The following is a 57,671-nucleotide window of genomic DNA, read 5'->3' as shown; positions in this document are numbered from 1 at the left end:
GAGCGCGATCGCACCAGCGACATCTATATCCTGCGTAAAGGAATGATGATGAGCTCGGTGCTGCTCGACGATGGCAGCCGGCAGATCCTGCGCTTCCACTTCCCCGGCGACATGCTGGCCGCAGCGAGCATGATCTATCGCGAGGCGCCCGAAACGATCACTGCAGTGTCCGATTGCGTCGTCGCGCCGTTCGAGCGTTCGACCTTTGCCGCGCTGTTTACCGAGCAGCCGAGGCTGACCGCGTTGATCATGGTCTATAACCAGATCGAACGCGCTGGGCTCACCGACCGACTCGCGGCGCTCGGCCGCACCTCGGCCAAGGCGCGCGTCGCGGCGATCCTGATCGAGATGCGCAACCGGATGCGCAGCGACGTCGATGGCGCGGCGAGCTTCGTGCTCGGGCTGACGCAGGAAGAAATCGGCGATGCGACCGGGCTGACCGCGGTCCATGTCAACCGCATGCTGCGCCAGCTCGAGGAAGAGGCGCTGATCGCGCGCGAGAGCGGACGGATCACGTTTCTCGACGAGCGTGCGATGCTGCGCACCGCCAATTATGTCGATCGCTACGCCAAGCTCAATCTCGACTGGTTGCCGCCGGCGAGCTGACCGCCGGCTCGACCGATGTCAGGCGCGCGCGTTTACGCCTTTTCGAGCGTGCATTGCAGCGGGTGCTGGTTCTGCCGGGCGAAATCCATCACCTGCGTGACCTTGGTCTCGGCCACTTCGTAGCTGAAGGTGCCGCACACCCCGACGCCCTTTTGATGGACGTGGAGCATCACGCGCGTCGCGGCTTCCATGTCCATGCGGAAATAGCGCTGGAGCACCAGCACGACGAATTCCATCGGCGTATAATCGTCGTTGAGCAGCAGCACGCGATACGGCGTAGGCTCCTTGGTCTTCGACCGGGTGCGCGTCGCGACACCCGCGCCGGTACCATCCCCGTCATCGGTGCCATCGTCACGGCGTTCCGCCATCGAGATTCGGGTGCTGTCGATCATGTGTCGCCAAAATATGGCATTGCCGGGGGGAAGGGCAAGAGGCGCGGATACGAAAAGGGCGGCCCGTCGCCGGACCGCCCCCGCTCGTCGAAGGATCGCAGCGTTTATGCGGCGACCTTGATCTTCTCGGCGGCAACCGCGACGCGGTTCGAGATCGGCTGGGTGATCTCACCGGCGAGCTTGAGCATCGATTCGGTGTTCTTCGAGGTCTCGGCGACCATCGCATCGAACGCGCTGCGCATGTAATCGCTGTGGAGCTTGAGGAAGTCGGTCGGCGACTTGACGCTCGACAGCGTCTTCAAAGCGGCCGTCGCGCTCTCGAGCTGCTTGCGGCCATATTCGGCGGCTTCCTGGCCCATCGTCTCGATGCCCTTGGCGGCGATCTTCGACGATTCGACGAGCGCTTCGATGTTGCCCTTCGAGAATTCGTTCATCTCTTCGATCATCTTCGAACCCTTTTCCATCGCGGTCTTGGTGCGATCGTTGACGTCGGCGAACATCGCCTGCGCGCGGGCCTGGGTGGTTTCTGCGGCGGACTGGACGGTTTCCATGATCTTGGCTTCCTTTTGAGCGATGGACGCCGCGGCTGCGACGACGGGTTGGGGTTGGGACGGGGTAAGGACACTGGCGGGCGCCGGGGCGACGGGCTCAGGCGCGATCGCGATTGGCGCAGGTTCTGCGACGACTGGCGCTGGCGCCGCCGGCTCGGGAACCACTGGCTTGGGAGCGGCGGCCGGCGGCGCTGCGGCAACGACGGCGGGCGCCGGCTTGGCCGTCACGGGTGCCGCGGCGACCGGAACCGGCTTTGCCGCGACCGCAGTCCGCTTCTTGGCAGAAACGGGCTTGGTAGCGACGGGATCAGGGGTGGCAGCAAGTGCGGCAGGGACCGAGTCGGATGGCGCAGCGGCCGCGGCAGCAATCGATTTGATCGACGGCTGGGTCGCGGGGGACTTGGTATCTTTGATCGCCATGACGGGATTGCTCCTGCTCTATTGCTGCACCGCAATATACACAGAAGCCAGCATGCCGGCAAGATAAATGTTGCACTGCAACATAAACTAACGATTTGGCATAACACGCCCTTCCGGCGCGATCAGCGCGCCCGCACGTAGCGTCCCGGCGCGTCGTCGAGCACGGGCAAGCTGCCCTCGCCAGGTTGCCGCGGGCCCGTTGCGGCGACGGTCTCGGCACCATGATCGCGCAGCCACGCGATCCAGTCGGGCCACCAGCTTCCCTTGGTTTCGACCGCGCCTGCGATGAACTCCGCCAGCGACGATACCGAATCGGCATTGCGCCAATATTGGTATTTCCCCGCACTCGGCGGATTGACCACGCCGGCGATATGGCCAGATCCCGCGAGGACGAACCGGGTCTCGCCTTTGAAATGCCGCGTCATCACCCAGACGCTTTCGGGCGGCGCGATATGGTCCTCGCGCCCCGCCTGGATATAGGCGGGCGTCTCGACCCGCCCGAGATCGATCGGCACGCCGAGCGCGCTCAACGCGCCGGGCTCGACGAGCAGATTGTCGCGGTACAGATCGAGCAGGTAGCGCAAATGCCACGTCGCCGGCAGGTTGGTCGTGTCGCCGTTCCAGTGGAGCAGGTCGAACGGCGCATAGTCCTTGCCGAGCAGATAATTGTTGGTGACGTAGTTCCAGATCAGGTCGCGCCCGCGCAGCTGGTTGAACACCGAGGCCATGTAGCGCCCGTCGAGAAAGCCGTCGGTGGTCAGCGTCTTGAGCAGCGCGAGCTGATCGTCGGCGACGAAATGCAGCAGCTCGCCGGCATTCTTGAAATCGACCTGCGCGGTGAAGAAAGTCGCGCTCTTGACCGTGTCGGCCTCGCCGCGCGCCGCCAGGATCGCGAGCGTCGCGGCCAGCGTCGTCCCCGCGACGCAATAGCCGATCGTGTGGACCGCCGGCACGTCGAGCCCGGCGCGGATCAGCTCGATCGCCTCGATCTGCGCGGCGATGTAATCGTCCCACACCACGTCCTTCATGCTCGCATCGGCCGAGCGCCACGAGACGAGGAACACGGTAATGCCCTGCTCGACCGCCCAGCGGATGAAGCTCTTCTCGGGCGTCAGGTCGAGAATGTAGAAACGGTTGATCCATGGCGGGAAGATCACCAGCGGTGTGGCGAGGACGTTCTCGGTCGCCGGCGCATATTGGATCAGCTCGTAGAGATCGGTGCGGTGGACGACCTTGCCCGGCGTCATCGCGAGATTGCGACCGACCTCGAACGCGGTCGAATCAGTATGCGTCAATTGCCCCTTGGCGAGATCGGCGAGCATGTTCTGCAGGCCCTTGAGCAGATTCTGTCCGCCGGTCTCGAGCGTCTTCTCGAGCACTTCGGGATTCGTCGCCGGGAAGTTGGACGGGCTCACCGCATCAAGGAAGCCGCGCGCGGCAAAGCGCATCTGCTCGCGCTGCTTGTCGTCGACGCCCTGCACCGCCTCGACCTGTGCGAGCATCTGGTCCGAAAACAGAAAATAGCTCTGGCGGATCCAGTCGAACAGCGGGTTCTCGCGCCAGCGCGGATCCTTGAAGCGCTTGTCGCGCGCCTGCGCCGGAGTTTCGACAACCGGCTCGGCCTGGGGAATCAGCAGGCGCTGCCACAGCGTCAGGCTGTCGGTCCAGAAATCGCGCGTGCGCGCCAGCGTCTCGGGATCGGTCAGGCCCGGGATCGCGGGGAGCACGGGATCGCGCGCGCGCATCGCGTCGAAGCCCTGCTCGATCATCATCTGCTGCGCACGGCCCAGGAGCCAGGTCCAATGCTGCAGATCGGCCAGGGTCGGCATGGCGGGGGGTGGGGTATCGGCCATTGCATCCTCAACGCTTTACGCGGCCAACCTTAGCCCGATCCGCCCTGCCAGCAACCCCGCTAACACCCTTGGGCGCAAAGCCGGGGTGACGAAGCGCCGCCGAACCCGTAAGGTGGCCACGTAAGGAAATGTCTCCTCGAACCGGAATTCCGCAATGTCCGACGATTTCTATCGCATCAAGCGCCTGCCCCCGTACATCATCGCCGAAGTCAACGCGATGCGAGCGGAAGCACGTGCGACCGGCGAAGACATCATCGATCTCGGGATGGGCAATCCCGATCTGCCGCCGCCGCCGCACGTCATCGAGAAGCTGATCGAAGTCGCGCGCAAACCCGACGCGCACGGCTATTCGCAGTCGAAGGGCATCCCCGGCCTGCGCAAGGCGCAAGCCAATTATTACGGTCGCCGCTTCGGCGTCGAGATCGACCCCGAGACCGAAGTCGTCGTGACGATGGGCTCGAAGGAAGGCCTCGCCAGCCTTGCGACCGCAATCACCGCGCCGGGCGACGTCGTGCTCGCGCCCAACCCGTCCTACCCGATCCACACCTTCGGCTTCATCATTGCAGGCGCGACGATCCGCGCGGTGCCGACCACGCCCGACGACGCCTATTTCGAATCGCTCGAGCGCGCGATGGCGTTCACCGTGCCGCGCCCGTCGATCCTCGTCGTCAATTACCCGTCGAACCCGACCGCCGAGGCGGTCGATCTCGCTTTCTACGAGCGGCTCGTCGCCTGGGCGAAGGAGAACAAGGTCTGGATCATCTCCGACCTCGCCTATTCCGAGCTCTATTACGACGGCAATCCGACGCCCTCGATCCTGCAGGTGCCCGGGGCCAAGGACATCGCGATCGAATTCACCTCGCTCAGCAAGACCTATTCGATGGCGGGCTGGCGGATCGGCTTCGCGGTCGGCAACAAGACGCTGATCGCGGCAATGAGCCGCGTGAAATCATATCTGGATTACGGCGCCTTCACGCCGATCCAGGCTGCGGCGTGCGCCGCGCTCAACGGCCCGCAGGACATCGTCGCGAAGAATCGCGAGCTCTATCACAAGCGCCGCGACGTGCTGGTCGACAGCTTCGGCCGCGCCGGGTGGGACATTCCCTCGCCGCGCGCATCGATGTTCGCCTGGGCGCCGCTGCCGCCTGCGCTCGCGCACTTAGGCAGCCTTGAGTTCTCCAAACAATTGCTGACTCACGCGCGCGTCGCGGTTGCCCCAGGAGTGGGCTATGGCGAAAACGGAGAAGGCTTTGTGCGCATCGCGATGGTCGAGAACGAGCAGCGACTGCGCCAGGCCGCGCGCAACGTGAAGAAATACCTGCTGTCGATGGGCGTCAATACGCCAGCGAAAACGGGCTGACCGACGCGCCGATGCATATCAATCTGCTGTATTCGGTGGCCGGCGTGCTCGTCGGCCTGCTCGTCGGGCTGACCGGCGTCGGCGGCGGTTCGCTGATGACGCCGCTGCTGGTGATCGCGTTCGGTTTCCACCCGGCGACCGCGGTCGGCACCGATCTGCTCTATGCCTCGGCGACCAAGACCGTCGGCACGACGGTGCACGGCTGGCGCGGGACGGTCGACTGGACCGTAGTGCGCCGACTCGCCACCGGCAGCGTCCCCGCCGCGCTGCTGACGCTCGTCATCCTGCATTATGCCGGCGAGCAATCGGCCAAGACCGGGCATGTCATCTCGGTCGCACTCGGCATCACGCTGCTCGTGTCGGGGATCGCGACGATCTTCCGTGGGCGAATTGTCGCCGCCCTCAGCCAGCAGCTCGGCGCGGTGCGGCCAGCGCGGCTCGCGCGGCTGACGGTTGTACTCGGCGCGGTGCTCGGCGTGCTGGTCTCGCTGACGTCAGTCGGCGCGGGCGCGCTCGGGATGACCGCGCTGTTGATTCTCTACCCGCTGATGCCAGTCAACCGGCTGGTCGGATCGGACATCGCGCACGCGGTGCCGTTGACGCTGCTCGGCGGGATCGGGCATTGGATCCTCGGCTCGGTCGATGGCGCGCTGCTCGTCTCGCTGCTGATCGGCTCGGTCCCCGGGATCATCGTCGGCAGCCTGGTGGCGAGCCGGGTGTCGGATCGCTTCCTCACCCCCATCCTCGCCGCGGTGCTCGCCGCGGTCGGCCTGAAGTTGCTATTCTGATGACCCGTCCCGACTTTGCCTTCTCGACCCGCTTCAAGGTCCGCTATGCCGAGATCGACGGCCAGAAGGTCGTCTTCAACTCGCGCTATCTCGAATATGCCGATGTTGCGGCGACCGATTTCTGGGACTGGTCCGGGATCGGCGCAGCGCTTGGCGAGGCGTGGACGCACACCGAATTCCACGTCCGCCACACCGCGGTCGACTATCTGAAACCCTTCGTCTGGGGCGACACTATCGAAGCGTTCGTGCGGATCACGCGGATCGGATCGTCGAGCCTGACGCAGCGCTTCGAGCTCTGCCATGCCGAGACCGGCGCGCTGCACACCACGATCGACATGACGATCGTCAACGTCGACCTGCCGACCGGCAAGCCGCGCGCGATTGCCGACGATGTGCGCGCCTATCTCGAGGCGTTGCCCGCTACTTCTTGAACCCGGAGATCAGGTCGAAGCGGATCCGCACCCAGGCGCCGATGACCGGCTTGCCGTTGACGCGCGGCGGCCGCACGCGGAACTGCCACGCGGCCAGCCGCAGCGCGCGCGACAGGCCGCCGCCGGGCGGCGATTCGTCGAGCGAGCGGCAATTCTCGACATGATAATCGGGCGCGGTCTTGCACGCGATCATCGCCCAGCCGCCGTCGCCTTTCATATATTCCTGCATGTACGGCTTGAGCTCGGCATCGCTCGGCTCGCGATACCATTCGGCATTGTAGAGCGAGCCGCCGCCAGGGCCCTCGCCCGGGCCATACGCCGCGACGCTGTCCTTGCCCGTGCCCTCGCCGCTGCCCTCGCCCTTGGCCGACGGAATCTTGCCGATGTCCGACGCGGCGAAATCCTGCGGGCTCAGCTGGATCAGCTTCGACGGGAGCGGCGCCTTGGGCATCGGCGGCACGGTCGGCGGCGGCGGCGCGGCCGAGGCGGTCGTCACGACCTTCTTCTGCTGCTGCTTGACCTTGGTCTTCGACGCGGTCTTGGCGAGCGGCGGGCCGATCGGCCGAACGTCGAAGGTGGTGAGCTTGGGCTGTTTCTCGACCTTGGTGAAAACACCCGTGCCAAGCTGGAGCAGCAGCAATCCGACCAGCGCCTCGACGACGAGCGCAAGCACGATCCCGCGAACGCGGCGGCGATCCGACGTGGACTGATAGGAGGCGGATGCCATCAAGCGCCCCTAGGCTGCGCCGTGCCGCACTGCAACAGGTTGCGCGCGATCTGAACGCTTTGTCATACGGCGTCGGCCGCCGCGGTCGTCCAGCCCAGCGCAGGAATCGTCAGCGAGCGTTTTCCCGACAGATCGACGCGCGTCACCAACAGGTTACGCCCCTCGATATAGCCGATCACGCGCCGCGCGCGGCCGAGCGAGCTCGTGCCATAGGTATGCGCGATCTCCTCGTCGGTCGGCGCGGGCAGCCCCTCGCGTGCTGCCCGTGCGATCAGCAGGAAACAGCCGAGCATTTCGTCGGGCAGATCGTGCGCGATCGCGATCGCCTCGGCCCAGTCACCGTCGAGCCCGTCGAAGATCCCCGCACGCGCCGCTGCGAGTCGCCGCGAAAAGCCCGAGGAGGACAGCGGTGCTGGATGCACGCCGACCATGCGGCAGCGCACCTGGAAATCCTGGTAGAGCACCGCCGCCGGCCGCGTGCTCGAATCGCGATCCTCGACGATCGCGCGCAGCACGTCGGTGACGACGCGCGCGAGTTCCTCGGGGTCGCGCTTGGGAACATCGCGCGCAGGCTCGGACGTGGGCACGGTCTCGATCTGGTCGAGCACATATTCGGCTGGAGCGGCGCGCGGCGGCGGGGGCGGCGGGCGGACCGGCTCCTCCATCTCGGCGAAGAGGAATTGCCGCATGTCGCTCGCCTGCGGCTGCGGCAGCGGAGTCAGCACCGGGCCGCCGCCGCGTGAACCGGTCTCGACCGAACCGACCTTGATCGCGATCGGGCGACGACACACTGCTGGCCCGAGCGCGAGGAAGGTGCCGCGCGGCAGATCGCGGATCTGCTCGGCCTGGCGCCGCTCCATCCCGAGCAGATCGGCCGCGCGCGCCATGTCGATGTCGAGAAAGGTGCGGCCCATCAGGAAGTTCGACGCTTCCGCAGCAACGTTCTTCGCGAGCTTGGCGAGGCGCTGCGTCGCGATGATGCCGGCCAAGCCGCGCTTGCGCCCGCGGCACATCAGGTTGGTCATCGCGCCGAGCGACGCGCGGCGGACCTCTTCGGTCACTTCGGCGCCCATCGACGGCGCGAACACCTGCGCCTCGTCGACCACGACCAGCGCTGGATACCAATGCTCGCGCGGCGCATCGAACAGCGCGCCGAGAAACGCCGCGGCACAGCGCATCTGGCCTTCCATCTCGAGCCCCTCGAGATCGAGCACGACCGAGGTCCGATGTTCGCGGATGCGCTGGCCGAAGCGCGCGACCTCGGCGACCGAGTAATCCGCCGCGGCGATCGCGATATGGCCGTATTTTTCGCCGAGCGTGACGAAGTCGCCTTCGGGGTCGATGATGATCTGCTGCACCTGCCCCGCGCTGCGTTCGAGCAGCCGGCGCAGCAGATGCGACTTTCCCGAGCCAGAATTGCCCTGCACGAGCAACCGCGTCGCCAGCAATTCTTCGAGATCGATCGGAACGGAAGCGCCGCCCGCGTCGAGGCCCATATCGACCTGAAACGTCATCGGGAGCGCATGCCCGATTGCACGGGGGTGGGGCAAGCGCGATCGACATCGCTGTCCCGCTTTGCACCGCGCCCGACACGTGCAGCCTTGCCGCGCGCCACCGCTCCGCCATAGGGTCGTCGCCGAAAGGACCCGAATGAAGGAACCCCGCAGCTCGCGTCGCCAGCACAATGTCCCCACCGTCAGCGACGTCGCGGCGCGCGCCGGCGTCTCACCGATGACGGTCTCTCGCGTGATCAACGACAAAGGCAGCGTCCGCGCGGCCACGCGCGAGCGCGTCGAGGAAGCGATCGCCGCGCTCAATTACGCGCCGAACACCGCCGCACGGATGCTGGCGGGGGGCGAGGACATGCGGATCGGCGTGCTCCACACCAATCCGAGCTTCTTCTATTTCAGCGAGTTCCTCGTCGGCTGCCTCGACCAGGCGAGCCGCCAGACCGTCCAGATCGTGATCGAAAAATGCGAGACCGGCACCGAGATCGCCGCGATCGAGCATCTCACGCGTGGGCGGATCGACGGCATCATCCTGCCGCCGCCCTTGTGCGATTCGGCGCTGGTGCTCGAGGCGCTGCACGAACGCGGCATCCCGGTGGTGGCGATCTCGACCGGGCGTGCGCCGGGCTGGGCGCTGTCGGTCAGCATCGACGATCGCCAGGCCGCCTATGACATGACGCGGCATCTCGGCGACCTCGGGCATCGCCGGATCGGCTTCATCACCGGCGCGCCCGACCAGACGGCCAGTGCCGAGCGGCTCGAAGGCTATCGGACGGCGCTGGTCGATCTGGACCTGCCCGCGACCGACGCGCTCGTCGCCGACGGGCTGTTCACCTATCGCTCGGGGCTCGACGCGACTGAGCGACTGCTCGACCTGCCCGAGCCGCCGAGCGCGATCTTCGCGGCGAACGACGACATGGCGGCAGCGGCGATCGCCGTCGCGCATCGCCGCGGGCTCGACGTGCCGCGCGATCTGGCGGTGGTCGGCTTCGACGATTCGGCGCTCGCGACGACGATCTGGCCCGAGCTCACCACGATCCGCCAGCCCGTCACCGACATGGCGCGGATGGCGGTCGAGCTGCTCGTCGAGGCGCTCCGCCTCGACAAGAGTGCCGCCCCTGGCGAGGTTGCCGAGCCGCACGTCCAGATCGGCTATGCGCTGATCCGCCGCCAATCCGACGCGCCACCGCGCGCCGGCTGAGGCGTGCTTACGGCCGGCACGCCAGCACGTCGTCGGCGACCATGCCGAGCGACACCCGCGCGAGGCTGAGCTCGAGCGGCTGGCTGGTGCTGAGCACGAACGGTGCGTCGATCGCCTTTACGTCGGCGCCCTTATCACCGCTGGCAGCAGCGAAGCATTTCAGCGGAATGCCGACGATGCGCCATTCCCCGACCGGCAATGCGCCCGTGGGAAGCGGACGCGACGCGCTGCAGCCCGTCCCGCACGTCACCCCCAGCGTCAGATCGCTGCCCTGCGGCGCATCGAGCCGCAGGGTCGCGAGCAGCATCACGTCGCCATTGCTCTCGCGCGACAGATCGACCGGCTCGGACGTCCGCAACGCGATCACCTGCGGACCGCCACCTGCGAGCGAGAAGTGCCGCGCGCCTTCCTGCACACCGTAATCGATCGCGGTCACCTTGATCCGCCCGGCCAGCGCCTGCGCCGGGACCGATGTGACGGTCGTCGCAGCGCTCGCATCGCCGACCTGCAGCGACCAGCCCGGCGTCGCCACCCCGGCCTTAAGGAACACGCCGTCGGTGCCGGCATCGACCACGCCCGGTTTCTCGGACAGCGGCTTCCAGGCGCCACGTGGCTCGCGCCCGCTCAGGCCATAGCCGAAGCGGTAGAGCGTCGGGCCGCCCGGCTTGGCGGTCAGCGGCCAATCGGCAGGCAGCTTGCCGGTGAAAGGCGCAGCCATGGCCGGCGCCGCGAACAGCCGGTCGGCGACCCCTGCCCCTTCGCTCCCCGGCAGCCACGCGACGACGAAGCCGTCGGCGGCGTTGAGCATCGGATTGACGAACAGCGGCCGCCCGGTGAGCATCACCGCGACGACCGGAATGCCCGCCGCCTTGAGCCGCTGCATCGTCGCCAGCGGCGCGCGCAGTTCGGGGCGCAGCTGGAGCGACTTTATGTCGCCCTGGAATTCGGCATAGGCCGTCTCGCCGAACACGACAATCGCCGCATCGGGCTTGCGCGTATAGTGACCGTCGGGGGCGAGCTCGGCTTGTCCGCCACCCGCCTTCACCGCGGCGGCGATGCCACCCCACAGCGTGGTCGCGCCAGGGAAATTGGCGTTGGTGAGGCCGGTCCCCTGCCAGCTGAGCGTCCAGCCGCCCGATTGCCGCGCGACATCGTCGGCGCCGTCACCCGCGACCAGAATGTTCGCCGAGGGCTTGAGCGGCAGCACGCCTTGATTCTTGAGCAGGACGAGCGACTTGGCGACCGCTTCGCGCGCGACTGCACGGTGCGCGGGCGCGCCGAGCTGGCTCCAATCGCCGGCGAGCGGCCGCGACGAGGGCTTGCCCGCCTCGAACAGCCCGAGCCGCAGCTTTACCCGCAGGATCCGCGCGACGGCATCGTTCAGTCGCGCCATCGGCACCGTACCGTCCTTCACCTGCGCGAGCAGCGAGGTGTAGAGCCCACGCCAGCTGTCGGGCGCCATGTACATGTCGACCCCGGCGTTGATCGCCTGCGGGCAATTGTCGAGGCTGCAGCCCGCGATCTGCGCGTGCGCGTTCCAGTCGGTGACGACGAAGCCGCCGAAGTTCATCCGGCCCTTGAGCACGTCGGTGACCAGCCCCTTGCTGCCGCCGATCTTCTGCCCCTGCCAGCTCGAAAAGCTCGTCATCACGGTGCCGACCCCGGCCTCGAGCGCGGGGACATAGGGCTTGCCGTGGACATCGCGCAGCTCGGTCTCGCTGATCCGCGCGTCGCCCTGGTCATGGCCTTCGAAGGTCCCGCCATCGGCGATGAAATGCTTGGTGCTCGCCAGCACGTGCGGCCCGGCGAGGATCCGGCTGCCGTCGGGCTCGCCCTGCAGCCCGACGATCATACGACCGGCATAGCTGGCGACGAGATCGGGGTTCGACGAATAGCCTTCATAGGCGCGGCCCCAGCGATAGTCCTGCGGCACCGTGATCGTCGGCGCGAAGGTCCATTCCTGCCCGGTCGTGCGGATCTCGGCCGCGGTCGCCGCGCCGATCCGCTCGATCAGCGCTGGGTCGCGCGTCGCGCCGAGCCCGATATTCTGCGGGAACAGCGTCGCGCCGACGATGTTGCTGTGACCATGCACCGCATCGATTCCCCACAGGATCGGCACGCCCTGCCCGCCCTGCGACCGGTCGACCGAGGCGGCATAGAATTGATCCGCCAGCTCGAGCCATTTCGGCGCAGGCGCGAGATCGTCCTTATACGGACCGGAATTGCCGCCGTTGAGCACCGAGCCGATATGGTAGCGGCGCACCTCGTCGGGGGTGATGCTGTCGATATCGGGCTGTAGAATCTGCCCGATCTTCTCCTCGACGCTCATCTTGGCGAGCAGCGTGGTGATCCGCGCTTCGTCGGCAGCGATCGGTGCGACCGGCCAGGCGACGCGCGGCCACAGGTCGGGATGGACCACCGGGCCGGCGAGAGGCGCCGCGACGGGCGAGGCCGCCATGCTGACGCTCGCGACGAGGCACGCAGCAACCGCCGCGCCCCAGGCAAATTCGCGTTTCATAACCCCTCCAGCTCCATTCTATCCGCACGCACACTCGGGCGACGATCGCCATCATTCCGTTGCGTCGCATTGACAACGTTGACATCATCCTGTCAACCCGCGGCCCGTTCGGCTTCGGGGCCGAGCGGCGGGTAGAATACCGCTGCTAGCATGGTCAGCGCCGCGACCAGGGCGATCGCCACGAGCAGCGCGCCATCGGGCAGATACAGCGCGATCGCAATCGCCTGCGGGGCAATCGCCTGCGCGAGTTTGCGCGCGATCGTGGCCATCGCATAGACCCGGACGGCATAGCCGCCCTCGACATCCTCGCGCTCGCACGCGGCGACGGTTGCGGGCACGAGCGACCAGAACATCACCGACATCCCCTGCCCGGCGACGATCGCCAGCGTGATGCAGACCAATGCCGGGGCGACCCCGCGCCCGGCCAGCGCCAGCACGACCATCGCCAGCAAGGCGACCGCGGCGATCCGCAGCGTATCGACCTGCCCCGCACGCAGCGCGAGCCGCGCCCATAACGGCGCAGTCAGCAACAGCGACAAAGCCGGCACCAGCGCGACATAATAACCCAGGCGCCGCGCGTTGATCTGGTCGAACAGGAACAGCAGCGACTTGTTGATCAGCGTCATCGTCAGGCCGACTAGCAGGATCGTCACCATCAGGCGCCGCAAGGCCGTCGAGCGGACGAGCAACGCCGCCATCGCGGCGATCGCGCCGCCGAGCCGACGCGTCGACGCCGCGCGCGGCACGACGCGCTCGGTCGTGCCGAAGCTCGTCGCGAAGAAGGCCGGCATGGCAAGGCCGGCAAGGATCAGCGCCCCCAGCCGGAAATCGGCGCCGCCGCTCCGGTCCGCCGGGAGCAGTGCATAGGTCAGCGCGGCGATCAGGCCGCCGAGCGCCGCGCCCTGCATCCGCGCGCCGGTCAACCGCAGATGATCGGCCGGATCGGGCGAAAGCCGGGCGGTCAGCGCGCCATAGGGGATATTGCCCAGCCCATAGGCGAAGCGCAGCGCGAGATAGGTGACGAGCGCATAGCCCGGCACCCACGCGGCAGGCACCGGCGGCGGCGCGAAGGCAAGGCATAGCAGCAGCACCGAGAGCGGCCCGCCGATCGACACCCAGGCGCGCAGCGGAACGCGTGGAGCCAGCCGATCCGCCACCGCCCCGATCAGTGGATCGGTCAGCCAATCGACCGCCGCCCCCGCAAGGAAGATCCCCGACGCCACCGCCGGCGCAATGCCGAGCCCGCGGATATAGTAGAACAGCAGGTACAGCTCGATCGACTGCCACACGAAATTGAAGCCGAGGTCGCCGAGGCCGTAATACCACGCTTCGAAGCGGCGCATCATCAGGCGCGCGGGGGTGCGGTGGATTCGCGGACGATCAGCGTGTGCGGGTGGACGATCCGCGCGACCGGCGCGCGATCCTCGAGCTGGGCGATCACCATCTCGGTCGCCGCCACCGCCATTTCGAACACCGGCTGACGCACCGTCGTCAGCCGCGGCCAGGTGATCCGCGACACTTCCGAATCGTCGAACCCGACGACCGACAGATCGCCCGGGATCGACAGCCCGAATTCGCGCGCCGCCATCATCGCGCCGACCGCCATGTCGTCATTCTGCGCGAGGATCGCGGTCGGCCGGTCGGCCCGCGCGAAGATGTGGCGCGCCGCCGCCAAACCGCTGTCGAAGGTGAACAGCCCCGGCTCGATCCGGTCGAACTTGAGCTCGAGCCCGGCCTGGTGGAACGCCTGGGTGTAGCCGAGCATCCGCGCCTCGCTCGACGGATGCGTCGCATCGCCGCGGATGATCGCGATGTCGCGGTGACCAAGCCCGATGACATAAGCGGCGATCTCGCGCGCGGCGGCGACATCGTCGACCAGGTTGCTCGGCGCGGCGTCGATCATCCGCGTCGGCGCGATCCGCGCGCAATAAATCCGCGCCTCGTGCAGCTGCTTGAGGATCAAGGGATGGTCCGACGCCGGCGGCGCGAGCACGACGCCGTCGAGCGCCGCCGAGCGCAGCAGCCCGACGACTTCGCTGGCATTCTCCTGCACCGAACGGATCGGGATCACCACCAGCCGGTAGCGCTCGTTGGTCAGCCGTTCGAGTACGCCGCGCTGGAGTTCGACGACATAGCTCGGACTGGGATTTTCATAGACCAGCCCGATCATGTTCGATTTGCGCCGCACCAGCGCCTGCGCAAAGACGTTGGGATGGTAATCGAGCGTGTCGGCGGCGGCACGGACGCGCTGTTGCACCGCGGCGCTGACATGCGGCTCGCCATTGAGGACGCGCGACACCGTCTTGGCGGACACGCCGGCGAGCCGCCCGACATCGACAATCGTTGTTCGCTTCATGCCGCCCCGACCCAGAATGGAATGAATAGACCAGATCAGTCGCCCGGACGCTAGGGGGCCTGACCACGTTGACAGGTTCGAAGGGTTCCTAAATCCGAGTTTTGACCCTGTATCGCCTCGTTGGCGCGCCCCTACAAATGTGTCTCCTATGCCGCATCGCGTCATAATCTACTTTAAGATTTAGCTTTTTTTACCCGCCTTTCGCAAGATTTACCAAATTCGTGAAAATTGATGAGCATATGTGAGAATGCGAATCATCTTGACAACGTAGGACAAAAGAATAGCGCTATCACGGTCGGTCTAACAGGGGGTCGGCTTCGTATCCGAGCGGCCAGATAAGGCCGCAGACAACAGGGAGGGGTCCATGAAGGCCAATCAACAAGCGTCGGCCTATGTTTGGTCGGCTTCGCTCATCGCGCTTGCCGCAGGGCTCACGCTGCCGCACGCCGCACAGGCGCAGACGGCGCCGGTGCCCGCAGAGCAAGGCACGCCGCAAGCCGATACCGCCCCGGGCGCTCCCGGTCTCGAAAAGGGCGCCACCGCTACCAATGCGGTTCCCGAGACGACCAGCGCCGACGACATCGTCGTCACCGGCGTGCGCGCCTCACTCGAGCGCTCGATCGCGATCAAGCGCAACTCGACCGGCATCGTCGATGCCATCTCGGCCGAGGATATCGGCAAGTTCCCCGACACCAATCTGGCGGAATCGCTCCAGCGCATCACCGGCGTGTCGATCGACCGCGTCAACGGTCAGGGCGCGCAGGTCACCGTCCGCGGCTTCGGCCCGAGCTTCAACCTCGTCACCTTGAACGGCCGCACGCTCGCGTCATCCTACGCCCAGACCGTCGGCGGCGACGAAAGCGCCGACGGCACCGTCGGCGTGACGCGCTCGTTCGATTTCTCGAACCTCGCATCCGAAGGCGTCAAGACGCTCGAAGTCTACAAGACCGGCCGCGCGGCGGTGCCCTCGGGCGGGATCGGCGCGACGATCAACGTCGTCACGCGCCGTCCGCTCGATTCGAAGACGTCGGGCTTCAACGGCAGCCTCGGCGGCAAGCTCAACTACGACACCAGCGCGAGCGACTGCGTCGATTGCGGATCGGTGGTGACGCCCGAATTCACCGGCCTCGCAAGCTGGTCGAACCCCGACCAGACCTTCGGCGTGTCGCTGTTCGGCAGCTATCAGCAGCGCCATTTCTCGACCGTGTCGGCCACGTCGAACGCGTGGAATATCAGAACGCTGTCGGACTTCCTCGACCCGAGCAACGGCTTCGTCAACGCGGCGACCAAGATCAACAACAAGCCGTCCAACCCCAACCAGTTGGTGTCGGTCCCCAATGACAGCCGCTATCACTTCTCCGACGACAAATATGAGCGGCTCAACGGCCAGGCGATCGTCCAGTTTAAGCCGACCGACGCGCTGACGATCACTGCCGATGCGCTCTATGCGCGCACGCTGCAGAGCGAGCAGCGCTCGGATGAATCGAACTGGTTCAACCGGCCGTTCGACGTCGTCACCTTCGACAGCAACCCCGCCGTCGCGACGACGACCTATCTCCACGAGACGATCGCGGGGGTGAAGGACACCGGCTTCGAGCAGCAGGCGCGCGCGCAGAAGAACCAGCTCGAGGATTACGGCCTCAATGCGAAATGGGACATCGCCCCCAATCTGACGCTGTCGATCGACGGGCATTACGGCAAATCGTCGGTGCTGCCGAACAACCCCAACGGTACCAGCTCGACGCTGGTCGGTCTGGGCGCGACCGTCATCTCCTCGCACTCGGTCGATTATTCGGGCGACATCCCGGTCCAGGATATCGTCGTCAACGATTCCGCGCTGCCCGGCGGCAACCATAACGGCATTCTCGATGTCAACGATGTCGGCTCGTCGATCGCGCGCACCTACACCACCAGCCAGAAGCAGAAAGTCAAGGAAATCCGCGCCGATCTCGGCTGGGATCTGGGCGGCGGCAGCCGGTTCGATTTCGGCGGGCTGTACCGCGACACCGACACCAACCAGCAGCTGATCTCGACGCAGCAGACGCTGGGCAATTGGAGCGTCGATTTCCCCGGCGACGTCCAGAAAATCGCGCCGGGCGTGCTCCAGCAATTCTGCCTGCTATGCAAGTTCAGCAGCTATGATCCCAAGGCGAGCGGCGCGAACCTGATCGCCTTCCGCGGCGATACGCTGGCGCTCTACAACGCGCTGTCGCCGGCCTATGCCAAGTCGGGCAACGCGATTTCGATCACTGCCAACCAGAACAACACCGTCAAGGAAACGGTCTATGCCGGCTATGCGCAGGTAACCTGGAAGGGCACGATCGCCGGGCATGAGGCGAGCCTCGTCGCTGGCGGCCGCTACGAGCATACCAAGGACGAGGCGATCTCGCTCCAGGCGGTGCCCAACGCGATCAGCTGGGTCGCCGACAACGATTTCACGATCAGCGTTGGCTCGACCCCGCAGACGCTCGTCGGGCGGGGATCGTATGACAACATCCTGCCGTCGTTCGATTTCCAGGTCGAACTCAAGCGCAATTTGATCGGCCGCTTCTCGGCGAGCCGGACGATCGCGCGGCCGAACTACGACAACCTCTTTGCCTCGACGAGCGTCTTCGCGCCCGGCCGCCCGACCGCGATCGGCGGCGTCGCCACCGCCAATACCGGCAACACCGATCTGGCACCGCTTATCTCGGACAATATCGATCTTTCGTTCGAATATTATTTCAAACCCGACAGCTATGTCTCGGCAGGCTTCTTCGACAAGCGCGTCCACAATTTCATCGGCACCGGCCTGTCGAACGGGACGCTGTTCGGCCTGCGCGACCCGACTTCGGGCACGGCGGGCACGCTGTCGGGGACGGCCAAGGCCGCGCTCAGCGCGCTCGGCGCCGATATCAGCGACGTCAATCTCTTCACCTATTCGGCCCTGCTGCAACGCGACGGCGCCGCCGCCGCCGCATCGCAATTCAACGCGCATTACAGCGCGGTGACCAAGACCGTCGACCAGGCGTTCGTCAACCAGATCCTCTCGGCGATCGACATCAACGGCACGTCGAGCGATCCGCTCTACAATTTCTCGATCTCGCGCCCGATCAACAACAAGGATGCCGAAATCTACGGCTTCGAGCTCGCCGGGCAGTATTTCTTCGGCCGCACCGGAATCGGTGTCTCGGCGAGCTTTACCTATGTGAAGGGCGATGTCGGGTTCAACAATGGCGGCGACCCGAACACCGACCAGTTCGCGCTGACCGGCCTTTCCAACACCGCCAACGCCACGCTGATCTACGACAAGAACGGCATCTCGGCACGGCTGAGCTACAATTGGCGCGACAAGTTCCTCTCGTCGCTCAATCGCGATAGCTACAAGAACCCGGTCTATACCAAGCCGTTCGGCCAGCTCGACATGAACATCAGCTATGATCTCAACAAGCAGATCGCGCTGTCGTTCGAGGCGATCAATCTGACCAATTCGAGCCTGCGCACCTATGGCCGCTCGGAAAACAATGTCTGGTTCGCGCAGGAGCTGCAACGCCGCTTCCTGTTCGGCGCGCGCTACCGCTTCTAGCGCGTTAGGCCTGGCCGGGCGATGCTTTGGGGGAAGCATCGCCCGGACAGTGCGCACTCTAAAGACCCTCGCGCCTTGCTTGGCGCTCACCCGATCGGCGATTACGACCTCTGCATGACCAACACCGTTCTCCTCGACACGATCGCGCACGCCGATCTGCGCGTTGCGATCGGCCATGCCGCCGAATTTGGCGATGCGGTCAACCAGACCGTCGTCTTCCCGACCGAATTCGACGCGGCGCAGCGCGACTATCCGATCCTGTTCCGCCGCGACGCGGAGGGCGCCTTCTACGCCGTCGCGCTGCTCGGGCTCGACCGCGACGAGAACCTCTTCCTCGATGCGACCGGCTGGCACGCGCGCCATATCCCCGCGCTGCACCAGCGCGGGCCGTTCCTGATCGGCATGGTCGATCGTGACGTCGATGGCACCATCCAGCGCGAACCGATGCTCCACATCGATCTCGATCATCCGCGGGTCGGCGCGCCCGACGGCCAGCCGATCTTCCTGCCGCATGGCGGCCAGTCGCCCTATCTCGACCATGTCGTCACGGTGCTGCGCCTCGTCCATGACGGGCTTGCGCAGCGCGCGCCGATGTTCGCCGCGTTCGAGCAGGCCGACCTGATCGAGCCGATCACGCTCGACGTCGCGCTCGATGCCGAGACGCACTATACCATTCCCGATTGCTTCACGATCGCCCCCGAGCGGCTGGCGAAGCTCGATGCCGCGGCGCTGGATGCGCTGCACCGCTCGGGATTCCTCGCGCACGCCTTCCGCATCGTCTCCTCGCTCGGCAATGTGGCGCACCTCATCGACCTCAAGAACCGCAAGCGGCGCGCGGCGACGGGCACGGCATGACGAGGACGCTCGATCCCGCCCTGCTCATCGCGCGGCAACGCCCGGTGGTGGTGCGCGGGCTGGTGCGCGACTGGCCGATCGTGCGTGCCGGGCGCGACGGGCCCGCCGCCGCCGCCGCCTATCTCAAGCGCTTCTACCGCAGTGCGCCCGTCGTCGGCTATACTGGCGACCCGACGATCGGCGGCCGTTTCTTCTACGACGCGAGCGGCACAGCGATGAACTTCACCGCGACGCGCGTCGCGCTCGATGCCTATCTCGACCGCATCCTCGCCACGCTTGACGCGTTCGATGCACCGGCCCGCTATGTCGGCTCGACCGATCTCGACACCTATCTCCCGGGCTTCCGCGCCGAGAACGATCTCGCCGCCGATTTCGACGGCGCGACGCCACTGGCGAGCATCTGGATCGGCAACCGCACCACGGCAGCCACGCATTTCGACATGTCGAACAACATCGCATGCTGCGTCGTCGGCCGCCGCCGCTTCACGCTGTTCCCGCCCGAGCAGATCGCCAATCTCTATCCGGGGCCGCTCGAACCGACGCCGGGCGGCCAGGTCGTCAGCATGGTCGATCCGCGCGCACCCGATTTCGCGCGCTATCCGCGCTTCGCCGAAGCGCTCGCCAGCGCCGAGGTGATCGAGCTCGAGCCGGGCGACGTGCTCGTCTACCCGGCCTTGTGGTGGCACAATGTCGAGGCGCTCGACGGCTTCAACGTGCTCGTCAATTATTGGTGGAACATGGCGCCGCGGTTCATGGACAGCCCGATGAACACCGTGCTGCACGGCCTGCTCAGCCTGCGCGACCGGCCCGACAGCGAGAAGCAGGCGTGGCGCGCGCTGTTCGACTATTACGTGTTCGGCCCCGCGGAGCGGCCGGCGGAGCATTTGCCCGAGCCGATGCGCGGCGCGCTCGCCCCGCTGACTGATCTCTCCGCGCGGCGGCTGCGCGCGCAGCTCGTGCAGAGGCTCAATCGATGACGGCAGCGCCCTCGCCCGACCAAGTGATCAAGCGCGTCGTCGTCGCGGGCGGCGGGACGGCGGGATGGATCGCGGCGGCGGCGCTGGCGAAACATCTCGGGCCGCTGCTCGAGATCGTTTTGGTCGAATCCGACGAGATCGGCACGGTCGGCGTTGGCGAGGCGACGATCCCGACGATCCGCACCTTCCACCGCTTGCTAGAGTTAGACGAGCGCGAGTTCCTGCGCGCGACGCAAGCCACCTTCAAACTCGGCATCGCGTTCGAGAATTGGGCGCAGGACGGCGACCGCTACATCCACTCGTTCGGGCGCGTCGGCCAGTCGATCTGGATGGGCGACTTCCAGCATATGTGGCTGCGCGGCCGGGCAGCGGGGATCGCCGACGAGCTCGGCGCCTATTGCTTCGAACTCGCCGCCGCCGAGGCGGGCAAGTTCGCCACCGCCGACGATGCCAAGATCAACTATGCCTATCATTTCGATGCCGGGCTCTACGCGCGCTACCTCCGCGCGTTCAGCGAGGCGCGCGGCGTCACGCGGATCGAGGGCAAGATCAGCAGCGTCGTCCAGAATGCCGAGACCGGGTTCATCGAGGCGATCGAGCTCGACGACGGGCGCCGCGTCGAGGGCGACCTTTTCGTCGACTGCACGGGCTTCCGAGGCCTGCTGATCGAGCAGACGCTCAGGGCCGGCTATGAGGATTGGAGCCACTGGCTGCCGACCAACCGCGCGCTCGCGGTGCAGACCAAGGCGGTCGCGCCCGCCCGCCCCTATACGCGCGCGATCGCGCATGAAGCGGGCTGGCAATGGCAGATCCCGCTCCAGCACCGCGTCGGCAATGGCCTGGTCTATTGCAGCGACCACCTGTCGGACGACGCCGCGCGCGAAAAACTGCTCGCCCAGGTCGACGGCGAGACGATCACCGAGCCGCGGCTGATCCGCTATGTCACCGGGCGCCGCAAACGCGTGTGGGACAAGAATTGCGTCGCGCTCGGGCTCGCCAGCGGCTTCGTCGAACCGCTCGAATCGACCAGCATCCATCTGATCATGATCGGCATCACGCGGCTGATCCAATCCTTCCCCTTCGCCGGGATGAAGGAGTCGGTCGTGCGGCGCTACAATGATCTCGCGGAAACCGAACTCGAGCGGGTGCGCGACTTCATCATCCTGCATTATCATCTGAACGAACGGCCCGAGCCGTTCTGGCAGCGCTGCGCGACGATGGAGATTCCCGATACGCTCGCGCAGCGGATCGCGCTGTTCCGCGAGTCCGCACTCACGCCGCAGACCGCCGACGATCTGTTCCAGGCGGACTCGTGGCTCCAGGTGATGCTCGGCCAGCGGCTCGAGCCAACGGACTATCACCATATGGGCCATGTGCTGAGCGACGCGCATCTCGCGCGCGCCTTCGCCGATCTCAAGGGCAACATCGCGGGCGCCGTCGGCCGGATGCCGACGCACCAGGCGTTCCTCGACGGTTATTGCGCGCGCTGAGCGCAATAACCGTCGAAGCCAGCGGGCTTATTGGTCGGCGGTACCGGGCTCGGCCATCTTGCGATGCTGTTCGGCGAGCATCGACGGCGGCACGACACCGGTCATCGCGACCTGCACCTTGTTCTTCCAGCCCGAGACGATCGTGGTCTTGCCCGCCATGACCGCGTCCCAGCCATCCTTGGCGACATCGGCGGGGTCGCTCTTGTTCGGGTTCACCCCGACCGAAGTGTCCATCATGTCGGCGCGGTCGAAGAATTCGGTCTCGACCGGCCCCGGCATCAGCGTGGTCAGCGTGACGCCCTTCGACTCCTTGATCTCGTTGCGCAGCGCCTCGGTGAAGCTGTCGATGAACGCCTTCGAGCCATTATACACCGCCTGGAACGCGCCCGGGATGTACCCCGCGATCGAGCCCGTCACGAGCACCTTGCCGTCGTCGCGCGAGACCATCGCCGGCAGCGTCTTCTGCAGCAGGTACAGCGTGCCGGTGATGTTGGTGTCGATCACATGCCGCCAGTCCGCGACGCTCTGGTCGAGAAAGCCGTGGCCAAGACCATGGCCGGCATTGGCGCAGAGCAGATCGATCTGGCGGCTGCCCGCAGCGGACAGGAGCTGATCGACGCCATCGGTGGTCGACAGATCGGCTTCGAGCGCCTGGACGTCGGTGCCGAACTGCTTGATGTCGGCCGCGGCGTCGTTGATCAGCGCCTCGTCGGCGACGAGCAGCAGATCGTAGCCGTCCTTCGCGGCGAGCGAGGCGAGTTCGAAGCCGATGCCCGTCGAGGCGCCAGTGATGATCGCGAATTTGGTGGCCATAGGGAAAGTCCTCTCATTCTCCCCTCCCTGGAAGGGAGGGTTGGGGGTGGGTTGGTCTAGGGAGAGGGCTGACCCAGATAACGGGCCGACCCACCCCCGGCCCCTCCCTTCCAGGGAGGGGAGGAAGAAGGTCAGATGGTCTGGCCGGGCTTCAAGACGACCTTGGTGACTTCGTTCTGATTGTCGTGGAACATCTTGTAACCCTTCGGCGCGTCCTCGAGCCCGAGCCGGTGCGAGATCAGGAAGGTCGTATCGACCTTCTCCTCCAGGATCGCCGCGAGCAGCCCCGGCAGGTAATGCTGGACATGCGTCTGCCCGGTCTTGAGCGTCAGCCCCTTCTCCATGAAGGCGCCGAGCGGGAACTTGTCGACGAAGCCGCCATAGACCGCCGGCATCGAAACGCGTCCGCCCTTGCGGCAGGCATAGATCGCCTGGCGGATCGAGTGGATCCGATCGGTACCAAGGAAGGTCGACTTCTTGATCTGGTCGATCACATTGTCGACGAAGAAGCCGTGTGCCTCAAGCCCGACCGAGTCGATCACCGCATCGGGGCCGATCCCGCCGGTCATCTCCATCAGCGCGTCATAGACCGACGAATCCTCGAAATTGATCGTCTCGGCGCCGAACTTCTTGGCGAGCTCCAAACGGTGCGGGAAATGGTCGATCGCGATGACGCGCTCGGCGCCCATCAGGAAGGCCGACTGCACCGCGAACAGCCCGACCGGTCCGCAGCCCCACACCGCGACGGTGTCGCCGGGCTCGATCTCGGCATATTCCGCCGCCTGCCAGCCGGTCGGCAGGATGTCCGAGAGGAACAGCACCTTCTCGTCGTCGATTCCCTCGGGAATGACGATCGGCCCGAAATCGCTGAACGGCACGCGAACATATTCCGCCTGGCCGCCAGCATAGCCGCCGGTCATGTGGCTATAGCCGAACAGCCCCGACATCGGCTGGCCGTACAGCGTCTGCGCGATGTCCTGATTGTCGGCGGGCAGACCGTTGTCGCACGCCGAATATTGATGCTTGCCGCAATGGTAGCAGCTGCCGCACGCGATGGTGAACGGCACGACGACCTTCTGGCCCTTCTTCAACGTCGATTTGGCGCCGGTTTCGACCACTTCGCCCATGAATTCATGGCCGAGAATGTCGCCCGACTGCATCGTCGGAATGAAGCCGTCATAGAGGTGGAGGTCCGAGCCGCAGATCGCGGTCGCGGTCACCTTGATGATGCAGTCGCGCGGGTTGATGATCTCGGGGTCGGGAACGGTGTCCATGCGGACGTCGTGGCGGCCATGCCAGGCAAGTGCGCGCATTACTTATGGTCCTCTTCGAACTGGGCGCGGGTCGAGGCCGCGGTGGCGACTTCGCCGGTTTCCATCAGTTGCTTGAAACGGCGCAGGTCGCGCCGCGCCTGGATCGCGGGTTCGCGCTGGAACAGCTTGGCGATCAGCTTGCCGACGACACCGCCGGGCGGATCGTAGAGCAGCGTCGCAGTGACGACGGTGCCGCGCGCACCCGCGTCGCGGAATTCGATCCGGCCGCTATTGGCGATGTCGGCGCCGGGCTCGGAGGCCCAGACGAAATACTCGCCCTCGACCTCGTCGGTGATCGTCGAGTCCCACTCGACCGTCCGGCCGGCCGGCGCCTTCACCACCCAGTGCGACCGCGTCGCATCCTGCACATCGACCCGTTCGATATTGTCCATGAAGTTCGGCAGATTGGCGAAGTCGCGGAAATAGGCATAAAGCTCGGCACGCGGGCGATTGATCGTCACCGCGCGACCGACGAGCGCGTCGCCACGCGCTTCGACCAGACCGTCGGTCGCGGCATCGACCGCGGCGGAGGAATGCTTCGAGGCGGTCAGCGGAGCGTCGTCACCCGCCGTCTTGGATTGGGTATCGGCCATGCCGTTTCTCCGATGCTGCGAACCCTCGCTCAATCATCGGACCGGCTTTCCGTTCCCCTATTGTTTCCCTGGCGGAACAACCTTTATGCAAAATTGATCGAAGTTAAGTCTCTGCAAATCAACTTCAAATCAGGTGAGCAGCACAGGAGCGGGAGCGCTCAGCGGCGCACGGTCACCGCATACGGCGTGATCGAATAGGGCCGCGCCGCGGCCGCATTTCCCCATGCCGTATTGGGCTTCGCCGCCATCGTGAAGCGCAGCACGCCCCCCGCGACGATCTCGTCATGCCGGACGAAAGAGCGATCGAGCGCCGCGCCATTCAGCGTCACGCTGCCGACATAGCGATTGGTCGCGGAAAGCCCCGGCGCCTCGATCGCGAAGCGCTTGCCGTTCGGCAGATGCAGCACGATCCGATCGGCGAACGGCCGCCCGATCACATATTCCCCGCTCCCCGGCGCGACCGGATAGAAGCCCATCGCCGTGAACAGCAGCCACGCCGACATCTGCCCGAGATCGTCGTTGCCCGCCAAGCCGTCGGGGGTCGGTTTGTACTGGCTCGCGACGATCTGCGCGAGTCGCTCCTGCGTCCGCCACGGCGCGCCGGCATACGCATAGAGATAGGCGACGTGGTGGCTCGGCTCGTTGCCATGGATGTACTGGCCGATCAGCCCGGCAATGTCCTCGGCATGGCTGTAGTCGATCTTGGAATTGTCGTAATCGAACATCGCGTCGAGCTTCTTGACGGTCGCCGCATCGCCGCCGAGCGCGCGGATCAGGCCGCCTTCGTCCTGCGGCATGAACCACGAATATTGCCACGCATTCCCCTCGGTATAGTCGCTGCCGTAATTGATCGCGGTCGGGTCGAACGGCACGCGGAAGCTACCATCGGCTTTCCGCGCACGGACGAAGCCGGTCTGCGGATCGAAGCTGTTGCGCCAGTTGAGCGCGCGCTTGTCGAAGCGATCGGCGATTGCCGTCCGCCCCATGGCGCGCGCCATGCGGGCGATGCTCCAGTCGTCATAGGCATATTCGACCGTCTTCGACGCCGCCTCGGGCTCGCGGTCGATCGGGACATAGCTGAGCGTCTTGTAATCGCCGATCCCGCCATAGAGCGCGTAATCGGCGCTCGCGACCATCGCGTCGAGCGCGGCTTCGGCATCGAAGCCCTTGATGCCCTTGAGATACGCATCGGCGATCACCGGCGCGGCGTGATAGCCGATCATCGTCCAGGTCTCGCGGCCCTGAAACTGCCATACCGGCAGGATGCCGAACGGGCTCGCCTTGATGCTGGCGACGAGCGAATTGACGAAATCGGCGTTGCGCTGCGCGGGCTGGATCAGCGTCAGCAGCGGATGCTCGGCGCGGAACGTGTCCCACAGCGAAAAGGTCGAATGGACGGTGAAGCCCTTCGCCAGATGAACCTGATCGTCGGGCCCGCGATAGCGACCGTCGGCATCGCCGAACACGCTCGGCGCCATCAGGCTGTGATAGAGCGCGGTATAGAGCGTCTTGCGCATCGCCGGCGCCGCGTCGATCTCGACCGCGCCGAGCGCGCTGTCCCAGGCCGTCCTGGTCGCCGCGCGGATCTGGTCGAAGCTGCCGCTTTCACTGGCGAGGTTGGCGAGCGCGCCGGCCTCGTCCACACCCGACACCGCGACATGGACTTCGAGCGGCTTGGCGAGCGTGCCGAAATCGAGCCGCGCGACCAGCGCCTGCCCCGCGATCTGCGCCACGCCCGGATCGCCGCGCCCTGGCCCCTTGAAGCCCTTATAGGCGATCGCCGTCTCGGTGTTGCGGAAGGCATGACCGGTGAGCGGCGCCGAGAAGCGCATCGCGAAGAACAGCTTGCGCGCCGGCGCCCAGCCGCGCGTCTCACGCGCGCCGGTGATCGTGCCATCGGGCAGCATGCGCAGCGACGACCACAGGATCTTGCCGGGATAATTGTAGATGCTCGAGCGCAGATCGACGATCAGATGCGCGGGCTTGTCGGTCGGGAAGGTGTAGCGATGCACGCCGACCCGCGTCCCCGCGGTCAGCTCGGCGCGAACGCCCGGATCGCTCAGCGTGACCGCATAATAGCCCGGCGTCGCGCGCTCGCTCGCATGGCTGAAGCGCGAACGATAGCCCGAGCCCGGCGTGTCGGCGTCACCCGGTTCGAGCGCAACCGCGGCATCGGCGCCGACCGCGGGCATGACGAGCACGTCGCCCAGATCCGAATGCCCCGCGCCCGAGAAATGCGTGTGGCTGAACCCGGTGATGCTGGTGTCGGTATAGCGATAGCCCGCCGCCCATTTATAGCAGTCGCGGATCTTGCACTCGGTATTGGTGTCCGGGCTCAGCTGCACCATCCCGAACGGAGCGACCGCGCCGGGGAAGGTATGCCCCTCGCCACCGGTGCCGATCATCGGGTCGACCGACTCATAGCCACCGACTCCGCTGGCGGTTTGGGCGCTGACGGCCCCCGCCGGACCGGACAGGAGCGCAACCATAACCAGGCGGGTAAGACCGGAACGCTGCATGCCACCTCCTGCGACGACACCGTGCGCCGATACCCGACACCTCTAGCCGATCCCCTTGGAAACGCGATAGGTTCGCACTGCTGCGCGCCGCCCCGGCGGCGCGGTATCACCAGCCGACCGGCACGTCGCCGGGCACCCAGCGTTCGAGGCGCTGCATCGCGCGGTCGAACAGCGGGGATGCGACCAGCGCCGCAAGCCACGCCTGGACGTGCGCGATCGGCTGCGTCTCGAACCAGCCGCGATCGACCGCAGCGAATTGGCGGACGAACGGCATGATCGCCATATCGCTGAGCGTGCGTTCCGCCCCGCTCAGATAGCGCGTCGCAACCAGTCGTTTCTCGAGCATTTCGAGCAGCGCGAGCCCGGCGTCGCGATGCGCGATCGCATCGACGCCGTAGCGCTCGGTATATTTGTAGCGGTCGAGATGGTGTTTGAAGTCCGTATCGAAGCGCGCGACCAGCGCCGCGTCATACCCATCCAGCCACCGCTCGAGATCGTTCCGCGCGAGCGCCCAAAGCATGATCTCGAGGCTCTCGTCGATCACAGTGCCGTTGGTGAGCACGAGCACCGGCACCGTCGCCTTGGGCGATGCCGCAAGCATCGCCGCCGGCTTGTCGCGCAGCACGATCTCGCGAATCTCGAAGCGTGTGTCGCTCGCCAGCAACGCCAGCCGCGCCCGCATCGCATACGGGCAGCGGCGGAAGCTGTAGAGCAGCGTCACCGCGCCCGCGCACGCTCCAGCGCGATCCCGGCGAGGTTCTGCGTGCGTTTGATGTAGCGCAGATTGGGCATGGCGCCGTCAGCGAAGAGCGCGCGGAACGCCGCCAGATGCGGCACGCTGTCGCCGCGACATTTGGTGCGGCCGTTCGCCATGTCGATCACCGCCACCGAATCGCCGAGCAGCACGAAGTCGGTCAGCCCGAGCGCCTGCGCGCCCTTCAGCGCGGCGATCAGCGCGAGCCATTCCGAATCCATGCTCGAGCCTATGCCGGCGTCGAGCTCGGCATGCGCCACCCCGGCGATGACATAGGCATATTCCATCTTGCCCGGATTGGGCCGGCAGCCGCCGTCGAAATAGACTTTTACCCGGTCGCTCATCGTAGAATCCTTTTCATGCCGCCCACGCGGCGAGATCGTCCTGCTGACCGATCAAGGCGAGCCCGTGCGCGATCGAGGTCAGTTCACCGCCCGTCGCGATTCGCTCCGCGCCGAAGCGCTCGTCGAACAGGCGGCGAATGCGCGGGGTGAGCGAGGTGCCGCCGGTCAGGAAGACGCGATCGATCGCGCTCGCCGGGGTTGCGGCCGTCGAAAGCGCGCGGTCGACCGCATCGCCGATCCGCGCGATATCGGGCGCGATCCACGTCTCGAAATCGGCGCGCGTGACATCGGCCTCGACCGTCAGCCCCGCGCCGGCGAAGTGGAAATGCGCGTCCTCGCTGCTCGACAACGCGCGCTTCACCTGTCCGACCGCGTCGTACAATTGATAGCCGAGCTCCTGCTCGATCACCGCGATCATCCGCGTGATCGCCTCCGGGTCGATCGCGTTGCGGCGCAATTTGTCGAGCTCGGCCAGCGTGCGGCGGTTGCGCATCAGCGCGAGCCGCGACCAGTCGCTGAAATCGTTGAAATAGCCGCCGGGAATATCGAGCACCTTGCCCATCGAGCGATACGACCCGCCCTTGCCGAGCAGCGGCATGACGAGATGATCGACGATCCGATAGTCGAAGCGGTCGCCCGCAATCCCGACGCCCGCCGCGCCGAGCGGCGTACAGCGCCGCGCCGCGCCGGGTGCCGCGATGTGGACCACCGAGAAATCGCTCGTCCCGCCGCCGAAATCGGCGACCAGGATCGTCGCCGGGTCGCTGATCCGCGACGCATAGCTGAACGCCGCGCCGATCGGCTCATAGACATAATGGATCTCGGCACCGAGGCCGGCGAACATCGCGTCATAGCGTTCGCGCGCGAGCGTCTCGTTCGGGCGACTGCCCGCGAACTCGACCGGCCGCCCAACCACGACGCGCGCCGCCTGCCCGTCGAGCGCCCCGCCGGCGCGTGCGGCAAGCTTGGCGAGGAACAGCTGGCCGAGTTCCTCGAAGCGCAAGCGGCGTTCGAACACGTTGGCGAATTCGAAGCTCGCGCTCGCCACCACCGACTTGAACGATTGCAGGAAACGGCTGTCCTGCGGGAATTCGAGATATTCGCGGATCGCCCATGGCCCGGCATCGGCCGCCAGCCCCTTGGGAACGCCGACCTGAACGCCATCGTCTTCCCAAAAGCACAAGGCCGAGCGGAAGACGGGATCGCTGGCTTCGGGGCCATCGAGCGCGACGAGCTCGGCGACGCCGCCGTGCGATAGCGCGACCACCGAATTGGTGGTGCCGAAGTCGAGGCCGATGGCGGTGGGGGATGATGGGGTCATGACGCGACGCGCTCTAGTCGCAAAGGCGGAGCGGCGCAAAACCCACGCGACCGGCGCGACTCGCACGCGACATCGGCGCACGCTGTGTGACAAGTTAGTCGCACTCGCACAAATACCACCACCCCAACGCGACAAAACAGATGCGAATGCTGCCGCCAAGCGCTCCCGTAACGATCCGGACGACGCTCCATGTCCCGCGCCTGGCGCGCTAAGTGGTGTAGACCGCTTATTTATGACGCGAAAATGACGCCATGGTAATCCAGCGGTTACAGCGAACGTAACATTCCTGACCCAATCCGCCGCTAGCCGAGCCGGACCGGGGCTAAACGGCCCGACTGGTTCAGGGGATATCACAATGATTGTTCGTTCGGGCTTCCGCCTGCAGCTGCTCATGGGCGGCGCGCTTATCGCTCTCACCGCTTCGCCAGCCCTGGCGCAGACCGCTCCGGCCAACGACGCTGCGGTCACCGCGCCGGTTGCCGACACGCAGGCAGCCACGCCCGCCGCAGCCCCCGAAGAGCAGGGCGCCGGCATCGGCGACATCGTCGTCACCGCGACCCGCCGCGAAACCAACCTGCAGAAGACGCCGATCTCGATCAGCGTGCTCAGCGCACAGGGCATCGCCGATCGCCACGTGCTCAGCCTGTTCAACCTCGCCGACGGCTCGATCCCGTCGCTCCGCGTCGCGACCTTCGAGGCGCGCCAGTCGGCACTGACGATCGGTATCCGCGGCATCGTCCCCTACGATCAGAACCAGACTGCGCGTGACGGCGGCGTCGGCGTCTATATCGACGGCGTCGCCCTCGGTAAGACCCAGGGCCTCAACTCGGCACTGTTCGACATCGAGCGCATCGAAGTGCTCAAGGGCCCGCAGGGCACCCTGTTCGGCCGCAATACCGAAGGCGGCGCGCTGTCGCTCGTCTCGAAGGCACCGACCGGCGTGTTCGGCGGCCGCGTGAGCGCCGGCATCGGGAACTATGGCAGCCGCACCACCGACCTCCACCTCGATCTGCCGAGCTTCTACAACATCTCGCTGAAGTTCGACGGTGTGTATCAGCACCAGGATCCGACGGTGAAGAACCCGCTCCAGGGTTCGACCGGCTGGAACTATTACGATCGCAAGGGCGGCCGCGCCGCTGCCCGCTGGCAGCCGATCGACGGCTTCACCGCCGACTTCGCCTATGACTATGCGAAGGACGAGAATAGCCCGAACTATAGCCAGCTGCTCAACTACAACCCCGGCAACCTGCCGGTCGGCTCGTACACCAGCGCCGCCGGCGTGCTCGGCACGTCGCTCTTCCTGCCGGGCACCAACACCGCGTGCGGCGGCACCGTCACGGTCGCTCAGGCAGCCGCCGGTCGCGTTGGCTGCGTCGCCCCCAAGGCGCCGCTCGTCGGGGTTCATCCCGAGCGTCAGACGGTCGCCGATGTCGGCGTTCCGCAGCAGCCGAGCGTCGACATCACGCACGGCTTCTCGGCGAATCTGAAGTACAAGGTCGCACCGTGGATCGAGCTGCGCTCGATCACCGCATGGCGCGGCGTCAAGACCGACCAGTGGGACAATTCCGGCGGCCCAGAGCGCAGCTCGTTCTCCCCGTTCGTCGCGAACACCGCCAACCCGACAGCGCTCAACACGACCGGCACGTTCAGCCGCTACAGCCTGTCGTTCCTCAAGCAGAACCAGTTCAGCCAGGAATTCCAGGCGGTCGGCAGCGTGCCGCAGTTCGACTATGTCGTCGGCGCCTATTACTATACCGAGCAGGCCAGCGAATATGCGGCGACCCCGCTGACCAACCAGTGGAACTCGACCGGCACCGCCTACACGGTCCGCAGCCCGATCCCGGGCAATTCGAGCGCGATCACCGGCGCGAACTCGGGCTATCAGCGCTATGACGCGTCGTGCAACAACACGCTCGCCACGACCGTGCCGCAGTTCGCCAACAGCTGCCAGTTCATCACCCGCGCCAGTGCTGCGACCGACCACAACTATTCGGTCTTCGGCAATCTGACCTTCTCGCCCGAAGCGCTGGGCAACGTCCTGCACGTCACCGCCGGGGGCCGCTGGACCAAGGACGATCGTCACGGCAGCCTGTATGTCGTCAACAACGCTGCCCAGGCGTTCACCTTCAAGAACAGCATCAGCCGCTTCGACCCGATGTTCAACATCGCGTTCGACGCGACGAGCGACATCCACCTCTACGCAAAGTATGCGACGGGCTTCCGCGCCGGTGGCGCGAACGACCGCTCGCTGCAGTTCAATGCCTTCGGTCCGGAATCGGTCAAGTCGTACGAAATCGGCGCCAAGGCCGACTTCTGGAACCACCGCGCGCGCTTCAACGTCGCGGGCTACATCATGGATCGTAGCAACACCCAGTTCGACTTCGACTATTTCGACACCAACGGGTCGAGCCCGACAAACGGTAGCCATATCGAGCAGACCACCAATGCCGGCAACTCGAAGATCCGCGGTATCGAGGCCGATCTGACGGTCAAGCCGATCCCCGAACTGACGCTGACCGGTTCGTACGCCTACACCTATTGGAAGGCGCCTTCGGCAGTGAATCCGCTGACCCCGGGTGCTCCGGCACAGCAGCTCTACATCGTCTACACCCCGACCAACGCGGCATCGGCCTCGCTCGATTATGTCATGCCGATCCGTGTCGGTGACGCGAGCGTCCGCCTCCATCTCGACGGCAACTATGCGAGCAGCCAGTACAGCTTCCAGCTCGAGAACACCAAGACCGACGCCAGCTTCGTGATGAACGGCCGCCTCGCGCTCGCCGACATCGCGGTGAGCGATCACAACAAGGTCACCGTCTCGGTCTGGGCGCGCAACCTGCTCGACACGACCTACGTCTATCGCCGCTCGTCGGCGAACTCGGTGCCGGTCCAGAACTATAGCGCAACCGGCGCGCTGGTTTCGACCAGCTACGGCGGCATCCTCGGCGACTATGGCAACTTCAACCCGCCGCGCACCTACGGCTTCGAGCTCTCCGCCAAGTTCTGATCGCTCAGGGCTAGGCTGAACGACCCGGTCCGAGCATCGCTCGGGCCGGGTTTTTCTTTACCGCGCGTCCTTCGAAAGCGCGACCGCCCGCTCAGCCGTGCTCGACCAGCATATAGCCGACACCGCGGATCGTCTCGATCGGGTCGGGCTCGCCGCCTGCATTCAAATGCGCGCGCAAGCGGCGAATATAGGATTCGACGACGTTGGTCGCGGGCTCGCCGTCGTAGCGCCAGACATTGCGGTAGAACATGTCGCGCGTGACGATCGCGTTCTTGTTGCGGACAAGCTCGCACAGCATCTGGAATTCGAGCTTGGGCAAAGCGAGCGTCCGCCCGCCCCGCACCGCGCGATATTTGATCTCGTTGACCTCGATGTCGCCCGCCCGCATCACGCCGTGCCCGCCGGTCCGCGCCGCACGCCGCTGGATCGCGCGCAGCCGCGCATCGATCTCGATCGCGGCGACCGGCTTGACGAGATAATCGTCAGCGCCCGCATCGAGCCCGGCGATCCGGTCGGGAAGATCGCCATGCACGCTCAGCATGACGACGATCAAGTCGAGCCCTCGCTCGCGCAACGCCTGCGTGATCTCGACCCCGCCGACATAGGGCAGGATCAGTTCGAGCAGCACCGCGCCGAACGTCTCCTGGGTCGCCAGGGTAAGCGCGGTGCGGCCATCGCCCGCCACCACCGCCTCATGCGCCAAGGCGCGCAGCGCATCGGCGAGCTGTTGCGCGGCGCGCGCATCGGGATCGGCAATCAGGAGACGCACATCAGACTCCCGCTCGAAGGGTCATTGCCTGCGCCCAGACTAGCACCGAACGACCAGAAAATGCACCGGTCGCATAGCGCCACCACTCACAGCGCGCGAGCGGCACAGCTCGCGCGGGGCCGCGCCCGTCGCTGACCCAGGTGATTGACCGCTATCTGCCCCAGCGCTACGCGGCGTGTTGCGACAGGTTCCCCGGCGACGGGGATGAAAAGGGAACGGGAAAACCCCGGCTGCCCCTGCAACTGTAAGCGGCGAGTTGCCCGACCACATGCCATTGGGACCTTCGGGTTCTGAGAAGGCGGCCGGAACAGCGTTGACCCGTGAGCCAGGAGACCTGCCCGTCGCAGTCGTCTTTCGACCGGCCAGGGTGCGCCGAGCGAACGGGGAAGACCCCCGCGTGACGACATCGCCGACCTGCGTCGTGCAGGCGGGATGGTTCGCGCCCTCCCCCTTCGCGATTCAGGTCTCCGATCGTCTGAAAGCGGGGACTGCCATGAAACGATTCTACCCACCGACCTCCGGACTGCTGCTCGGCCTGCTCTTCGCAAGCCCGGCCTATGCCGACGCGCCGGCCAAGCCCGACGACGCCCAGCAGGCGGCGCGCCCCGATGCCGCGAGCGACGTGCCGACCAATTCGGCGAGCGACATCGTCGTCACCGCGACGCGCGTACCGACCGCGATCGAGCGGGTCGCCGCCTCCGTCACGGTGCTCGACAAGGCCGCGATCGATCGCAGCCAGGACATCGGCGTCACCGAGCTGCTGGTGCGCACCCCCGGCGTCAGCATGGCACGCAACGGCGGCTATGGCACCAACACCTCGCTCCGCCTCCGCGGCGCCGAGACCGACCAGACCGTCGTCGTGATCGACGGGGTCAAGCTCAACGATCCGTCCTCGCCGGGCGGCGGCTATAATTTCGCCAACCTGCTCACCGGCGACGCCAGCCGGATCGAAGTGCTGCGCGGCCCGCAATCGATCCTGTGGGGCAGCCAGGCGATCGGCGGCGTCGTCAACATCGTCACTGCGCTGCCGCAAAAGCCGCTCGAAGGCAGCTTCGACATCGAGGCGGGGTCGCGCGAGACGGTCAGCGCGCGCGCCGCGATCGGCGGGAAGACCGGGCCCCTGACCTTCCGCGTCGGCGCGCAAAGCTTCACCACCGCCGGCATCTCGGCCATCGCGCCGGCGTTCGGCGGCACGGAGACCGACGGCTATACCAACCAGAGCGTCACCGGCCGCGCCGAACTCCAGCTGGCGGACGGGATCAGCGCCGATGTCCGCGGCTATTACGCGCACGGCCGCGTCGAGCTCGATGGCTTCGACGCCGATTCCTCGGACTTTTCGGTCGATACACAGTTCGTCGGCTATGCCGGGCTCAACGTCGATCTGTTCGGCGGGCGGCTGCGCAATCGTGTCGCCTATAGCTATACCGACATCCAGCGCGACAATTACAGCCCCGAGCTGCCGCAACCGCTGACCTTCGACGCGAACGGCCGCAACGCGCGGATCGAATATCAGGGCAGCCTCGGCATCGCGACCGGCTGGGACGCGGTATTCGGCGTCGAACGCGAGATTTCGCGCTTCCGCACCGTCTCGCCCGACGGCACGCTCGGCACGCCGACCCCTGCGCCCGATACGGCACGCGCCGCGCTGACCGGCGTCTATGCCAAGCTCACCGCGACGGTGTTCGACGGGCTGACGCTCAGCGGCGGGGTGCGCAACGACGATCATAGCCGCTTCGGCAGCAAGACGCTGTTCGAGGCAGGCGGGGTTTGGGCGCTGCGCAGCGGTACGACGCTACGCGCCAGCTATGGCGAGGGGTTCAAGGCGCCGACGCTGTACCAGCTCTTCTCCGAATATGGGAACCAGACGCTCCGGCCCGAACAGGCCAAGGGCTGGGAAGCCGGGGTCGAACAGCATCTGTTCGCCGGCGCGCTGACGCTGGGCGGCACCTATTTCGAGCGCCGCTCGACCAATCTGATCGATTTCGCCAGCTGCCCCGACGTGCCGACGACGGCATTGTGCTTCCAGCCCGGCACGGCGATCGCGCGCTACGGCTATTACGCCAACGTGTCGCGCGCGCTTGCCCAGGGCGTCGAGGCACAAGGCGCGCTGCGCCTGGGGCAGCGCCTGCTGCTCGATGGCAATTACACCTATTCGCTGTCGGAAGACCGGTCGCCGGGCGCGACCTACGGCCTGCAACTCGCGCGGCGCCCGCGCAATGCGGCGAATGGGTCGGTCACCTATACGCTGCCGAGCGGGATCTCGGGCGGCGTCGCGGTGCGCTGGTCGGGCGAGACCTTCAACGACGCAGCGCACGCGACGCGGCTTGCGCCCTACACGCTGGTCGACCTGCGCGCCGAGCTGCCGGTGACCAAGCGTGTCGCGCTTTTCGGGCGGATCGAGAACCTGTTCGACGAGCAATATCAGACGATCTATCGCTACGGCACGCTCGGCCGCAGCGTCTATGCCGGCTTCCGTGGCCGGTTTTGAGGAGACGATGATGACGAACGCAACCCGGACGCACCAGGCCGACCTCCTGTGGATCCTGCTCTTCACGATCGCGAGCACGCTCACCACGCTGATCTTCGCCTGCGCCACCCCGTTCCCCGCGCTCGCCGCGCTGGCGGCGGTGCATCTCGATCGCCGCGACGGTGTGTTGCTGATGCTCGCCGCCTGGGCAGTGAGCCAGGCAATCGGCTTTTGCGCGCTGGGCTATCCGTGGGACGCGGCGACCGCGCTGACCGGCGTCGCGATCGGCACCGCTGCGGTTGCGGGGACGATCGTCGCCAGCGTGGTCGACACCTATGTCCCGGCACGCTCGACGCTCGCGCGGCTCGCGATCGCCTATGTCGCGGCGTTCGCGACGTTCAAGCTCGGCATCCTGTTCTGGGCGCCGGTGATCGGCCATGCCGATGTGGCGCTGTCGCTGCCGATCCTCGAGCGCCAGTTCGTGCGCTACGCCGTCATCCTTGCCGTCTTCTACGCGCTGTACCGCCTGCTCACCGCAATGGGCGTGCCCGCCCCCGACGCCGCGCCGCGCACGGTGCTCGCATGAACCTGCGCGAAGTCGCCGACGGTCCCGCCGTCGTTGCCTGCAACACCTGCCGCTTCTCCGCCGATCAACGCGATGACGGAGACGGGATACGCGGCGGCGCGCGCCTCGTCGAGGCGTTGCGCGCGATCCAGGCCGAGCCCGGCTATGACGGCGTCGCAGTGCAGGAAATGCCGTGCCTGTTCGCGTGCCAGGATTTCTGCACGGTGCATCTGCGCGCGCCGGGCAAGGTCGGCTATGTGCTCGGCCGCTTCGAGCCGAGCGAAGAGGCCGCACGCGCGATCCTCGATTATGCGCTTCTCTATGCCGAGAGCGAGGCGGGCCAAGTGGCCTATCGCAGCTGGCCCGCGGGGGTGAAGGGCCATTTCATCACGCGCACGCCGCCCGCCGGCTTCGTCGTCGAATGAGCGCGTTCGCGTCGGTCGCCGCGTTCGAGACCGCGCTTGCCGCGCTGCCCGGCCCCGATCGCACCGCGCTGGCCGAGGCGGCCGAACGGCAGGGCCAGCTGACCAAGCCGCCCGGCTCGCTCGGGCGGCTTGAGGACGTGGCGGTGTTCATCGCCGGATGGCAGGGCGTGGGCGTTCCCCGCATCGACCATGGCCGCGTCGCGGTGTTCGCGGGCAATCACGGGATCGTCGCGCACGGCGTCAGCGCCTTTCCGGCGGCGGTCACCGTCGAAATGGTCCGCAATTTCCAGAAGGGCGGCGCTGCGATCAACGCCTTGGCGGCGGCCGCGGGGCTCGAGCTCGTCGTCGTCCCGCTCGAGCTCGACCGCCCGACCGCCGACTTTACGACTTCGCCCGCAATGACCGCCGAGGAATGTCTCGCCGCGCTCAATGCCGGCGCGGCGGTCGTGAGCGAGGGCGTCGATCTGCTCGTGCTCGGGGAAATGGGGATCGGCAATTCGACCGCGGCGGCGGCGCTGTGCGCGCGCAGCTTCGGCGGCAGTGTGACGGACTGGGTCGGGCCAGGGACTGGGGTCGATGCGGCAGGCGTTGCACGCAAGGTGGCGGTGGTCGAGGCCGCGCTCGCCTGCCACGCCGATGCGCCGCAGACACCGTTCGAAACGCTGCGCCGCGTCGGCGGGCGCGAGATCGCGGCGATTGCCGGCGCGGTCGTCGCCGCGCGGCAGGCGGGCGTGGTCGTGGTGCTCGATGGCTTCATCTGCAGCGCGGCCCTCGCCCCGCTCGCCGCGGCACATCCCGCGATCGCCGATCACTGCATCGCCGGGCATTGCTCGGCCGAGCCGGGCCATGCGCGCTTGCTCGCAAAGCTCGGGCTCGCGCCGCTGCTGAGCCTCGGCATGCGGCTCGGCGAAGCGAGCGGTGCGGCGGTTGCAGCGGGCGTGATCCGCGCCGCGCTCGCCGCGCATGCCGAGATGGCGACCTTTGCCGAAGCCGGCGTCTCGGCCGCGTGAGCGCGCCGGTCCTGCTCCATCTGCTGCGCCACGGCGCGCCCGAACTTGCGGGCACGCTGCTCGGCCGGACCGACAGCGCGGTGACCGCGCAGGGCCTGGCCGATTGCGTCAGCCGCGCCGCCGGGCTCGATGTCGCAGCGATCGTCAGCTCGGATCTGATCCGGGCGCGCGCCTGCGCCGAGACGATCGCGCAGGACCGCGGGCGCGGCGTGACGATCGACCCGCGCTGGCGCGAGCTCGATTTCGGCGCGTGGGACGGGCACGCGCCGGCGACGATCGATCCCGCGGCGCTCTCCGCCTTCTGGGATGACCCCGATGCCAACCCGCCGCCCGCGGGCGAGCGCTGGTCGAGCCTGACGGCGCGCGTCGCGCTGGCGTGTCGCGACCTTACCGTGCCGACCCTGGTCGTGACGCACGCCGGCGCGATGCGCGCCGCGCTCGCCACTCTGTGCTGCTTCTCGCAAGCGCAGACCTGGTCGATCGACCTGCCCTACGCTGCCCTGCTGACGCTGCGCGTGTGGCGCGAACCGAGCGTTGCCGCGCAGATCGTCGGACTCGCGACATGAAGCGGCTGATCGTCGCGTTCGGCTTCCTGACGCGGCTGCCGATGCCGCAGGTCCCCGCCGACGCGGGCGATTTTGCCGCGGCGATCCGCGCTTACCCGATCGTCGGGCTGGCAATCGGCGCACTCATTGCGGGGAGCGGCTGGGCGGGAAGCCAGATCGGCCCCTGGGTGGGCGCGCTCGCCGCGCTGATCGCCTGGGTCGCCGTTACCGGGGCGCTGCATCTCGATGGTCTCGGCGATCTCGCCGATGGGCTCGGCGCGGCGCATGGCGACCGGACGCGGCTGCTTGCGGTGATGGCCGATCCGCATATCGGCAGCTTCGGCGTCGTCACGATCGGGCTGCAGATGCTTGCGAAGCTCGTCCTGCTCCACGCGCTCGCCGGTCTTGCCTGGTGGCCCGTCATCCTCGTGCCGTTCGCCGCCCGGATCGGACCACTCGCCTGGGCGCGCTGGCTGCCGCCGCTGCGCGACGGGCTCGGCGCGCGCGTCGCTACCGCGGTGCGACCGCGCGATCTGATCGGCTGGGCGCTGGTGCTCGCCGCCGCGACGACCGTGCTACCCGCTTTGCTCGTCGCACCGGTGCTGGTGCTCGGCTTCGCCCTGTGGCTGCGCTGGCGCGTCGGCGGGGTGAGCGGCGATTGCCACGGCGCGGGGATCGAACTGGTCGAGACCGGCCTATTGCTCGCGATCGTCGCGTGCCGTCTGTGACAGCGCGATAAGCGCGTCCATGTCGACATGCCGCTCGAGCGTCGCGGCGATCGCATCGAGCGCGGCGTCGATCGACGCGCTATGATCTGGTCCGGCGCCATCGACACCGATCCGCGCGAGCCACGCCGCGCGCTGGCGCGCATCGCCGAGCAGGCCGTGGACATAGCTGCCGCACACCAGCCCGTCGGCGCTCATCGCGCCTTCGGCGCGGCCATCGCTGAAGTGCCCGACGGGGCGCTCGGTATCAGGCCCGGTGGTGCGGCCCATGTGGATCTCATAGCCGTCGAACGCCGCACCCAGCGCCGTCCCGCAAGCCGCGCCGACCGTCTTTGCCAGCCCGATCTCGGTCGCAACGTCGAGCAGACCGAGCCCGGCAACCGAGCCGACCGGCCCCTCGATCCCATGCGGGTCCGACACCACGCGCCCGAGCATCTGATACCCGCCGCACAGCCCGAGCACCGGCCGTCCGCGCCGATGGTGCGCGAGGATGTCGATATCCCACCCCTGCGCGCGCAAGAACGCGAGATCGGCGATCGTCGCCTTCGATCCGGCAAGCACGATCAGCGCGGCATCGGGGATCGGCTGGCCGGGCGGCACCATCACCAGTTCGATATCGGGCTCGAGCCGCAAGGGATCGAGATCGTCGAAATTGGCGATCCGCGCGGTGATCGGGCACGCGATGACGATCCGCCCGTCGCCCCCAACGCTGCGGCGTTCGAGCACCACCGCATCCTCGCTCGGCAAGCGCACCGCTTCGGGCAGCCACGGCACGACACCGAACCCGCGCCACCCGCTGCGCGCCTCGATCGCGCGATAGCCATCGTCGAACAGCGCGGGATCGCCGCGAAACTTGTTGACCAGGAAGCCGTGGATCATCGCCGCATCGGCGGGATCGATCACGGCGCGCGTCCCCACCAGCGAGGCGATCACCCCGCCACGATCGATATCGCCGACCAGCACCACCGGCACGCCGGCGGCACGCGCGAACCCCATATTGGCGATGTCGCCGCTGCGCAGGTTGATCTCGGCCGGGCTCCCCGCGCCCTCGATCACGACGATATCGGACTGCGCGCGCAGGCGCCGATAGCTGGCGAGCACGTCGTCGAGCAACCCGGCGCGCCCTTCGCGCCAGTTCGCCGCAGCCAGCGTCCCGCGCACCTGGCCGTGGACAATCAGCTGTGAGGTGCGGTCGCCCTGCGGCTTGAGCAGCACCGGGTTCATGTCGACATGCGGCGCGACGCGCGCGGCGATCGCCTGCGTCGCTTGCGCCCGGCCGATCTCGCCGCCGTCGGTAGTGACCGCGGCATTGTTCGACATATTCTGCGGCTTGAAGGGGCGGACGACGAGGCCGCGATTGGCGAGCGCACGACACAGGCCGGCGACCAGCACCGACTTGCCGACGTCCGACCCCGTCCCCTGAAGCATTACAGCGCCCATGCGACGCCCCCTGCCACGATCCACAGCAGCGCGCACCCCCGGCGATAGACGCCGAGCGCGCGGCGGATCTCGCCCGCGCCGATCGCCACCGCCCCGGTGCCGATCCACGGCTTGTCGGCAACAACGCCATCATAGGCGATCGGCCCGGCGAGCCGGACGCCGAGCACACCCGCCATCGCCGCCTCGGGCCAGCCGGCATTGGGCGAGGCATGCTTGCCCGCGTCCCGCCAAAGCGTGCCCCAGCCGCCACCGCCGACCACGCACAGGATCACCCCGGCGAGCCGGGCGGGCACGAGGTTCGCGACGTCATCGCTGCGCGCCGCCGCCCAGCCGAACATCCGCCAGCGCGGCTCACGGTGGCCGATCATGCTGTCGGCGGTGTTGAGCGCCTTGTAGATCCACAGCCCCGGCAGGCCGCCCAGCAGCAGCCAGAAGAACGGCGCGACCACGCCGTCGCAAAAGCTCTCGGCGAGACTCTCGATCGCGGCGCGTGCGACGTCGGACTCGTCTAGCGTAGCGGTATCGCGCCCGACGATCATCGCCACCGCGCTCCGCGCCGCGGGAAGATCGCCCGCTTCTAGCGCAGCCGCGACGGGACGGACATGATCGTCGAGGCTACGCTGCGCCAGCCCCGGCCAGGCGAGCACCGCGATCCCGATCCACGCCCAACCGCCCAAAGCGATGCGGAGTAGGAGCGTCAGCCCCCAGGCGACCGCGCCGACCAGGCATACCAACACCAGCACAGTAAAAATCCCGGCAATCCAGCGCGCGCGGGGCGTCCGGACCACGCCGTTCCAGCGCGCCTCGCACGCCCCGATCAACCGCGCGAACCAGCCAACCGGATGCCCGATCCGCGCATACAGTCCGCCCGGCCAGCCAAGCAGCGCATCGAGCGCCAGCGCGCCGAGCGCAACCGGCTCAACCACCGCCGAGCGAACGATCGAGTCGCGCGAGGGCGTCGGCGCTCCCCGGCAGGCCGATCCGCAGCCAGTCGGGCGCATAATCGAATGGGCGCGTGAGGATTCCCGCCGCTGCCAACCGCTCGAACAGCAGCCCCGCGTCGGGCATCTCGACCAGGCGAAACAGCGGGCAATCGCCCCGTGGCGCAAGCCCGTGCCGCCGCAGTACCTCGTCTAGCGCTGCCGCTTGCGCCGCAACGCGGATCCGCGTCGCGCCTTGCCACGCGACGTCGCGATACGCCGCAATGCCGATCTCGATCGCGGCGGACGAGACCGGCCAGCTCCCGAGCCGCTCGCGATAGCGCGCGACGATCGCTTCGGGCCCGCAAACGAAACCGAGCCGCACGCCGGCCAGCCCGTAAAACTTCCCGAACGAGCGGAACACGAGCACCCGGTCGTCCGCGTCCAGCAGCGGCAATACGCTCGCCCCCGCGACGCAATCGGCGAACGCCTCGTCGATCACCAGCCAACCGCCATCCGCAGCGCGCGACCGGGTGAGCGCGAGCAGCGTTTCGGGCGCGAGCAGCCGCCCGTCGGGATTGTTGGGATTGGCGAGCAAGGCGCTGCGCCATTCCGCCCCCGCTAGCGCGTCGCCCGCGACCGGCGTCGCGTTGGGGAACGCCGCAGCGTGCGAGCCATAGCTCGGCGCGACGACACAGGCCGGCCCCGGCAGTCCCATCGTCGCAAGCAGGCGCAGCCCGATCTCGCTCCCCGGCACCGCCGCGATGGCGCCGCACGTCATGCCGAACGCCGCCGCCGCCGCATCCTCGAGCGCCGCCAGGCGGCTCGGCGAGGGCAACGCATACGGATCCCCCTCCGCCAGCGCCGCGGGATTATAGCCGTTCGGGTTGATCCCGGTCGACAGATCGAGCCACGGCACCGGCGCCGCCGGATAGCGCGCCGCCGCGGCATCGATGCGCCCGCCATGGATCGTCAGTGCGGACACGGCTCTAGCTCTCGACTTGCGGCATGGCTTTTGCCATCGCCAATCCGCTTGCCGCGCGCAAGCCCGCGATAAGGATGCCGCCAATGCCCGCGATCACGAAAAGCCTGTTGGTGCTCGGCGGTGCGCGCTCGGGCAAGAGCCGTCACGCCCAGGCGATCGCCGAGGCGAGCGGCGGCGCGCTCGTCTTCATCGCCACCGCGCAGGCCTTTGACGGCGAAATGACCGACCGCATCGCGCGCCACCGCGCCGACCGCGACGCGCGCTGGCGGACGGTCGAGGCACCGCTCGACCTGCCCGCGGCGATCACCGCTGCCGACCGGCCGGGCGCGACCTTGCTCGTCGATTGCCTGACGCTCTGGGCGTCGAACCTACTGCTCGCCGAGGCCGATACCGATGCCGCCGCGGACGCGCTCGTCGCCACGCTCGCGCGGATCGGGGCGCCGATCGTGCTGGTCTCGAACGAGGTGGGCTTCGGAATCGTGCCCGACAATGCGCTCGCCCGCCGCTTCCGCGACATCGCCGGCCTGCTCAACCAGCGCGTCGCGGCGGCGGTATCGCAGGTCGACTTCGTGATCGCCGGGCTACCGCAACGGCTGAAAGGTTAGCCGGCAGGTCCACCGCGTCACGCGCCGTCCGCGCGCTCGGCACCCGTCCCGAGCAGCTCGCGGATGCGCGCGCTCATCACGTCCATCGGAAACGGCTTGGTCAGGATGTGCATCCCCGGGTCGAGATGCCCGTTGCCGATCACCGCATTCTCGGCATAGCCGGTGATGAACAGGATCTTGAGATCGGGCCGCTTCTGCCGCGCCGCATCGGCGAGCTGGCGCCCGTTCATCCCCTTGGGCAGACCGACATCGGTAATCAGCAGATCGATCCGTGCCGGCGAATCGAGGATCGCGAGCCCCGCCGGCCCATCGGCCGCCTCGAGATAGTTGCAGCCGATGTCCGACAGCAGATCGGTCACCAGCATCCGCACGGCATCCTCGTCATCGACCACCAGTACCGTCTCGCCGCTCGCCAGCGGCAGCGCGACGTCGCTTGGCGTGGCGACCTCGTCGAGCGCATCCTGCCCAATCACGCGCGGGAAATAGAGGCACATCGTGGTGCCCTGCCCGAGCTCGGAATAGATCCGCACCTGCCCGCCCGACTGGCGCACGAAGCCGTAGATCATCGACAGGCCGAGCCCGGTTCCCTCGCCGAGCGGCTTGGTGGTGAAGAACGGGTCGAACGCGCGCTCGATCGTCTCGGGCGTCATGCCCGAGCCCGTATCGGTGACGCACAGCGAAATATATTGCCCCGGCGGCAAATGCCGCTCGGCCGCGCCCTTTGCGTCGAGCCATTTGTTGGCGGTCTCGATAGTGATGCGCCCGCCGTCTGGCATCGCGTCGCGCGCATTGATGCACAGATTGAGCACCGCGTTTTCGAGCTGGTTGGGGTCGATCAGCGCGGTCCACAGCCCGCCCGCGCCGACCACTTCGAGCTCGATCGTCGGCCCGACCGAACGCCGCAGCAGATCGTCGAGGCTGACGATCAGCCGGTTGATGTCGGTCGGCCGTGGATCGAGCGTCTGGCGGCGCGAGAAAGCGAGCAAACGGTGCGTCAACGCCGCGGCGCGCCGCGCCGCCTGTTGGGCTGCCTCGACATAGCGTTCAATATCGCCCGTTCGCCCCTGGCGGACGCGGATCTGCATCAGCTCGAGGCTGCCAGAAATTGCGGTAAGCAGATTGTTGAAATCGTGCGCGATGCCGCCGGTCAGTTGCCCCACCGCCTCCATCTTCTGCGCTTGGCGCAACTGCGCCTGCGCCGCCTCGAGCTCGAGCCGCGCCTCCTTTTCGGCGGTGATGTGGCGCCCGCTGGCATAGACCAGCCCGTCGCCCGAAGACGCCACCCACGACACCCAGCGATACCCGCCATCGCGGTGCCGCACGCGGTTTTCGAACTGGTGCAGCCGCCCGGCCACTGCCTGTTGATATGCCGCGTCGGACGCCGCCATATCGTCGGGGTGGATGAACTCGACATGCCGGCGCCCCACCATATCACGCGGATACCAGCCGAGGATCTCCGCCCAAGCGGGGTTGACCGCGACGAAGCGTCCCTCGAGGTCGATCACGCCGAGCAGATCCTGCGAGTTCTGCCACGTCCGATCGCGCTCGCGCGTCCGCGCCTCGACCTCGCGCTCGAGCGAGTCCGCCAGATTGGCGAGCGCCGTCTCGGCGTTGCGCCGCTCGATCGCCGATTGCGTACGGTTGGCGACGTCGCGGATAAAGGCGATGTCCTCGGCCGACCAGGGCCGCACGCCCGCATGGTTGAGATAGAGCAAGGCGACGAACTGGCCGTTGTCGAGGATCGGCATGTTGACGAACGCACGCGCCGAAATCGCCTCGAGCGCGCTCGCGCCGTCCGCGGTACGCGGATCGAGCCGTACATCGCCGATCGCGGCCGTGTCGCCGCGCTTGAGATCCTCGATATACGAGCCGTAATCGCGAAAGTGCAGCGTGCCGGCGATGCTCTCGATCCCCGGCATGTTCCAGTCGCGCTTGACGGTGATCGTCTCGCGCACCGGGTCGATCGTGCCATAGCCCGCGCGGCTCACCCCCATCGTCTCGCCGAGGATGCGCGCGGCGAGGAACGACATCTTGTCGGCATTGGTCATGTGCCGCAGCGCGTCGCCGAGCTCGAGCAGCGCGCGCTGGCGCAGTTCGTCCTGTCGCCGCTCGGTGATATCGTGCGACACCCCGACCAGCTGGACCACCGCACCCGACAGGTCGCGCTCGACGCGCCCGTTGATCTGCACCCAGTGCAGCGACGCGTCGGGCCACAGACAGCGCGCCTCGAGATCGAGATCGGCGCCGGTCTCGACCGATTCGGCGAGCGCTGCGTCGAGCAAGCTACGGTCCTGCGGATGGATCGCGGCGATCAGATCGTCGAAATCGAACCGATCGTCCTCGCCGCGGCCGAAATGGGCCTTGCTGTCGTGTGCCGCGCGCAGCGTGCGCGACGGCATCGCGAGCGCCCAGGTGCCAAGCCCGCCTGCCGACAGAGCAAGCTTGAGGCTCGCTTGCCCGTCATTGATCTCCTCGAGCCGGGCACGGGCCTGATATTGCCGCACGCGCGCTCGCGACGCCGCCTTGGCGAGGCTGATCAGCGTGGTCGGGTGGAACGGCCGTTCGAGAAAGGTGACGTTGCCGAGCGTCTCGAGCAGCCGCACCGCGCCGGGGTTGCGCTCGAGCCCACCGCCGCGCTCGGTCAGCAGGATGAAGGGGAAGTCGGACCATTCCTGCTGATCGTGCAAAAAGCCGGCGAGCTCGCGCAGATCGGCATTGCGCAGTGCTTCCTCGGTGACGATCGCGAACCCCGCGCCGGTCCGCAGCGTGGAGACGAACCCGGCGAGGTCGGGCACGGTCTCCGCCACCAACCCGGCCTCGGCGAGCATCGCCTGTGCGATGGCGCCGTCGCGACCCCGCGGCGCAAGCACCACCGCACCTTCTGCAAACGTACGGTTCAACGGTCGTTCAAGCCTTCGACACTAGGAGCCCTTCACCGTCCCCCACCAAGGTTGGCACGCCCCGCAACACGCCCTGAAAGCCCGTCAACGGCTCACCAAGCGTGATCCCGTCGTCGCCGATCATGAACTCGCGGATCGTGTCCTCGTGGGGACCGGTCCGCTTCTTAACGACCGAAATCGCTCTTCGGACCCGTCCGCGCGCCTCGAAATATCGCAGTAGAATAACGGTATCGGCGAGATAGGTGACATCGACCGGCGACTTCATGTCGCCGACCAGCCCGTGCTGCGCGACCGTCAGGAAGGTCATCACGCCCTGGCGGTTCAGATATTGCAGCAGCTCGTGCATGTGCAGGATCAGCGCCTGCTCTTCGGGCATCGCCGCCTGATAGCCGTTGAGGCTGTCGACCACCACGGTGCGCGCGGCATGCTTTTCGACCGAGACGCGGACGATTTCGGAGAATTCGCCCGGCGACAGTTCGGCGGCATCGACCTGCTCGATCACCAGATTGCCCGCATCGACCATCGTCTGCAGATCGATGCCGAGCCCCTTGGCGCGTTCGAACAGCAGCCCGAGTTCCTCGTCGAACACGAACATCGCCGCGCGCTCGCCGCGATCGACCGCCGCCTTGACGAAGCCGAGCGTCAGCAGAGATTTGCCCGTCCCCGCCGGTCCGAGGATCAGCGTGCTCGCCCCGCGCGCAAAGCCGCCGCCGAGCAGCGCGTTGAGCGGGGCATTGTCGACGGCGACGATCTCGCGCGAGAAATCGGTCTTATAGTCGGCGGCGACGAGGCGCGGGAAGACGCGGATGCCGCCGGTCGCGATGATGAAATCGTGATAGCCGCCAAGATATTTGCGGCCGCGATATTTCAGCACGCGCAGCCGGCGACGCTCGGGACCGTAATTGGGCGACAGCTCTTCGAGCCGGATCACCGCGTGCGCGACGCTGTGGACGGTCTTGTCGCCGACATCGGCGGTGAGATCGTCGAGCATCAGCACGGTCGCATCGGCCTTGGCGAAATAATGTTTGAGCGCGAGGATCTGGCGGCGGTAGCGCAGCGAACTCTGCGCCAACAGGCGGATCTCGGACAGGCTGTCGAGCACCACGCGGGTCGGCTTGATCCGCTCGAACGCTTCGAAGATGCGCTTGGTCGTCTCGCCGAGCTCGAGATCCGACGAATAGAGCAGGCTCTGCTGCTGTTCGGCATCGAGCAGGCTTTCGGGGGGGACGAGCTCATAGACGTTGAGCTCGGGCGCGAGCGTCCAGCCGTGCGAGGCGGCGCCGTCGCGCAGTTCCTCGGCGGTCTCGGACAAGGTGATGTACAGCGTACTTTCGCCCGCCGCCGCGCCCGCCATCAGGAACTGCGTGGCGATCGTCGTCTTGCCGGTGCCGGGGCTGCCCTCGAGCAGGAACAGGCGGCCGCGGGTCAGCCCACCGGCCAGGATATCGTCGAGGCCTGTCACCCCGGTCGCGCAATTGGTCATCAAGCCTCGCTACACAGGCGTCGTCTTGCGCTATGCCACGCGCCGCCTGCGTGCATCCGTATCAAAGGATCGCGGCGGTGAGAACCATGTTCGCACTCGCGCGCGCGCCGCCGAATGGCTAGGGTTGCCGCCAAATACGGAGAGGAAATTACCATGACCGATCATGTTCCAAGCACGGGGCTGCAGCTGCTGTCGCGCATCACCAAGGACGCGCAGCTCGAGGTTTCGCTGGTCGATCAACCGGTTGCCGAGCCGCGCGACGATCAGGTCGTCGTCAAGGTGCTGGCGACTCCGATCAACCCGTCGGACCTCGCCTTGCTGTTCGGCGCGGCCGACATGAGCAGCGCCGCAGCGACCGTCCGCGACGGCCATCCGCTGGTAACCGCCCCGGTATCGCCGGGCGGGATGCGCGCGATGGCGACCCGGCTCGACGAAGCGATGCCGGTCGGCACCGAGGGCGCCGGGATCGTCGTCAAGGCGGGCGCGTCGCCCGCCGCGCAGGCCCTCCTCGGCAAGACCGTGGCGATGCTCGGCGGCGCGATGTACGCGCAATATCGCGTGTTGCGCGTGGCCGAATGTATGCTCCTCCCCGACGGCACCGCGCCCGCCGATGGCGCCTCGTGCTTCGTCAACCCGCTGACCTCGCTCGCGATGACCGAAGTGATGCGGCGCGAGGGGCATAGCGCGCTGATCCATACCGCCGCTGCGTCGAACCTCGGCCAGATGCTCGTCAAGATCTGCCTCAAGGACGGCATTCCGCTCATCAACGTCGTGCGCAGCCCGGAGCAGGCCGAATTGCTCCGCGGGATCGGCGCGCAGTACGTCGCCGATTCGAGCCAGCCCGATTTCCTCGACACGCTGACCGCGATGATCACCGAGACCGGCGCGACGCTCGCCTTCGATGCGATCGGCGGCGGCAAGCTTGCCGGGCAATTGCTCAGCTGCATGGAGGCCGCCGCGGTCAAGCGGATGACCACCTATAGCCGTTACGGGTCGGACACGTTCAAGCAGGTCTATATCTATGGCGGACTCGACGTCGGGCCCACCACGCTCAACCGCAACAGCTATGGGTTCAGCTGGTCGCTCGGCGGTTTTCTGCTGACACCGTTCCTGATCAAGATCGGCGGCGAGGCCGTGCAGGCGCTCAAGGATCGCGTCGTCGCCGAGCTGACGACGACCTTCGCGAGCCATTACACGCACGAGATTTCGCTGATCGAGGCGCTCCAGCCCGACACGATCGCAGCCTATAATCGTCGCGCGACCGGCACGAAATTTCTGATCTGTCCACAGAAAGCGGATTAATCGACGCACCATGTCGCGCACGCAGTTGCAAAAAGGAACCAGCGTGCGCGATACTGCGCTGCAACGAAGCGACTCTGTTCGAGATCTTGTCCATGACCAGACACCGAATGACTGCCGAGCGTGCTGGCCATGCGGAAAATGCCGTGCTGCGGGCCGAGGTTGCGGCGTTGCGCGCACAACTCGATGCCGCAGACGCACATTCGGCGACGCTGTTGTCGACGATCCGATCGCTCTTCGCGCGCACCGTTGAATCGGGCGGAACGATCGAATCGATTGCGGGTCATTTCGATGCGCGGCTCGTGGTGCTTGCCCGCTTCCAGCAAGATACGAGCGGATCGCATGATCTGGAAATGCTGATCCGCGACGCGTTGCGCGAATTTCACTTTGGCGAGGATCCGCGGATCGTGATCACGGGCCGGATCGCGTGGCTGCAGCACGCGCAAGCGCAGCCGATGGCGCTCGCCTTGCACGAATTGGTCACCAACGCGCTGAAGTTCGGCGCCTTGTCGCGTCACGACGGGCGGCTGCACATCAGCTGGGTCGTGGTTGCGGGCGAGCTGTGGCTCGAGTGGAACGAGACCGGCGTTCCGGTGGAGCCGAGCACGGCAGCACACCACGGCGTCGGACGCGCCCTGATCGAGCAGACACTGCCCGATACGCTCGATGCACACACGCGCTTCGTGCTGCGTCCGGGCGGCCTGCAGTGCCACATCACCTTCCCGCTCCTGGCCCAGTACGACGTGCCTCGGCACCTCGGTGCGAACGGCTTGACGGACCTTAGTTCATTGCAATAACAAGCTAATGTGTCGCGACCTGACCGCGAAATTTTGACGAATCGACCCGACTATTTCGCTCGATTGATCTACATTATTGCCGGTACATCGTTCTTTCTGCAGGATCGGACGTCAGCGAGTACGCCATGCTCATGGCGCTGGAGTGTTCACCCTATTGCATTCGGGTTATCATGGACCAGCAAACCGCTCGATACGATTTCGACCACGCCAGACGGGGGGCGGGCGTTCTCGAGGATCCCTTTGCCCCGCTCATCGCGAAGCTGCAGCGCATCGCACGACTCGACGACGACGATGTCCGCGCGATCCGCGCCTGGCCGATCCGCATCCAGAACGTCCGCGGCAATGGCTATCTCCTGCGCGACGGGCAGATGGTGCGCGACTGCAGCCTCGTGCTCGAAGGCCATGCCTTTCGCAGCAAGCTGACCGGCGTCGGACAGCGGCAGATCCTGTCCTTCCACCGTCGCGGCGATATCGTCGATCTGCACCATCTCGAACTGCGCGCCGCCGATCATAATGTGCAGGCGCTCAACGAGGCGCGGATCGCGTGGATCCCGATCGATGCCATCCGCGCGACGATCGATGCGCGCCCGGGCATCGCGCGCGCGCTGTGGCGCGACACGCTGATCGACGGATCGATCCAGCGCGAATGGATCCTCAACGTCGGCCGGCGCGACGCGCGGACGCGGATCGCGCATCTGCTGTGCGAGCTGATCTACCGCCGCGAAGGGCCACCCCCGAACGAAGAACGACGCCGCTTCGAGCTGCCGATGAGCCAGGAGCAGATCGCCGATGCGACGGCGCTGACCCCGGTCCACGTCAACCGGATGCTGCAACATCTCGAAGCCGAGCAGCTGATCGCGCGCGAACGCCGCATGTTCGTGGTGCAGGATTGGGACGCTTTGTGCCGTGTCGCGGATTTCGACCCGGCTTACCTTCACCTCGATTGAGCAACGCCGGCGGCGGCGGAAGCGTGCGGTCAGCTACTCCGCCGTCACGCCACCACCTGCCGCCTGGAACAGTGCAACGGTGTCGCTCAACCGCCCCGCGCGCGCCTGGATGACGAGTGAGCGCGCCTGCGCGTCGGTCGCGGTCGCGTTGAGCAAGGCGAGCGTGCCGACGTCGCCCAGAGCGAGCTGCCGCCGGATGAAGCCGAGCGCACGCGCCGACGAATCGCCTGCGCGCGACGCCGCGTCATAGGCGTCGGCATCGGTGCGCAGCCCGGTCAGCGCGTCCGAGACATCGCCAAACGCCTGCAGCACGGTCGCGCGATATTGCGCCTTGGCCCCATCGAGCGCGGCCTCGGCGGCGCGCTGCTGGTGGCGGAGAGCCCCTGCGTGGAAGATCGGCTGCGTCACACCGCCGAGCACCGACCAGAACGGATTGCCGCTCTTGAACATGTCGAACAGATGCTGCGCGGTGCCGCCACCGCTGGCCTCGAGCTGGATGCTCGGCAGCCGCGCCGCGATCGCCGTCCCGACATCGGCCGCAGCACCCTCGAGCTGCGCGCGCGCCGCCCCCACGTCGGGCCGCCGCGCGACCAGATCCGACGGCAGCAGCACCGGCAAATCCTGCGGCAGCGTGAGCGCCGTCAGCGACGGCAGAGCCGGCAGCGCGCTGCCAGGGGTGCGCCCGATCAGCGTGGCGATGACGACGCGCTGATGCGCCTCCGCGCGCACCAGCGCCGGTAGCGCGCTTTGCGCGGTGGCGAGCGCCGCCTGTTGCGTCGCGACATCCGCCGCGCCGACCGCGCCGAGCTGCTGCCGCTTGAGCAATTGCGCCAGGATGTCGCGATTGACCGAGACGCTCGTCTGCAACGCGCTGATCTGGTCGGCGAGCGAGGCGCGCTGGATCACCGCCTGGACGAGATTGGCGAGCACCGTGGTGCGCGCGGCATCGAGCCGGTGGCGCTGCACCTCGGCCAGCGCGCGCGCCGAGCGGATCCGCGTCTTGATGCCGCCGAACAGATCGGGGTTGTAGCTGACGCTCAGCTGCGCGGTGTGGAGCGTGTAGAGCTCTTGGTTCGAGTCGCTGACCGCGGGCGAAAGCGCATTCGAGACGCGTGTGCGCTGCGCCTGGTAACTGGCATCGACCTGCGGCAGCGCGCTGCCTGCGGTGGCGGATGCCTGCTCGCGCGCCTGGCGCAAGGTCGCATCGGCGACGGCGATGTCGGTCGCGTGCGCCATCGCTTCGCTTACGAGCGTGTCGAGCTCGCTGCTGCCGAAAGTCCGCCACCATTCGCGCGGGACTTCGGCAATTCGGGTGGCTTGCGCGGGCCCTTTTGGCGGGGCGAAGCTTTCCTGCACCTGCGCCGGGGGCAATGCCACGGGCGGCACCACGTTACGCGGGCCCATCGTGCACGCGCTGACGCCGAGCGCGAGCAGGCTGATCGCGATGCGCTTCATGCCAGCGCCTCCCCATCGGGTGCGGGATGCGGATGATGCCCGACGTCTTGGCCATGCGCGCCGCGATCCTCGGGCGCGACGCGGTGCGAGAACAGGTCGATCAGCACCGGCAGCACGAGCAGGATCAGGATCGGCGCGAGCGTCATCCCGCCGACCACGACGAGCGCGAGCGGCTTCTGCACCTGGCTGCCGATCCCGTTCGACAGCGCCGCCGGCAGCAACCCGATCGCCGCGACGAGGCAGGTCATCACCACCGGGCGCAAGCTATGCCGCACCGTCGTCGCGATCGCGCCTTCGCGCGCGACGCCCTCGTCGATCGCGTGGTTGAAGGTCGTGACGACCAGGATGCCGTCCATCACCGCGATCCCGAACAGCGCGACGAAGCCGATCGCCGAGGAGATGCTGAACGCCGTCCCCGACACCGCGAGCGCAAGCACGCCACCGATGATCGCCATCGGGATCGCCGAGAAAGCGAGCAGGCTATCGCGGATCGATCCGAAATTGGCGTAGAGCAGCAGCAGGATCAGCAACAGGCTGATCGGAACGACGACTTCGAGCCGCGCCACGGCATTGTTGAGATTGTCGAGCTCGCCCGCCCATTCGAGATGATAGCCCGGCGGCAGATGGACGCTGCGCGTGATCTCCGCGCGCGCCTGATCGACCGCACCACCGAGATCGCGCCCACGCACCGAGAATTTGATCGGGATGTAGCGCTCCTGATGCTCGCGATAGATGAACGACGCGCCCGAGGTCAGCTTCACGTCGGCGACTTCGGACAGTGGTACCTGGATCGTGCCTGTGCCGTTGGGCGCCGGCGCACCGACCGTGATCCGGCGGATCGCGTCGACGCTGTTGCGCTGCTCGGCACGTAGCCGGACGACGATCGGGAAGTGGCGATCGGTGCCGGTCTCGTACAGATCGGCGGTCGATTGCCCGCCGATCGCGGCGGCGACGGTTGCGTTGATGTCGTCGGGCGTCAGGCCGTAGCGCGACGCGCGCGCGCGATCGACGTCGATCCGCACCGTCGGTTGGCCGAGCGACTGGAACACGCCGAGATCGACGATGCCGGGGACCTTGGCCATCTTGTCCTTGATCTGGTCGGCGTACTTTTCGAGCGTCGCGAGATCGGGGCCGAACAGCTTGATCGAATTGGCGCCTTTCACGCCCGAGGCGGCTTCCTCGACATTGTCCTCAATATATTGCGAGAAGGAGAAATCGACGCCCGGGTATTTCGCCTGGAGCTTCTTCGACAGCTCGGCGGTCAGCGTCTCCTTGGTCACGCCCGCGGGCCACGTTCCGAACGGCTTCAACGGCACGAAGAATTCGGCGTTGAAGAAGCCCGTCGAATCGGTCCCGTCATCGGGCCGGCCATGCGCCGAAAGCACCGACTCGACCTCTGGATAGGATGCGATCATCCGCCGCACGCCATCGACCACCGGCTGCCCCGCCTCGAGGCTGATCGACGCGGGCAGGCTCGCACGGATGTACATATTGCCTTCCTCGAGATGCGGCAGGAATTCGATCCCGAGCGAGCGCACCCCGACCATCGCCGCGACGAGCAGCAGCAGCGCCCCGCCGACCGCGAGCACGCGGTTGCCGAGCGCGAAGGCGGCGGCGGGTTCATAGGCGCGGCGCAGCTTGCCCACGATCCACGTCTCGACCTCGGACAATTTGTCGGGCAGCAGCAGCGTCGCGAGCACCGGGGCGACCGTGAAAGTCGCGATCAGCCCGCCGGTGATGGCATAGGCATAGGTCTTCGCCATCGGCCCGAAGATGTGCCCCTCGACCCCGGTCAGCGTGAACAGCGGCAGGAAGCTTGCGATGATGATTGCGGCGGCAAAGAAGATCCCGCGGCTGACCTCATGACTCGCGCCGAGCACCGCCGAGAAGCGGCTCGCCATCGTATAATGCCCACGCCCGTTTTCGACATGCGCCGAACGCTCGACCATGTGGCGGAAGACATTCTCGACCATAATGACGCTCGCATCGACCACCAGCCCGAAATCGAGCGCGCCGACCGAGAGCAGGTTCGCGCTCTCGCCCTGCAGCACGAGGATCAGGATCGCGAAGGCGAGCGCGAACGGGATCGTCGCCGCGACGATGATCGCGCTGCGCAGGTTCCCGAGGAACGCCCATTGCAGGAAGAAGATCAGCGCGATCCCGGCGACGAGATTCTCGAGCACGGTGTGGATCGTCAGCTTGATCAGGTCGGAGCGATCATAGACGCGGTCGAGATGGACGCCGGGCGGCAGCAGCCCCGAGGCGTTGATGTCGGACACTTCCTTCTGCACCGCCTGGATCGTCGGCATCGATTGCGCGCCACGCTGCATCAGGACGATGCCCTGCACGATGTCGTCTTCATTGTTGTAGCCCGCGATGCCGAGCCGCGGTTCGTTGCCGATCTGGACTCGCGCGACGTCCTTCAACAGAATCGGCTGGCCGTTCGCACTGCCGACCAGCACGTTCTCGATGCCGCCGACCGACTGGATCAGCCCGACGCCGCGGACGATCGCTGCCTGCGCGCCGAAATTGATCGTCTGCCCGCCAACATTGCCGTCGCTCTTCGAGAGCGCGGCGAGCACCTGCGACACCGTGACGCCGTGCGCCGCGAGCCGGTCATTGTCGATCACCACGTCATAGGCGCGCAGCTTGCCGCCCCAGCCGGTGACGTCGATCACGCCCGGAATGCGCTTGAAGCGGCGTTGCAGCACCCAGTCCTGCAGCGTCTTCAAATCCATAACCGAATAGCCGGGCGGCGCGGTGATCTTGTAGCGATAGATCTCGCCCACGGGGCTCGTCGGCGACAGTGTCGGCTGCGCACCGCCCGACAGCGGCGGGAGCTGCGACAGGCGGTTGATCACCTGCTGCTTGGCGGCTTCGTTGGTCAGGTCATAGCTGAACTGGATCTTGATGTCGGACAGGCCAAACAGCGAGATCGCGCGGATCGCGGTGAGGTGCGGGATCCCCGCCATGCCGACCTCGATCGGGATGGTGACGTTGCGCTCCATCTCCTCGGCCGACAGCCCTTGTGTCTGCGTGATGACCTCGACCATCGGCGGGACGGGATCGGGATAGGCCTCGATATTGAGGTTCCAGAAGCCGACCGCCCCCGCCACCAGCATGGCGGCGAAGATGCCGACGATCAGCAGCCGCTGGCGCAGCGAAAACTCGACGATCTTGTTCATTCGCCGAGACCAGCCTCGTTGACGAACAAGGCGCCCGCGGTGACGATGCGCTCGCCGGGGTTGAGCCCGCTGACGATCACGACCTGGCCGTCCTGCTCCTCGCCCGCGGTGACGGTGCGGCCTTGCAACAGCCCGTCGGGCCGCACCACCCAGACGCGCGCGGCATCGCCCTCATGGATCACCGCGGCGGCGGGGACGCGCAGCGCTGCGCTCTGCTGCGGCCGCTGGATCGAGAAGCTGGCGAACATCTGCGGTTTCAGCGCGCCGTCGGGATTGGCGATCGTCGCGCGCACCGGCAGGCGGTGCGTCTGCGGATCGAGGCCCGCGCCGATCAGGTCGATCCGCGCGTGGAAGCTGCGCCCCGGCAGCGCGGGGGTGGTGACCGTGACGGTATCGCCGACATGCACCGCGCTGGCATCGCCCTCGGCAAGCTGTGCGATCAGCCAGACGTGCGACGGGTCGGTGATCGTCATCACCGGCTTGTCGCCGCCTTGCGAGACATATTGCCCCGCCGCCACATCGCGCGATGCGATCAGTCCGGCAATCGGCGCGTGGAGCGTCGTGCGGTCATGGATTCCCGACACCTCGCCGACGCTCTCAAGCGCGCCGATCTCGCCCGCCGACTTGCCGAGGATCGCGAGCTTGTCGCGCGCGGCGCCGAGTGCGGCTGCAGCGGTGCGCGCGGTGGCCTGCGCGGCGATCAGGTCTGTCTGCGCCTGCTGGTAATCCTTCTGCGCGCCGCCTGCGGTCTCGAAGATCTGGCGCTGGCGCTCGGCATTGCGCGTCGCGGTGGCGAGCTGCGCCTGCGCGTTCTGCAAGGCGGCGCGCGCGCTGAACAGCCCGCTGCGCGCATCGACGAAATCGCTCGTCTGGATCAGCAGCAGCGGCTGCCCCTGCTTCACATATTGCCCGGCATCGGCGAGCACCTTCACGACTTGCCCGGCGTAAGGCAGCAGCACCGGCGTGCTGCGATCGCCATCGACGGTGATCGCACCGATCGCGAGCGTGCGATGGTCCGATTCGCCGACGCCGACGCGCAGCGTCTTGAGCCCCGCCATTTGCTCGCGCGTCAGCCGGAGCGTGCCAGGCGGCGTCGTCGGCGGGGGCGCGGCATCATGGTGAAACAGTGCGGCGATCGCGCTCCACAGCAGAACGAGCGCGATCGCCACCCCCGCGACGATGGCGAGCCAGCGCGTTTGCGTCCCCCGCGACAGGCTACGGGTGTGGGGCAGCGTCTGGGGGGGAACGGTCGTGTGCATCGAAGGACCTGCTGTGATTTGGCTGTCAGCCCTAGGCGCGCTCGCTTACAGTCGGCTTACAGATGCCGCAGTGCACAAAGAAAAGGTCCGATGCGCGTACTATTGGTCGATGATGAGCTCGCGGTCGCGACGGCCCTGGCCGATGCGTTGGTGCGGCGCGGCGTCGCGATCGACCATGCGCAGACGATCGAAGCGGCCGAAGCCTATCTCGAAGCGAGCGACTATGCCGCGGTGCTGCTCGATCTCGGCCTGCCCGATGGCGACGGCATGGGCCTGCTCGCCCGGATGCGCGCGCGCGGCGATACGCGCCCCGTCCTCGTCCTGACCGCGCGCGGCGCGATCGATGCGCGGATCCGCGGGCTCAACGCGGGCGCCGACGAATATATGGTCAAGCCGTTCGACCTGGACGAGCTCCATGCCCGACTGCTGGCGATCCTGCGGCGGCGCGACGGGCATGTCGGGCGCGCGCTCCAGTGCGGCGCGCTCAGCTTCGCGGTCGAAACGCGCGTCGCCTCGGTCGGCGAGCGCGTGCTCGGCCTGTCGGCGCGCGAGACCGAATTGCTCGAACTGCTGCTGCGCCGCGTCGGCAAGGTCGTTCCCAAGCGGATCGCCGAGGATCATCTGTTCGGGCTCGACGGCGATCTCGGGTCGAACGCGATCGAGGTCTATGTCCACCGCCTGCGCAAGCGGCTCGACGAGGCGGCGACCGGCGCGCGGATCGAGACGGTGCGCGGCGTCGGCTATATGCTGCTCGCCACGCCGGCATGATGCGCGCGCCGCGCTCGCTGCTCGGGCAATTCGTCGTGCTGCACATCGCGGTCGCGCTGATCGCGACGCTGACCTTGCTGTGGAGCGCGACCGCCCTGCTCCACCAGACCGCCGATCGCTTCCAGCGCACTCTCCTCGTGCGCCAGGCGCAGGTCGTCGCCGAGGTCCACGCGCGCGGCGCGAGCACGATCGCGGCGATCCCGCTGATCAACGGCATGGCGGTCGCCACCTTCGGCAGCGATCGGCGGATCGACCACAGCAGCGGCCCCGCGCGGCGGGCGATCCTTGCCGCGGCGCCGCTCGACAGTCGCGCGCATTTCTTCCGGCGCGGCGCGGTCGAAGGGTATAGCCTGCCGACGCGCGGCGGCTGGATCGTCGTATCGCAGGACGATACCGACCCCGAGGTCGTCACCGACGATATCGTGCGGACCTTCCTCAAGCGCTTCGCCTTGCTCACGCTGCCGATCGCTGCGCTGGTGCCGTTGATCGGCGTGCTGCTCGCGCGACGGCTGACGCTACGGATGCGCGCGGTGTCGGCGATCGCGGCGACGATCGGCCCGCAATCGTTCGAAACGCGCCTGCCGCGCGGCGTCCTGCCGACCGAGGCCGAGCCGCTCGCCGAGGCGACCAATGCCGCGCTCGATCGGCTGGTCGCGGCGCTCCACATCCAGAGCGCATTCGCCGCCGACGTGTCGCACGAACTGCGCACCCCGCTCGCCGCAATCCGGCTGCGCGCCGACGCGGTGGTCGACGCTGGCATGCGCGCCGACCTGATGGCGTCGGTCGATCGCGCGGCGCGCGTCATCGGACAGTTGCTCGCGCTCGCCGAGCTCGAGCAACCGCATGTCGTCGCGGCTGGA

At 67.1% G+C, this 57,671-nt stretch carries 46 protein-coding genes and 1 riboswitch (2 of these 47 only partly in view); of the genes, 22 read left to right on the top strand and 24 right to left on the bottom strand.

Annotated features, from left to right (window positions below; all coding sequences use genetic code 11):
• Positions 1–606, top strand: partial view of a Crp/Fnr family transcriptional regulator gene (locus EAH76_RS14175; protein ID WP_140850910.1) — the 3' portion only. 90 nt of this gene lie to the left of the window's left edge; the window shows 606 of its 696 coding nt (coding positions 91–696); its start codon lies off the left edge, out of view; it ends in the stop codon at positions 604–606.
• Between the two features lie 32 nt (positions 607–638).
• Here the strand turns inward: EAH76_RS14175 and clpS are convergent, their stop codons facing one another.
• The 3 genes from clpS to EAH76_RS14160 all read right to left on the bottom strand — a co-directional run bounded on the left by clpS (position 639) and on the right by EAH76_RS14160 (position 3,822).
• Positions 639–974: an ATP-dependent Clp protease adapter ClpS gene (gene clpS, locus EAH76_RS14170; RefSeq protein ID WP_133192162.1), complete on the bottom strand. Its 336-nt coding sequence runs from the start codon at positions 972–974 to the stop codon at positions 639–641.
• 128 nt (positions 975–1,102) lie between these two features.
• Positions 1,103–1,969, bottom strand: coding sequence for a phasin family protein (locus tag EAH76_RS14165; protein ID WP_140850909.1), 867 nt, complete (start codon positions 1,967–1,969; stop codon positions 1,103–1,105).
• Positions 1,970–2,091: 122 nt separating this feature from the next.
• Positions 2,092–3,822, bottom strand: a complete 1,731-nt coding sequence (locus EAH76_RS14160) for a PHA/PHB synthase family protein (RefSeq protein WP_140850908.1) — start codon at positions 3,820–3,822, stop codon at positions 2,092–2,094.
• A 154-nt stretch (positions 3,823–3,976) separates the two neighbouring features.
• Here EAH76_RS14160 and EAH76_RS14155 point away from each other — a divergent pair, with 154 nt between their 5' ends.
• The 3 genes from EAH76_RS14155 to EAH76_RS14145 are packed head-to-tail and all read left to right on the top strand — an operon-like array spanning position 3,977 to position 6,401.
• The gene (locus tag EAH76_RS14155) at positions 3,977–5,182 is read left to right on the top strand and encodes an LL-diaminopimelate aminotransferase (RefSeq protein ID WP_140850907.1); all 1,206 of its coding nucleotides are present in this window, start codon (positions 3,977–3,979) and stop codon (positions 5,180–5,182) included.
• Positions 5,183–5,193: 11 nt separating this feature from the next.
• Positions 5,194–5,970, top strand: a complete 777-nt coding sequence (locus EAH76_RS14150) for a sulfite exporter TauE/SafE family protein (protein WP_140850906.1) — start codon at positions 5,194–5,196, stop codon at positions 5,968–5,970.
• On the top strand, positions 5,970–6,401 hold the full coding sequence (locus EAH76_RS14145; protein WP_140850905.1) for an acyl-CoA thioesterase: 432 nt from the start codon (positions 5,970–5,972) through the stop codon (positions 6,399–6,401). The genes EAH76_RS14150 and EAH76_RS14145 overlap by 1 nt, the downstream gene beginning before the upstream one ends.
• Here the strand turns inward: EAH76_RS14145 and EAH76_RS14140 are convergent.
• Positions 6,391–7,128: a hypothetical protein gene (locus EAH76_RS14140; RefSeq protein ID WP_140850904.1), complete on the bottom strand. Its 738-nt coding sequence runs from the start codon at positions 7,126–7,128 to the stop codon at positions 6,391–6,393. The two genes, EAH76_RS14145 and EAH76_RS14140, sit on opposite strands and share 11 nt — an antisense overlap.
• A 62-nt stretch (positions 7,129–7,190) precedes the next feature.
• On the bottom strand, positions 7,191–8,642 hold the full coding sequence (locus tag EAH76_RS14135; RefSeq protein ID WP_140850903.1) for an ATP-binding protein: 1,452 nt from the start codon (positions 8,640–8,642) through the stop codon (positions 7,191–7,193).
• Positions 8,643–8,778: 136 nt separating this feature from the next.
• On the opposite strand from EAH76_RS14135, the gene EAH76_RS14130 reads away from it, so the two are divergent.
• Positions 8,779–9,837, top strand: a complete 1,059-nt coding sequence (locus EAH76_RS14130; RefSeq protein WP_140850902.1) for a LacI family DNA-binding transcriptional regulator — start codon at positions 8,779–8,781, stop codon at positions 9,835–9,837.
• 7 nt (positions 9,838–9,844) lie between these two features.
• On the opposite strand, the gene EAH76_RS14125 is transcribed toward EAH76_RS14130, so the two are convergent.
• The 3 genes from EAH76_RS14125 to EAH76_RS14115 form a co-directional block, all read right to left on the bottom strand.
• Positions 9,845–12,355 carry a glycoside hydrolase family 3 protein gene (locus EAH76_RS14125; RefSeq protein ID WP_140850901.1) on the bottom strand — a complete coding sequence of 837 codons (2,511 nt, stop codon included), beginning with the start codon at positions 12,353–12,355 and terminating at the stop codon, positions 9,845–9,847.
• Positions 12,356–12,447: 92 nt separating this feature from the next.
• Positions 12,448–13,701, bottom strand: a complete 1,254-nt coding sequence (locus EAH76_RS14120) for an MFS transporter (protein ID WP_140850900.1) — start codon at positions 13,699–13,701, stop codon at positions 12,448–12,450.
• Entirely contained in the window at positions 13,701–14,711 is a 1,011-nt protein-coding gene (locus tag EAH76_RS14115) for a LacI family DNA-binding transcriptional regulator (protein WP_140850899.1), read from the bottom strand. The genes EAH76_RS14120 and EAH76_RS14115 overlap by 1 nt, the downstream gene beginning before the upstream one ends.
• Positions 14,712–15,075: 364 nt before the next feature.
• Between EAH76_RS14115 and EAH76_RS14110 the strand changes: the two genes are divergently transcribed.
• The 4 genes from EAH76_RS14110 (at position 15,076) to EAH76_RS14095 (ending at position 21,598) form a co-directional block, all read left to right on the top strand.
• Positions 15,076–18,276 (top strand): TonB-dependent receptor, encoded by a 3,201-nt coding sequence (locus EAH76_RS14110; RefSeq protein ID WP_140850898.1) that lies wholly within the window; start codon positions 15,076–15,078, stop codon positions 18,274–18,276.
• Between the two features lie 114 nt (positions 18,277–18,390).
• Positions 18,391–19,131, top strand: coding sequence for a SapC family protein (locus EAH76_RS14105; RefSeq protein ID WP_140850897.1), 741 nt, complete (start codon positions 18,391–18,393; stop codon positions 19,129–19,131).
• Positions 19,128–20,108: a cupin-like domain-containing protein gene (locus EAH76_RS14100; RefSeq protein ID WP_140850896.1), complete on the top strand. Its 981-nt coding sequence runs from the start codon at positions 19,128–19,130 to the stop codon at positions 20,106–20,108. The genes EAH76_RS14105 and EAH76_RS14100 overlap by 4 nt, the downstream gene beginning before the upstream one ends.
• Positions 20,105–21,598 carry a tryptophan halogenase family protein gene (locus tag EAH76_RS14095; protein WP_140850895.1) on the top strand — a complete coding sequence of 498 codons (1,494 nt, stop codon included), beginning with the start codon at positions 20,105–20,107 and terminating at the stop codon, positions 21,596–21,598. Before EAH76_RS14100 ends, EAH76_RS14095 begins: the two co-directional genes overlap by 4 nt.
• Positions 21,599–21,625: 27 nt before the next feature.
• On the opposite strand, the gene EAH76_RS14090 is transcribed toward EAH76_RS14095, so the two are convergent.
• The 7 genes from EAH76_RS14090 to EAH76_RS14060 form a co-directional block, all read right to left on the bottom strand.
• Positions 21,626–22,411 carry an SDR family NAD(P)-dependent oxidoreductase gene (locus EAH76_RS14090; protein WP_140850894.1) on the bottom strand — a complete coding sequence of 262 codons (786 nt, stop codon included), beginning with the start codon at positions 22,409–22,411 and terminating at the stop codon, positions 21,626–21,628.
• Between the two features lie 131 nt (positions 22,412–22,542).
• A complete protein-coding gene (locus tag EAH76_RS14085) occupies positions 22,543–23,724 on the bottom strand; it encodes a zinc-dependent alcohol dehydrogenase (protein ID WP_140850893.1) in 1,182 nt (393 codons plus the stop codon).
• Complete coding sequence (locus EAH76_RS14080) at positions 23,724–24,317, bottom strand: SRPBCC family protein (RefSeq protein WP_140850892.1); 594 nt, start codon at positions 24,315–24,317, stop codon at positions 23,724–23,726. Before EAH76_RS14080 ends, EAH76_RS14085 begins: the two co-directional genes overlap by 1 nt.
• Positions 24,318–24,475: 158 nt before the next feature.
• Complete coding sequence (locus EAH76_RS14075; RefSeq protein WP_140850891.1) at positions 24,476–26,836, bottom strand: GH92 family glycosyl hydrolase; 2,361 nt, start codon at positions 26,834–26,836, stop codon at positions 24,476–24,478.
• Positions 26,837–26,942: 106 nt separating this feature from the next.
• Positions 26,943–27,557 (bottom strand): glutathione S-transferase, encoded by a 615-nt coding sequence (locus tag EAH76_RS14070; protein ID WP_140850890.1) that lies wholly within the window; start codon positions 27,555–27,557, stop codon positions 26,943–26,945.
• On the bottom strand, positions 27,554–27,934 hold the full coding sequence (locus EAH76_RS14065) for a reverse transcriptase-like protein (RefSeq protein WP_140850889.1): 381 nt from the start codon (positions 27,932–27,934) through the stop codon (positions 27,554–27,556). The genes EAH76_RS14070 and EAH76_RS14065 overlap by 4 nt, the downstream gene beginning before the upstream one ends.
• Before the next feature lie 13 nt (positions 27,935–27,947).
• Positions 27,948–29,255, bottom strand: coding sequence for an Hsp70 family protein (locus EAH76_RS14060; protein ID WP_140850888.1), 1,308 nt, complete (start codon positions 29,253–29,255; stop codon positions 27,948–27,950).
• 355 nt (positions 29,256–29,610) lie between these two features.
• On the opposite strand from EAH76_RS14060, the gene EAH76_RS14055 reads away from it, so the two are divergent.
• Entirely contained in the window at positions 29,611–32,262 is a 2,652-nt protein-coding gene (locus EAH76_RS14055; RefSeq protein ID WP_194151005.1) for a TonB-dependent receptor, read from the top strand.
• Positions 32,263–32,353: 91 nt separating this feature from the next.
• Here the strand turns inward: EAH76_RS14055 and EAH76_RS14050 are convergent, their stop codons facing one another.
• Positions 32,354–33,031, bottom strand: a complete 678-nt coding sequence (locus EAH76_RS14050; protein ID WP_140850887.1) for a response regulator transcription factor — start codon at positions 33,029–33,031, stop codon at positions 32,354–32,356.
• A gap of 168 nt (positions 33,032–33,199) precedes the next feature.
• Positions 33,200–33,387, top strand: a riboswitch (cobalamin riboswitch).
• A gap of 137 nt (positions 33,388–33,524) precedes the next feature.
• On the opposite strand from EAH76_RS14050, the gene EAH76_RS14045 reads away from it, so the two are divergent.
• From EAH76_RS14045 to cobS, 6 genes are read left to right on the top strand one after another with little or no spacing between them, the layout of a single operon-like run.
• Positions 33,525–35,519, top strand: coding sequence for a TonB-dependent receptor plug domain-containing protein (locus EAH76_RS14045; protein WP_140850886.1), 1,995 nt, complete (start codon positions 33,525–33,527; stop codon positions 35,517–35,519).
• Positions 35,520–35,529: 10 nt separating this feature from the next.
• Positions 35,530–36,084 (top strand): hypothetical protein, encoded by a 555-nt coding sequence (locus tag EAH76_RS14040; protein ID WP_140850885.1) that lies wholly within the window; start codon positions 35,530–35,532, stop codon positions 36,082–36,084.
• Complete coding sequence (locus tag EAH76_RS14035; protein ID WP_140850884.1) at positions 36,081–36,488, top strand: DUF1636 domain-containing protein; 408 nt, start codon at positions 36,081–36,083, stop codon at positions 36,486–36,488. Before EAH76_RS14040 ends, EAH76_RS14035 begins: the two co-directional genes overlap by 4 nt.
• The gene (cobT, locus tag EAH76_RS14030; protein ID WP_140850883.1) at positions 36,485–37,498 is read left to right on the top strand and encodes a nicotinate-nucleotide--dimethylbenzimidazole phosphoribosyltransferase; all 1,014 of its coding nucleotides are present in this window, start codon (positions 36,485–36,487) and stop codon (positions 37,496–37,498) included. The genes EAH76_RS14035 and cobT overlap by 4 nt, the downstream gene beginning before the upstream one ends.
• Entirely contained in the window at positions 37,495–38,064 is a 570-nt protein-coding gene (locus EAH76_RS14025) for a histidine phosphatase family protein (protein ID WP_140850882.1), read from the top strand. The genes cobT and EAH76_RS14025 overlap by 4 nt, the downstream gene beginning before the upstream one ends.
• Positions 38,061–38,771: an adenosylcobinamide-GDP ribazoletransferase gene (gene cobS / locus EAH76_RS14020; RefSeq protein WP_140850881.1), complete on the top strand. Its 711-nt coding sequence runs from the start codon at positions 38,061–38,063 to the stop codon at positions 38,769–38,771. The genes EAH76_RS14025 and cobS overlap by 4 nt, the downstream gene beginning before the upstream one ends.
• Here the strand turns inward: cobS and EAH76_RS14015 are convergent.
• Genes EAH76_RS14015 through EAH76_RS14005 form a run of 3 tightly spaced genes read right to left on the bottom strand, consistent with a single transcriptional unit; the run spans position 38,739 to position 42,113 of the window.
• Positions 38,739–40,208: a cobyric acid synthase gene (locus EAH76_RS14015; RefSeq protein WP_140850880.1), complete on the bottom strand. Its 1,470-nt coding sequence runs from the start codon at positions 40,206–40,208 to the stop codon at positions 38,739–38,741. The two genes, cobS and EAH76_RS14015, sit on opposite strands and share 33 nt — an antisense overlap.
• The gene (cbiB, locus tag EAH76_RS14010; RefSeq protein ID WP_241659696.1) at positions 40,196–41,134 is read right to left on the bottom strand and encodes an adenosylcobinamide-phosphate synthase CbiB; all 939 of its coding nucleotides are present in this window, start codon (positions 41,132–41,134) and stop codon (positions 40,196–40,198) included. The genes EAH76_RS14015 and cbiB overlap by 13 nt, the downstream gene beginning before the upstream one ends.
• Positions 41,127–42,113, bottom strand: a complete 987-nt coding sequence (locus EAH76_RS14005) for an aminotransferase class I/II-fold pyridoxal phosphate-dependent enzyme (protein WP_140850878.1) — start codon at positions 42,111–42,113, stop codon at positions 41,127–41,129. Before EAH76_RS14005 ends, cbiB begins: the two co-directional genes overlap by 8 nt.
• 83 nt (positions 42,114–42,196) lie before the next feature.
• On the opposite strand from EAH76_RS14005, the gene cobU reads away from it, so the two are divergent.
• Positions 42,197–42,718 (top strand): bifunctional adenosylcobinamide kinase/adenosylcobinamide-phosphate guanylyltransferase, encoded by a 522-nt coding sequence (gene cobU, locus EAH76_RS14000; RefSeq protein WP_194151004.1) that lies wholly within the window; start codon positions 42,197–42,199, stop codon positions 42,716–42,718.
• Positions 42,719–42,735: 17 nt separating this feature from the next.
• On the opposite strand, the gene EAH76_RS13995 is transcribed toward cobU, so the two are convergent.
• Both EAH76_RS13995 and EAH76_RS13990 read right to left on the bottom strand, forming a co-directional pair.
• Positions 42,736–45,618: a GAF domain-containing hybrid sensor histidine kinase/response regulator gene (locus EAH76_RS13995; protein ID WP_140850877.1), complete on the bottom strand. Its 2,883-nt coding sequence runs from the start codon at positions 45,616–45,618 to the stop codon at positions 42,736–42,738.
• A gap of 7 nt (positions 45,619–45,625) precedes the next feature.
• On the bottom strand, positions 45,626–47,101 hold the full coding sequence (locus tag EAH76_RS13990) for an ATPase domain-containing protein (RefSeq protein WP_194151003.1): 1,476 nt from the start codon (positions 47,099–47,101) through the stop codon (positions 45,626–45,628).
• Between the two features lie 153 nt (positions 47,102–47,254).
• On the opposite strand from EAH76_RS13990, the gene EAH76_RS13985 reads away from it, so the two are divergent.
• The 3 genes from EAH76_RS13985 (at position 47,255) to EAH76_RS13975 (ending at position 50,144) form a co-directional block, all read left to right on the top strand.
• The gene (locus tag EAH76_RS13985) at positions 47,255–48,403 is read left to right on the top strand and encodes a zinc-binding dehydrogenase (protein WP_140850876.1); all 1,149 of its coding nucleotides are present in this window, start codon (positions 47,255–47,257) and stop codon (positions 48,401–48,403) included.
• A 92-nt stretch (positions 48,404–48,495) separates the two neighbouring features.
• Positions 48,496–49,197 carry a sensor histidine kinase gene (locus EAH76_RS13980; RefSeq protein ID WP_140850875.1) on the top strand — a complete coding sequence of 234 codons (702 nt, stop codon included), beginning with the start codon at positions 48,496–48,498 and terminating at the stop codon, positions 49,195–49,197.
• A 170-nt stretch (positions 49,198–49,367) separates the two neighbouring features.
• On the top strand, positions 49,368–50,144 hold the full coding sequence (locus EAH76_RS13975) for a Crp/Fnr family transcriptional regulator (protein ID WP_140850874.1): 777 nt from the start codon (positions 49,368–49,370) through the stop codon (positions 50,142–50,144).
• A gap of 33 nt (positions 50,145–50,177) precedes the next feature.
• Here EAH76_RS13975 and EAH76_RS13970 read toward each other — a convergent pair whose 3' ends face one another.
• From EAH76_RS13970 to EAH76_RS13960, 3 genes are read right to left on the bottom strand one after another with little or no spacing between them, the layout of a single operon-like run.
• Entirely contained in the window at positions 50,178–51,599 is a 1,422-nt protein-coding gene (locus tag EAH76_RS13970) for an efflux transporter outer membrane subunit (protein ID WP_140850873.1), read from the bottom strand.
• Complete coding sequence (locus EAH76_RS13965; RefSeq protein ID WP_140850872.1) at positions 51,596–54,784, bottom strand: efflux RND transporter permease subunit; 3,189 nt, start codon at positions 54,782–54,784, stop codon at positions 51,596–51,598. The genes EAH76_RS13970 and EAH76_RS13965 overlap by 4 nt, the downstream gene beginning before the upstream one ends.
• Positions 54,781–56,043, bottom strand: a complete 1,263-nt coding sequence (locus EAH76_RS13960; RefSeq protein ID WP_140850871.1) for an efflux RND transporter periplasmic adaptor subunit — start codon at positions 56,041–56,043, stop codon at positions 54,781–54,783. The genes EAH76_RS13965 and EAH76_RS13960 overlap by 4 nt, the downstream gene beginning before the upstream one ends.
• A 90-nt stretch (positions 56,044–56,133) precedes the next feature.
• On the opposite strand from EAH76_RS13960, the gene EAH76_RS13955 reads away from it, so the two are divergent.
• Together EAH76_RS13955 and EAH76_RS13950 are read left to right on the top strand one after the other, a co-directional pair.
• Entirely contained in the window at positions 56,134–56,811 is a 678-nt protein-coding gene (locus tag EAH76_RS13955; protein WP_140850870.1) for a response regulator, read from the top strand.
• A protein-coding gene (locus EAH76_RS13950) for a sensor histidine kinase (RefSeq protein WP_241659695.1) crosses the window boundary here: on the top strand, positions 56,808–57,671 show its 5' portion. 456 nt of this gene lie beyond the right edge of the window; the window shows 864 of its 1,320 coding nt (coding positions 1–864); it begins with the start codon at positions 56,808–56,810; the stop codon falls past the right edge of the window. The genes EAH76_RS13955 and EAH76_RS13950 overlap by 4 nt, the downstream gene beginning before the upstream one ends.

It is taken from the genome of Sphingomonas glacialis (genome assembly GCF_006439055.1).
Lineage (GTDB): Bacteria > Pseudomonadota > Alphaproteobacteria > Sphingomonadales > Sphingomonadaceae > Sphingomonas > Sphingomonas glacialis_A.
This window is presented reverse-complemented; position numbering and strand designations above follow the sequence as displayed.

Bases quoted from the DNA above. Each gene is read 5' to 3' on its own strand.
- EAH76_RS14045 (WP_140850886.1), top strand. From the start codon at position 33,525: ATGAAACGATTCTACCCACCGACCTCCGGACTGCTGCTCGGCCTGCTC.
- EAH76_RS14115 (WP_140850899.1), bottom strand. From the start codon at position 14,711: ATGAAGCGAACAACGATTGTCGATGTCGGGCGGCTCGCCGGCGTGTCC.
- EAH76_RS14140 (WP_140850904.1), bottom strand. From the start codon at position 7,128: ATGGCATCCGCCTCCTATCAGTCCACGTCGGATCGCCGCCGCGTTCGC.
- EAH76_RS14080 (WP_140850892.1), bottom strand. From the start codon at position 24,317: ATGGCCGATACCCAATCCAAGACGGCGGGTGACGACGCTCCGCTGACC.
- EAH76_RS13955 (WP_140850870.1), top strand. From the start codon at position 56,134: ATGCGCGTACTATTGGTCGATGATGAGCTCGCGGTCGCGACGGCCCTG.
- cobT (WP_140850883.1), top strand. From the start codon at position 36,485: ATGAGCGCGTTCGCGTCGGTCGCCGCGTTCGAGACCGCGCTTGCCGCG.
- EAH76_RS14120 (WP_140850900.1), bottom strand. From the start codon at position 13,701: ATGATGCGCCGCTTCGAAGCGTGGTATTACGGCCTCGGCGACCTCGGC.
- EAH76_RS14155 (WP_140850907.1), top strand. From the start codon at position 3,977: ATGTCCGACGATTTCTATCGCATCAAGCGCCTGCCCCCGTACATCATC.
- EAH76_RS14110 (WP_140850898.1), top strand. From the start codon at position 15,076: ATGAAGGCCAATCAACAAGCGTCGGCCTATGTTTGGTCGGCTTCGCTC.
- EAH76_RS13990 (WP_194151003.1), bottom strand. From the start codon at position 47,101: ATGACCAATTGCGCGACCGGGGTGACAGGCCTCGACGATATCCTGGCC.
- EAH76_RS14165 (WP_140850909.1), bottom strand. From the start codon at position 1,969: ATGGCGATCAAAGATACCAAGTCCCCCGCGACCCAGCCGTCGATCAAA.
- EAH76_RS14095 (WP_140850895.1), top strand. From the start codon at position 20,105: ATGACGGCAGCGCCCTCGCCCGACCAAGTGATCAAGCGCGTCGTCGTC.
- EAH76_RS14065 (WP_140850889.1), bottom strand. From the start codon at position 27,934: ATGAGCGACCGGGTAAAAGTCTATTTCGACGGCGGCTGCCGGCCCAAT.
- EAH76_RS14100 (WP_140850896.1), top strand. From the start codon at position 19,128: ATGACGAGGACGCTCGATCCCGCCCTGCTCATCGCGCGGCAACGCCCG.
- EAH76_RS14090 (WP_140850894.1), bottom strand. From the start codon at position 22,411: ATGGCCACCAAATTCGCGATCATCACTGGCGCCTCGACGGGCATCGGC.
- EAH76_RS14105 (WP_140850897.1), top strand. From the start codon at position 18,391: ATGACCAACACCGTTCTCCTCGACACGATCGCGCACGCCGATCTGCGC.
- cobS (WP_140850881.1), top strand. From the start codon at position 38,061: ATGAAGCGGCTGATCGTCGCGTTCGGCTTCCTGACGCGGCTGCCGATG.
- EAH76_RS14135 (WP_140850903.1), bottom strand. From the start codon at position 8,642: ATGACGTTTCAGGTCGATATGGGCCTCGACGCGGGCGGCGCTTCCGTT.
- EAH76_RS13965 (WP_140850872.1), bottom strand. From the start codon at position 54,784: ATGAACAAGATCGTCGAGTTTTCGCTGCGCCAGCGGCTGCTGATCGTC.
- EAH76_RS13985 (WP_140850876.1), top strand. From the start codon at position 47,255: ATGACCGATCATGTTCCAAGCACGGGGCTGCAGCTGCTGTCGCGCATC.
- EAH76_RS14160 (WP_140850908.1), bottom strand. From the start codon at position 3,822: ATGGCCGATACCCCACCCCCCGCCATGCCGACCCTGGCCGATCTGCAG.
- EAH76_RS13970 (WP_140850873.1), bottom strand. From the start codon at position 51,599: ATGAAGCGCATCGCGATCAGCCTGCTCGCGCTCGGCGTCAGCGCGTGC.
- EAH76_RS14130 (WP_140850902.1), top strand. From the start codon at position 8,779: ATGAAGGAACCCCGCAGCTCGCGTCGCCAGCACAATGTCCCCACCGTC.
- EAH76_RS14035 (WP_140850884.1), top strand. From the start codon at position 36,081: ATGAACCTGCGCGAAGTCGCCGACGGTCCCGCCGTCGTTGCCTGCAAC.
- cobU (WP_194151004.1), top strand. From the start codon at position 42,197: ATGCCCGCGATCACGAAAAGCCTGTTGGTGCTCGGCGGTGCGCGCTCG.
- EAH76_RS14055 (WP_194151005.1), top strand. From the start codon at position 29,611: ATGATTGTTCGTTCGGGCTTCCGCCTGCAGCTGCTCATGGGCGGCGCG.
- EAH76_RS14040 (WP_140850885.1), top strand. From the start codon at position 35,530: ATGACGAACGCAACCCGGACGCACCAGGCCGACCTCCTGTGGATCCTG.
- EAH76_RS14085 (WP_140850893.1), bottom strand. From the start codon at position 23,724: ATGCGCGCACTTGCCTGGCATGGCCGCCACGACGTCCGCATGGACACC.
- EAH76_RS14150 (WP_140850906.1), top strand. From the start codon at position 5,194: ATGCATATCAATCTGCTGTATTCGGTGGCCGGCGTGCTCGTCGGCCTG.
- EAH76_RS14015 (WP_140850880.1), bottom strand. From the start codon at position 40,208: ATGGGCGCTGTAATGCTTCAGGGGACGGGGTCGGACGTCGGCAAGTCG.
- EAH76_RS14075 (WP_140850891.1), bottom strand. From the start codon at position 26,836: ATGCAGCGTTCCGGTCTTACCCGCCTGGTTATGGTTGCGCTCCTGTCC.
- EAH76_RS14145 (WP_140850905.1), top strand. From the start codon at position 5,970: ATGACCCGTCCCGACTTTGCCTTCTCGACCCGCTTCAAGGTCCGCTAT.
- EAH76_RS13960 (WP_140850871.1), bottom strand. From the start codon at position 56,043: ATGCACACGACCGTTCCCCCCCAGACGCTGCCCCACACCCGTAGCCTG.
- EAH76_RS14125 (WP_140850901.1), bottom strand. From the start codon at position 12,355: ATGAAACGCGAATTTGCCTGGGGCGCGGCGGTTGCTGCGTGCCTCGTC.
- clpS (WP_133192162.1), bottom strand. From the start codon at position 974: ATGGCGGAACGCCGTGACGATGGCACCGATGACGGGGATGGTACCGGC.
- EAH76_RS14060 (WP_140850888.1), bottom strand. From the start codon at position 29,255: ATGACCCCATCATCCCCCACCGCCATCGGCCTCGACTTCGGCACCACC.
- EAH76_RS13980 (WP_140850875.1), top strand. From the start codon at position 48,496: ATGACCAGACACCGAATGACTGCCGAGCGTGCTGGCCATGCGGAAAAT.
- EAH76_RS13975 (WP_140850874.1), top strand. From the start codon at position 49,368: ATGGACCAGCAAACCGCTCGATACGATTTCGACCACGCCAGACGGGGG.